Annotated in this window: 55 protein-coding genes and 1 pseudogene (1 of these 56 cut by a window edge); 37 read left to right on the top strand and 19 right to left on the bottom strand. The window is 53.5% G+C overall.

Annotated elements, in window-relative coordinates; genetic code table 11:
* From MXM41_RS07665 to MXM41_RS07655, 3 genes are all read left to right on the top strand, one after another.
* Positions 1–454, top strand: the 3' portion of a protein-coding gene (locus tag MXM41_RS07665) for an NAD(P)H nitroreductase (protein WP_325930945.1). Its footprint begins 98 nt before the window's first position; 454 of the gene's 552 nt are visible here — the last part of the coding sequence; its start codon lies beyond the left edge, outside the window; the stop codon is at positions 452–454.
* Positions 455–570: 116 nt separating this feature from the next.
* On the top strand, positions 571–1,614 hold the full coding sequence (gene selD / locus MXM41_RS07660; protein WP_325930944.1) for a selenide, water dikinase SelD: 1,044 nt from the start codon (positions 571–573) through the stop codon (positions 1,612–1,614).
* 4 nt (positions 1,615–1,618) lie between these two features.
* Positions 1,619–3,520 (top strand): DNA topoisomerase III, encoded by a 1,902-nt coding sequence (locus MXM41_RS07655; protein ID WP_325930943.1) that lies wholly within the window; start codon positions 1,619–1,621, stop codon positions 3,518–3,520.
* Between the two features lie 124 nt (positions 3,521–3,644).
* Here the strand turns inward: MXM41_RS07655 and gdhA are convergent, their stop codons facing one another.
* Positions 3,645–4,988: an NADP-specific glutamate dehydrogenase gene (gdhA, locus tag MXM41_RS07650; RefSeq protein WP_325930942.1), complete on the bottom strand. Its 1,344-nt coding sequence runs from the start codon at positions 4,986–4,988 to the stop codon at positions 3,645–3,647.
* A gap of 236 nt (positions 4,989–5,224) precedes the next feature.
* Here gdhA and MXM41_RS07645 point away from each other — a divergent pair, with 236 nt between their 5' ends.
* On the top strand, positions 5,225–5,500 hold the full coding sequence (locus tag MXM41_RS07645) for a YnjH family protein (RefSeq protein WP_114387331.1): 276 nt from the start codon (positions 5,225–5,227) through the stop codon (positions 5,498–5,500).
* Here the strand turns inward: MXM41_RS07645 and MXM41_RS07640 are convergent.
* Positions 5,466–5,876 carry a pyrimidine (deoxy)nucleoside triphosphate diphosphatase gene (locus MXM41_RS07640; protein WP_325930940.1) on the bottom strand — a complete coding sequence of 137 codons (411 nt, stop codon included), beginning with the start codon at positions 5,874–5,876 and terminating at the stop codon, positions 5,466–5,468. The genes MXM41_RS07645 and MXM41_RS07640 overlap by 35 nt on opposite strands.
* Positions 5,877–5,942: 66 nt before the next feature.
* On the opposite strand from MXM41_RS07640, the gene MXM41_RS07635 reads away from it, so the two are divergent.
* Both MXM41_RS07635 and MXM41_RS07630 read left to right on the top strand, forming a co-directional pair.
* Positions 5,943–6,515, top strand: coding sequence for a carboxymuconolactone decarboxylase family protein (locus tag MXM41_RS07635; RefSeq protein ID WP_418936773.1), 573 nt, complete (start codon positions 5,943–5,945; stop codon positions 6,513–6,515).
* Positions 6,508–7,131, top strand: a complete 624-nt coding sequence (locus MXM41_RS07630; RefSeq protein WP_325930939.1) for a CDP-alcohol phosphatidyltransferase family protein — start codon at positions 6,508–6,510, stop codon at positions 7,129–7,131. Before MXM41_RS07635 ends, MXM41_RS07630 begins: the two co-directional genes overlap by 8 nt.
* Here MXM41_RS07630 and MXM41_RS07625 read toward each other — a convergent pair whose 3' ends face one another.
* From MXM41_RS07625 to xthA, 6 genes are all read right to left on the bottom strand, one after another.
* A complete protein-coding gene (locus MXM41_RS07625; RefSeq protein WP_325930937.1) occupies positions 7,132–8,439 on the bottom strand; it encodes a rhodanese-like domain-containing protein in 1,308 nt (435 codons plus the stop codon).
* An 87-nt stretch (positions 8,440–8,526) separates the two neighbouring features.
* Positions 8,527–9,159: an ATP-binding cassette domain-containing protein gene (locus MXM41_RS07620; RefSeq protein WP_325930936.1), complete on the bottom strand. Its 633-nt coding sequence runs from the start codon at positions 9,157–9,159 to the stop codon at positions 8,527–8,529.
* A complete protein-coding gene (locus MXM41_RS07615; RefSeq protein ID WP_325930935.1) occupies positions 9,159–10,694 on the bottom strand; it encodes a thiamine ABC transporter permease in 1,536 nt (511 codons plus the stop codon). Before MXM41_RS07615 ends, MXM41_RS07620 begins: the two co-directional genes overlap by 1 nt.
* A complete protein-coding gene (locus MXM41_RS07610; protein WP_418936777.1) occupies positions 10,667–11,830 on the bottom strand; it encodes an ABC transporter substrate-binding protein in 1,164 nt (387 codons plus the stop codon). Before MXM41_RS07610 ends, MXM41_RS07615 begins: the two co-directional genes overlap by 28 nt.
* A 21-nt stretch (positions 11,831–11,851) precedes the next feature.
* Positions 11,852–12,538 carry a TVP38/TMEM64 family protein gene (locus MXM41_RS07605; RefSeq protein ID WP_325930933.1) on the bottom strand — a complete coding sequence of 229 codons (687 nt, stop codon included), beginning with the start codon at positions 12,536–12,538 and terminating at the stop codon, positions 11,852–11,854.
* Positions 12,539–13,348, bottom strand: coding sequence for an exodeoxyribonuclease III (gene xthA, locus MXM41_RS07600; protein ID WP_325930932.1), 810 nt, complete (start codon positions 13,346–13,348; stop codon positions 12,539–12,541).
* 156 nt (positions 13,349–13,504) lie between these two features.
* Between xthA and MXM41_RS07595 the strand changes: the two genes are divergently transcribed.
* The 11 genes from MXM41_RS07595 (at position 13,505) to ves (ending at position 27,756) form a co-directional block, all read left to right on the top strand.
* Positions 13,505–16,045 carry a type VI secretion system tip protein VgrG gene (locus tag MXM41_RS07595; protein WP_325930931.1) on the top strand — a complete coding sequence of 847 codons (2,541 nt, stop codon included), beginning with the start codon at positions 13,505–13,507 and terminating at the stop codon, positions 16,043–16,045.
* A 2-nt stretch (positions 16,046–16,047) separates the two neighbouring features.
* Positions 16,048–17,991: a lipase family protein gene (locus MXM41_RS07590; RefSeq protein ID WP_325930929.1), complete on the top strand. Its 1,944-nt coding sequence runs from the start codon at positions 16,048–16,050 to the stop codon at positions 17,989–17,991.
* Positions 17,978–18,748 (top strand): Ig-like domain-containing protein, encoded by a 771-nt coding sequence (locus tag MXM41_RS07585; protein WP_325930927.1) that lies wholly within the window; start codon positions 17,978–17,980, stop codon positions 18,746–18,748. Before MXM41_RS07590 ends, MXM41_RS07585 begins: the two co-directional genes overlap by 14 nt.
* Before the next feature lie 51 nt (positions 18,749–18,799).
* Positions 18,800–19,573 carry a hypothetical protein gene (locus MXM41_RS07580; protein ID WP_325930924.1) on the top strand — a complete coding sequence of 258 codons (774 nt, stop codon included), beginning with the start codon at positions 18,800–18,802 and terminating at the stop codon, positions 19,571–19,573.
* Positions 19,574–20,053: 480 nt separating this feature from the next.
* A complete protein-coding gene (locus tag MXM41_RS07575) occupies positions 20,054–21,274 on the top strand; it encodes an aspartate aminotransferase family protein (RefSeq protein WP_325930922.1) in 1,221 nt (406 codons plus the stop codon).
* Positions 21,271–22,305 carry an arginine N-succinyltransferase gene (gene astA, locus MXM41_RS07570; RefSeq protein ID WP_325930921.1) on the top strand — a complete coding sequence of 345 codons (1,035 nt, stop codon included), beginning with the start codon at positions 21,271–21,273 and terminating at the stop codon, positions 22,303–22,305. Before MXM41_RS07575 ends, astA begins: the two co-directional genes overlap by 4 nt.
* Positions 22,302–23,789, top strand: coding sequence for a succinylglutamate-semialdehyde dehydrogenase (gene astD, locus MXM41_RS07565; protein ID WP_325930920.1), 1,488 nt, complete (start codon positions 22,302–22,304; stop codon positions 23,787–23,789). The genes astA and astD overlap by 4 nt, the downstream gene beginning before the upstream one ends.
* Entirely contained in the window at positions 23,776–25,101 is a 1,326-nt protein-coding gene (gene astB, locus MXM41_RS07560) for an N-succinylarginine dihydrolase (protein ID WP_325930919.1), read from the top strand. The genes astD and astB overlap by 14 nt, the downstream gene beginning before the upstream one ends.
* Positions 25,102–25,111: 10 nt before the next feature.
* Positions 25,112–26,077, top strand: a complete 966-nt coding sequence (gene astE, locus MXM41_RS07555) for a succinylglutamate desuccinylase (protein WP_325930917.1) — start codon at positions 25,112–25,114, stop codon at positions 26,075–26,077.
* Positions 26,078–26,416: 339 nt separating this feature from the next.
* On the top strand, positions 26,417–26,905 hold the full coding sequence (gene spy, locus MXM41_RS07550) for an ATP-independent periplasmic protein-refolding chaperone Spy (RefSeq protein ID WP_325930916.1): 489 nt from the start codon (positions 26,417–26,419) through the stop codon (positions 26,903–26,905).
* A gap of 293 nt (positions 26,906–27,198) precedes the next feature.
* The gene (gene ves, locus MXM41_RS07545; protein ID WP_325930915.1) at positions 27,199–27,756 is read left to right on the top strand and encodes an environmental stress-induced protein Ves; all 558 of its coding nucleotides are present in this window, start codon (positions 27,199–27,201) and stop codon (positions 27,754–27,756) included.
* On the opposite strand, the gene cho is transcribed toward ves, so the two are convergent.
* Positions 27,725–28,612, bottom strand: a complete 888-nt coding sequence (gene cho, locus MXM41_RS07540; protein WP_325930913.1) for an excinuclease Cho — start codon at positions 28,610–28,612, stop codon at positions 27,725–27,727. The genes ves and cho overlap by 32 nt on opposite strands.
* 85 nt (positions 28,613–28,697) lie before the next feature.
* Positions 28,698–29,525 carry an ammonia-dependent NAD(+) synthetase gene (nadE, locus tag MXM41_RS07535; RefSeq protein WP_325930911.1) on the bottom strand — a complete coding sequence of 276 codons (828 nt, stop codon included), beginning with the start codon at positions 29,523–29,525 and terminating at the stop codon, positions 28,698–28,700.
* Positions 29,526–29,755: 230 nt separating this feature from the next.
* Here nadE and osmE point away from each other — a divergent pair, with 230 nt between their 5' ends.
* The 7 genes from osmE (at position 29,756) to chbG (ending at position 35,606) form a co-directional block, all read left to right on the top strand.
* Positions 29,756–30,097 (top strand): osmotically-inducible lipoprotein OsmE, encoded by a 342-nt coding sequence (osmE, locus tag MXM41_RS07530; RefSeq protein ID WP_039029054.1) that lies wholly within the window; start codon positions 29,756–29,758, stop codon positions 30,095–30,097.
* 273 nt (positions 30,098–30,370) lie between these two features.
* Positions 30,371–30,688, top strand: coding sequence for a PTS N,N'-diacetylchitobiose transporter subunit IIB (gene chbB / locus MXM41_RS07525; RefSeq protein ID WP_039029055.1), 318 nt, complete (start codon positions 30,371–30,373; stop codon positions 30,686–30,688).
* An 84-nt stretch (positions 30,689–30,772) separates the two neighbouring features.
* Entirely contained in the window at positions 30,773–32,131 is a 1,359-nt protein-coding gene (gene chbC / locus MXM41_RS07520; protein ID WP_325930909.1) for a PTS N,N'-diacetylchitobiose transporter subunit IIC, read from the top strand.
* A gap of 46 nt (positions 32,132–32,177) precedes the next feature.
* Positions 32,178–32,531, top strand: a complete 354-nt coding sequence (gene chbA, locus MXM41_RS07515) for a PTS N,N'-diacetylchitobiose transporter subunit IIA (protein WP_325930908.1) — start codon at positions 32,178–32,180, stop codon at positions 32,529–32,531.
* Between the two features lie 28 nt (positions 32,532–32,559).
* Complete coding sequence (gene chbR, locus MXM41_RS07510; RefSeq protein ID WP_325930907.1) at positions 32,560–33,378, top strand: transcriptional regulator ChbR; 819 nt, start codon at positions 32,560–32,562, stop codon at positions 33,376–33,378.
* A 102-nt stretch (positions 33,379–33,480) separates the two neighbouring features.
* Complete coding sequence (locus MXM41_RS07505) at positions 33,481–34,836, top strand: 6-phospho-beta-glucosidase (protein ID WP_325930906.1); 1,356 nt, start codon at positions 33,481–33,483, stop codon at positions 34,834–34,836.
* Positions 34,837–34,847: 11 nt separating this feature from the next.
* Positions 34,848–35,606: a chitin disaccharide deacetylase gene (gene chbG / locus MXM41_RS07500; protein WP_325930905.1), complete on the top strand. Its 759-nt coding sequence runs from the start codon at positions 34,848–34,850 to the stop codon at positions 35,604–35,606.
* A gap of 81 nt (positions 35,607–35,687) precedes the next feature.
* Here the strand turns inward: chbG and katE are convergent, their stop codons facing one another.
* Complete coding sequence (gene katE, locus MXM41_RS07495; RefSeq protein WP_325930904.1) at positions 35,688–37,946, bottom strand: catalase HPII; 2,259 nt, start codon at positions 37,944–37,946, stop codon at positions 35,688–35,690.
* A gap of 197 nt (positions 37,947–38,143) precedes the next feature.
* Here katE and cedA point away from each other — a divergent pair, with 197 nt between their 5' ends.
* Positions 38,144–38,398 (top strand): cell division activator CedA, encoded by a 255-nt coding sequence (gene cedA / locus MXM41_RS07490; RefSeq protein WP_325930903.1) that lies wholly within the window; start codon positions 38,144–38,146, stop codon positions 38,396–38,398.
* Between the two features lie 56 nt (positions 38,399–38,454).
* Here the strand turns inward: cedA and MXM41_RS07485 are convergent, their stop codons facing one another.
* The 4 genes from MXM41_RS07485 to hxpB form a co-directional block, all read right to left on the bottom strand.
* Positions 38,455–39,846 carry an L-cystine transporter gene (locus tag MXM41_RS07485; RefSeq protein WP_325930901.1) on the bottom strand — a complete coding sequence of 464 codons (1,392 nt, stop codon included), beginning with the start codon at positions 39,844–39,846 and terminating at the stop codon, positions 38,455–38,457.
* 129 nt (positions 39,847–39,975) lie between these two features.
* On the bottom strand, positions 39,976–40,566 hold the full coding sequence (locus tag MXM41_RS07480; RefSeq protein ID WP_039029065.1) for a metal-dependent hydrolase: 591 nt from the start codon (positions 40,564–40,566) through the stop codon (positions 39,976–39,978).
* Between the two features lie 92 nt (positions 40,567–40,658).
* Positions 40,659–41,420, bottom strand: a complete 762-nt coding sequence (gene kduD, locus MXM41_RS07475) for a 2-dehydro-3-deoxy-D-gluconate 5-dehydrogenase KduD (protein WP_325930899.1) — start codon at positions 41,418–41,420, stop codon at positions 40,659–40,661.
* 146 nt (positions 41,421–41,566) lie between these two features.
* Complete coding sequence (gene hxpB / locus MXM41_RS07470) at positions 41,567–42,235, bottom strand: hexitol phosphatase HxpB (protein ID WP_325930898.1); 669 nt, start codon at positions 42,233–42,235, stop codon at positions 41,567–41,569.
* A 144-nt stretch (positions 42,236–42,379) separates the two neighbouring features.
* On the opposite strand from hxpB, the gene MXM41_RS07465 reads away from it, so the two are divergent.
* Entirely contained in the window at positions 42,380–42,916 is a 537-nt protein-coding gene (locus tag MXM41_RS07465) for a YniB family protein (RefSeq protein WP_325930897.1), read from the top strand.
* 39 nt (positions 42,917–42,955) lie between these two features.
* Here MXM41_RS07465 and MXM41_RS07460 read toward each other — a convergent pair whose 3' ends face one another.
* The 3 genes from MXM41_RS07460 to pfkB all read right to left on the bottom strand — a co-directional run bounded on the left by MXM41_RS07460 (position 42,956) and on the right by pfkB (position 45,234).
* Positions 42,956–43,816 (bottom strand): fructosamine kinase family protein, encoded by an 861-nt coding sequence (locus tag MXM41_RS07460; protein ID WP_325930896.1) that lies wholly within the window; start codon positions 43,814–43,816, stop codon positions 42,956–42,958.
* Between the two features lie 105 nt (positions 43,817–43,921).
* A complete protein-coding gene (gene ghoS / locus MXM41_RS07455; protein WP_325930895.1) occupies positions 43,922–44,212 on the bottom strand; it encodes a type V toxin-antitoxin system endoribonuclease antitoxin GhoS in 291 nt (96 codons plus the stop codon).
* Positions 44,213–44,301: 89 nt separating this feature from the next.
* Positions 44,302–45,234 (bottom strand): 6-phosphofructokinase II, encoded by a 933-nt coding sequence (pfkB, locus tag MXM41_RS07450; protein WP_325930894.1) that lies wholly within the window; start codon positions 45,232–45,234, stop codon positions 44,302–44,304.
* A 367-nt stretch (positions 45,235–45,601) separates the two neighbouring features.
* Between pfkB and MXM41_RS07445 the strand changes: the two genes are divergently transcribed.
* From MXM41_RS07445 to MXM41_RS07400, 10 genes are all read left to right on the top strand, one after another.
* Positions 45,602–47,317 carry a recombinase family protein gene (locus tag MXM41_RS07445; RefSeq protein WP_325930892.1) on the top strand — a complete coding sequence of 572 codons (1,716 nt, stop codon included), beginning with the start codon at positions 45,602–45,604 and terminating at the stop codon, positions 47,315–47,317.
* An 8-nt stretch (positions 47,318–47,325) separates the two neighbouring features.
* Entirely contained in the window at positions 47,326–48,456 is a 1,131-nt protein-coding gene (locus tag MXM41_RS07440; protein ID WP_325930891.1) for a hypothetical protein, read from the top strand.
* A 1,024-nt stretch (positions 48,457–49,480) separates the two neighbouring features.
* The gene (locus MXM41_RS07435) at positions 49,481–49,822 is read left to right on the top strand and encodes a hypothetical protein (RefSeq protein ID WP_325930890.1); all 342 of its coding nucleotides are present in this window, start codon (positions 49,481–49,483) and stop codon (positions 49,820–49,822) included.
* A 6-nt stretch (positions 49,823–49,828) separates the two neighbouring features.
* Positions 49,829–50,086: a hypothetical protein gene (locus MXM41_RS07430; RefSeq protein WP_325930889.1), complete on the top strand. Its 258-nt coding sequence runs from the start codon at positions 49,829–49,831 to the stop codon at positions 50,084–50,086.
* Positions 50,083–50,802 carry a hypothetical protein gene (locus MXM41_RS07425; RefSeq protein WP_325930888.1) on the top strand — a complete coding sequence of 240 codons (720 nt, stop codon included), beginning with the start codon at positions 50,083–50,085 and terminating at the stop codon, positions 50,800–50,802. Before MXM41_RS07430 ends, MXM41_RS07425 begins: the two co-directional genes overlap by 4 nt.
* A gap of 75 nt (positions 50,803–50,877) precedes the next feature.
* Positions 50,878–53,094: a hypothetical protein gene (locus tag MXM41_RS07420; RefSeq protein WP_325930887.1), complete on the top strand. Its 2,217-nt coding sequence runs from the start codon at positions 50,878–50,880 to the stop codon at positions 53,092–53,094.
* Positions 53,095–53,221: 127 nt separating this feature from the next.
* Complete coding sequence (locus tag MXM41_RS07415) at positions 53,222–54,043, top strand: hypothetical protein (protein ID WP_325930886.1); 822 nt, start codon at positions 53,222–53,224, stop codon at positions 54,041–54,043.
* Between the two features lie 585 nt (positions 54,044–54,628).
* Positions 54,629–54,901: a hypothetical protein gene (locus MXM41_RS07410; protein ID WP_325930885.1), complete on the top strand. Its 273-nt coding sequence runs from the start codon at positions 54,629–54,631 to the stop codon at positions 54,899–54,901.
* 44 nt (positions 54,902–54,945) lie between these two features.
* Entirely contained in the window at positions 54,946–55,314 is a 369-nt protein-coding gene (locus MXM41_RS07405; protein WP_325930884.1) for a hypothetical protein, read from the top strand.
* 134 nt (positions 55,315–55,448) lie between these two features.
* The gene (locus MXM41_RS07400) at positions 55,449–56,072 is read left to right on the top strand and encodes a recombinase family protein (protein WP_325930883.1); all 624 of its coding nucleotides are present in this window, start codon (positions 55,449–55,451) and stop codon (positions 56,070–56,072) included.
* A gap of 209 nt (positions 56,073–56,281) precedes the next feature.
* Here the strand turns inward: MXM41_RS07400 and MXM41_RS07395 are convergent, their stop codons facing one another.
* Positions 56,282–56,470 carry a hypothetical protein gene (locus MXM41_RS07395; protein WP_325930882.1) on the bottom strand — a complete coding sequence of 63 codons (189 nt, stop codon included), beginning with the start codon at positions 56,468–56,470 and terminating at the stop codon, positions 56,282–56,284.
* A gap of 364 nt (positions 56,471–56,834) precedes the next feature.
* Between MXM41_RS07395 and MXM41_RS07390 the strand changes: the two are divergent.
* Positions 56,835–57,295: pseudogene (locus MXM41_RS07390) on the top strand (transposase); the annotation flags it as partial.

Raw genomic sequence — 57,295 nt, 5'->3', positions numbered from 1 at the left:
GATGCGCGCGCCGGATCACGGTACCTTACAGCCGTGGCACTTCTTTATCATCGAAGGGGAAGGGCGCGAGCGCTTCAGCACCCTGCTGGAGAAAGGCGCTATTGCCGCCGGGCAGGATGATAAGGCGATTGAAAAGGCTCGTAACGCGCCGTTCCGCGCTCCGATGATCATCGCCGTGGTCGCTAAATGCCAGCCGCAGCACAAAGTGCCGGTGTGGGAGCAGGAGATGTCTGCCGGCTGCGCGGTAATGGCGATGCAGATGGCGGCGGTCGCTCAGGGCTACAACGGTATCTGGCGCAGCGGCGCGTTGACCGACAGCCCGGTTGTGCGGGAAGGCCTCGACTGTGGCGCAGAGGATAAAATCGTCGGTTTCCTCTATCTGGGCACCCCGCAGCTCAAGGCGTCGACTACCGTCTCCGTGCCCGATACCGCGCCTTTTGTCACCCGTTTCTGATCGATTGCATAAAACTGTCTGGATCCTGAGCAAGTGCAGCAGAATTCAGACAGTCATACTTATCACTTAATGGAATGAGCGCTAACATAGTGCAATTGTAATGAAAGGAGATTGTCATGAGCGAGCAAGCCATTCGTTTAACGCAATACAGCCATGGAGCCGGTTGCGGTTGTAAAATTTCCCCTAAGGTGCTGGAGACCATTCTGCACAGCGAGCAGGCGAAGTTTGTCGACCCGAACCTGCTTGTTGGCAACGAAACCCGCGACGATGCCGCGGTATACGATTTAGGCAACGGCACCAGTATTATCAGCACCACCGATTTCTTTATGCCTATTGTCGATAATCCATACGACTTCGGGCGCATTGCGGCCACTAATGCCATCAGCGACATTTTCGCTATGGGCGGCAAGCCGATCATGGCGATTGCGATCCTCGGCTGGCCAATCAATACCCTGGCCCCGGAGATCGCCCGCGAGGTCATTGAGGGTGGACGTTTCGCCTGCCAGCAGGCGGGGATCGCCCTGGCGGGTGGGCACTCGATTGATGCCCCGGAGCCCATTTTCGGCCTGGCGGTGACCGGCGTGGTGCCGACTGAACGCGTCAAACGTAATAGTACCGCGGAAGCGGGCTGCAAGCTGTTCCTCACCAAGCCGCTGGGCATTGGCGTGCTCACCACCGCCGAGAAAAAGTCGCTGCTGTTGCCGGAGCACGAGGGGCTGGCGACGGACGTGATGTGCCAGATGAACCTTGCCGGCGCTGCTTTTGCCAGTATCGACGGCGTGAAGGCGATGACCGACGTGACCGGTTTTGGGCTGCTGGGCCACCTCAGCGAAGTGTGCCAGGGCGCAGGGGTGCAGGCGCAGGTCTGGTACCAGGATGTGCCGAAGCTGCCGGGTGTCGAAGCCTACATCGCCCAGGGCGCCGTACCGGGCGGGACGCAGCGTAACTTTGCCAGCTACGGGCACCTGATGGGCGATATGCCCGCTGAGTGGCGCGATCTGCTGTGCGATCCGCAGACCTCCGGCGGCCTGCTGCTGGCCGTGACGCCAGATGCCGAAGACGAGGTGCGCGCAACCGCTGCTGAATTTGGTATCACCCTGACCGCCATAGGCGAGCTGGTGACCGCCCGCGGTGGCCGCCCGATGGTTGAGATCCGTTAATTCGATGCGGTTATTTATTGCCGAGAAACCCAGCCTCGCCCGGGCGATTGCGGATGTGTTACCCAAACCGCATCGCAAGGGGGACGGCTACATTGAGTGCGGAAACGGGCAGGTGGTGACATGGTGTATCGGCCACCTGCTGGAGCAGGCCCAGCCGGATGCCTATGACAGCCGCTACGCGCGCTGGAATCTCAACGACCTCCCCATCGTGCCGGAAAAGTGGCAGCTTCAGCCGCGCCCGTCGGTCACTAAACAGCTGAACGTGATTAAGCGTCTGCTGAATGAGGCCTCCGAGGTGATCCATGCCGGTGACCCGGATCGCGAAGGGCAACTGCTGGTTGATGAGGTGCTTGATTACCTGAGTCTGGCAGCGGAAAAACGCCAGCAGGTGCAGCGCTGTCTGATTAACGATCTTAATCCGCAGGCGGTAGAGCGCGCTATTTCACGTCTGCGCGCCAACAGCGAATTTGTGCCGCTTTGCGTTTCGGCACTGGCCCGCGCCCGCGCCGACTGGCTGTACGGCATCAACATGACCCGCGCCTACACCATACTTGGCCGCAACGCCGGCTATCAGGGTGTGCTCTCAGTGGGGCGGGTGCAGACGCCGGTACTGGGGCTGGTGGTACGCCGTGATGAAGAGATTGAGAACTTTGTCGCTAAAGACTTCTTTGAGGTAAAAGCCCATATCGTCACTCCGAAGGACGAGCGTTTTACCGCCGTCTGGCAGCCGAGTGAGGCCTGTGAACCCTATCAGGATGAAGAGGGGCGGCTGCTGCATCGTCCGCTGGCCGATCACGTGGTAACCCGCATTCAGGGCCAGCCCGCTGTCGTCACCAGCTATAACGATAAACGGGAATCAGAACCTGCGCCGCTGCCGTTTTCGCTTTCGGCCTTGCAGATCGAGGCGGCAAAACGTTATGGCCTCAGCGCGCAGAACGTGCTGGATATCTGCCAGAAGTTGTATGAAACCCATAAGCTGATTACCTATCCGCGTTCCGACAGTCGCTACCTGCCGGAAGAGCACTTCGCCGGGCGCCATGCGGTGCTGAACGCCATTGCCGCCCATGCCCCCGATTTAGTGCAGCCGGTGGTCAACCCGGACACCCGCAACCGCTGCTGGGATGATAAAAAGGTGGATGCCCACCACGCCATTATCCCGACGGCGCGCAGCAGTTCCGTTAACCTGACGGATAACGAATCGAAGGTATATAACCTGGTGGCCCGTCAGTATCTGATGCAGTTCTGCCCGGATGCGGTGTTCCGCAAATGCGTTATTGAACTTGAGATCGCCAAAGGCAAGTTTATTGCCAAAGCCCGTTTCCTGGCGGAAGCAGGGTGGCGCACGCTGCTGGGCAATAAAGAGCGGGACGAGGAGAATGACGGTACGCCGTTGCCGGTGGTGGCGAAAAACGACGATCTGCTGTGCGAGAAGGGAGAAGTGGTGGAGCGACAGACCCAGCCGCCGCGCCATTTTACCGACGCCACGCTGCTGTCGGCCATGACCGGCATCGCCCGGTTTGTGCAGGACAAGGATCTGAAGAAAATCCTTCGTGCCACCGACGGCCTGGGAACGGAAGCCACCCGCGCCGGCATTATCGAGCTGCTGTTCAAACGCGGTTTTCTGCATAAGAAAGGGCGTTATATCCACTCGACCGATGCCGGAAGGGCGCTGATTCACTCCCTGCCGGAGATGGCCGCCAGACCGGATATGACTGCGCACTGGGAGTCGGTGCTGACCCAGATCAGCGAAAAGCAGTGTCGCTATCAGGACTTTATGCAGCCGCTGGTGGGCACGCTATTCGATCTAATCAACCAGGCGCGGAACACCTCAGTCAGGGATTTTCGCGGCATGGTAGCGCCGGGCGGCGACAAGAAGAAAAAGTTTAAGAAAAAGAGTGCGGCTTGAGAATTTGGCCGATGGCGCTACGAGGTAAAAGCAAAAAGGCAACGTACGTTGCCTTTTTTAATGTTTTCTCCCTCTCCCTGTGGGAGAGGGCCGGGGTGAGGGGACCCGGCCGCAGCCTGTTAAATCAGATAACACCCTGGCCCATCATCGCATCCGCCACTTTTACAAAACCGGCAATGTTCGCGCCGCGAACGTAGTTGGTCTGCTTCTCTTCCCCGCCGTACTCGACGCAGGCGTGGTGAATATCCAGCATGATGTGATGCAGACGCGCATCCACTTTCTCCGCTTTCCAGCCCATACGCGCGGCGTTTTGCGCCATCTCCAGGCCTGAGGTTGCCACTCCGCCAGCGTTAGCCGCTTTACCCGGCGCGAACAACACGTTCGCTTCCAGGAACAGGTCGGTGGCTTCGATGGTGGTTGGCATGTTAGCCCCTTCAGCGACTGCTTTAACGCCATTAGCGATCAGCTGTTGCGCCGCCTCGACACCCAGCTCGTTCTGGGTTGCGCAAGGCAGGGCGATATCCACCGGTACGGACCACGGCTGTTTGCCTTCAAGATAGGTCAGACCAAACTCACGGGCATAGTCGGCCACACGACCGTCGCGGCTGGCTTTGATTTCGCACAGGCGCGCCAGTTTTTCGGCGGTAAAGCCCGCTTCGTCAACCACGGTGCCGCTTGAGTCGGAGGCGGTAATGACGCGCGCGCCGAACTGCATCGCTTTTTCGATAGCGTACTGGGCGACATTGCCGGAGCCGGAAACCGCGACGCGCATGCCTTCGAAGCTCATTCCGTGACGCTTAAGCATCGCTTCAGTGAAATAGACCAGACCGTAACCGGTGGCTTCCGGGCGAATCAGGCTGCCGCCAAAGGAGAGGCCTTTTCCGGTAAAGACGCAGGCACTGTTGTTGGAGAGCTTTTTCATCATCCCGGCCATAAAGCCCACTTCACGGCCGCCGACGCCAATATCCCCGGCCGGTACATCGGTATCCGCACCCAGGTGACGATAGAGTTCCGTCATCAGCGCCTGGCAGAAACGCATCACTTCGCCTTCGCTTTTGCCTTTTGGATCAAAATCGCTGCCGCCTTTGCCGCCGCCCATAGGCAGGGTGGTCAGGGCGTTTTTAAAGGTTTGCTCAAAGCCGAGGAACTTCAGGATCGACAGGTTCACCGATGGATGGAAGCGCATGCCACCCTTGAACGGGCCGATGGCGGAGTTGAACTGCACGCGCCAGGCGCGGTTGACCTGCACCTGATTACGGTCATCCACCCACACCACGCGGAACTGAATCACGCGTTCAGGTTCAACCAGGCGCTCAAGCAGGGACATCTGACGATAGCGGGGATTTTGTTCGAGGAATGGCCAGAGGGTGGTCATTACTTCACGTACTGCCTGAGCAAATTCGCTCTGATGCGGGTCACGCTGTTGAACGCGATTCAGAAAGGATTCAAGAGAGCTAGCCTGGTCCATAACTATAAGTTCCTCTAATATATTGGGATTATCTTATTTGTAACAAATATCTTCATGATGTTGTGTTTTTCGACTATACCACCCGACAGGCTTTGTGACGCAAGCTAAATTTCGCCCTCAAGTTAAATTCATTAAACGTGCCGGGTCATAATAAAAACCGATGGACGGAGGGATTAAAGCTTCACCCTGTTTTTACCGTTATATTCATAATCAGGACACAACAGGAAGAGACGTCGATGAAGCGTATTGTGATGGCTGTTTTGCTTGGGGTTTTCGCGGCTGGCAGTCAGGCCGACCAGCGGTTTGGAACCGGGGTGGATGTGAATATCCCGCCGGAGATCTTTAGCTCCAGCGGTCAGCGGCCACCGCCGTGCAACCAGTGCTGCATCTATCAGGATCAGAACTATTCAGAAGGGGCGGTGGTAAAAGCCGAGGGGGTATTGCTGCAATGCCAGCGCGATCCTAATGCCCTCAGTACTAATCCGCTGGTGTGGCGTCGCGTAAGAGAATAAAGGCCTGCAGCAGGGGAATGTCCGCCGGGGCGAGATCGTACTCCAGCGCCTCGCGCGGTGAACACCACACCAGCTGGCTGTGATAGTGCGGGTGGGGCGTGCCGGTAAACTCAGGGACGTGCCAGGCGTGCAGGTTGATCAGCCGCCGGGACACTTCCCGCTGATGGCTGGCAATATAGCGGGCAGGGTATGCCTCGATACCCAGCTCCTCTCGCAGTTCACGCGTTAACGCCGCGGGCTGGGTTTCTCCCGCCTCCACTTTTCCTCCGGCAAATTCCCACAGACCGGGCTGATCTGCATGCGCTGGGCGTTGCGCCAGTAAGATTTTGCTATCCCGTTCGAGAATAGCGCAGACAACATCGAGTGTTTTTAGCATGGTCGTCAATAATAGTTGAAAGAAAAAAAGTTAGGATCTGCGCACTTACCACGCCAGGAGCATCCTGTGAAAGAGATACCGCCAGTCTGGGTTAAACCCATCGAATCCATTCCCACCATTCTAACGCCGGTCGCCACAATGCAGAAAAAACATTATGGCGCGGTGCTTAATCCTTTGCGCTGGTGGGGACGAATGCCCCGGCTTTTCTGGCTGGTGGCGCTGTTTGTGGGCTTTCTCGAGCGCAAAAAATCCCCCCTTGAGCCGGTGCTGCGTTCCCTGCTGATGACCCGTGTCTCGCAGATCTGCCACTGTGCCTTTTGCATCGATGCCAACGCCCTGCGTCTGGCGGAACGCAGTGGCGGGCTGGACAAAGTGCAGGCGGTAGCAACGTGGCGAAACAGCAGCCTGTTCAGCGACAAAGAGCGTGCCGCACTGGCCTATGCAGAAGCGGTTACCGCCACGCCACCGGCGGTTGACGATGCCACCAAAGCGGCACTGCGCCGTCACTTCGATGATGAGGCGATCACCGAGATGACGGCCCTCATTGGTTTTCAGAATTTATCAGCCCGCTTCAACGCGGCGCTGGATATTCCCTCCCAGGGATTGTGCGTCATGGCAGGAGAACAACGCGATGCTTGACCGTCACCTTCACCCGCGCATTAAGCCGCTGCTCAACCGGCTGGTGGCAACCCTGGATAAACCAGGAGTGACCCCGGACGGCATCACCCTTATCGGCTTTGCCATCGGGGTGCTGGCGCTGCCGTTTCTGGCGCTGGGGTGGTATCTGGCGGCGCTGGTGGCCATTGTGCTGAACCGCCTCCTTGACGGGCTGGATGGGGCGCTGGCCCGGCGGCGGGGGCTGACCGATGCCGGGGGCTTTCTCGATATCTCACTCGACTTCCTGTTCTATGCCCTGGTGCCCTTTGGCTTTGCTCTGGCGGATCCTGTCAGTAACGCGCTGCCCGCCGCCTGGCTGCTGTTTGCCTTCATCGGTACCGGTAGCAGTTTTCTGGCGTTTGCGGCGCTGGCCGCGAAGCATGAGATTGACAATCCGGGCTACGCCCACAAGTCGTTTTACTATCTGGGGGGATTAACAGAAGGGACCGAAACCTTGCTGCTGTTTGTGCTCTTTTGCCTGTTTCCGGCGTACTTCGGGTGGCTGGCGTGGACGTTTGGCGCGTTGTGCTGGCTCACCACCGCAACGCGCGTCTGGAGTGGGTATCTGACGCTGAAAAACGTCCAGCGCCAGCCTTGATCACAGCGAGCTGTCTGGCCCGCGTTCGCCGGTCGCTACCGGGTTCTGCGGGTTGCTGCTCCACTCATACCACCCGCCGTCATAGACGCCGATATTTTTCCAGCCCATCGCCCGGGCATACATAAAGGTTTCCGATGCCCGCCAGCCGGTACCGCAGTAAAACGCCACCTGCTGATCCGGCAGAATGTTCCACTGCTTCCACAGGGCGGCGATATCGTCCGCGCTGCGCATGGTGCCGTCCGGGTTGTGAAAATCTTCCATATGGGTCGAGTCGCTGCCGGCGTGACCCCAGCGGGCTCCTGCGATCTCACCTTTTGGCTTAATGTAGCTATAGCCGCTGGTAACGCCGGTAAACTCCGGCCACGAGCGAATACTCACCAGCGAAGCGTCTTTACGGTGCAACAGGCCGCGGGCCTGTTCCGTAGTCAGCATCAGCTGCGGCTGACCGGGGATCGGCGCGCCAAAATCGGTCGCCGGTTTGACGTTGTCCGGCGTTCCGCGCTCGACCGGCAGCTTCGCGTCGTCCCAGGCTTTCCAGCCCCCATCCAGCAGACGCACATCCTTCACGCCAGCATAGAGCATGATCTGCGCCACGCGCGCGGCGGCATAGACATCGCGGCCATAGAGGATCACCGTAGTGTCATGGCGGATGCCGTGTTTCGCCAGCATCGCTTTTAAATCCGCATCGGAAACTTTGTTCCACAGCGGTTCGCTCTCGACCTCATTGGTGTCGATATAGCCCGCGCCGGGAATGTGGCTCAGCAGATAAAACTTCGGTGCTCCCCAGGCGGCTTCAATCACTTTCCACTCTCCGGCAGGGGCGGCGGTGACCGGTTTTCCCTGCTGGAGCTGATGCAGCCACTGGGGATAAACCAGCTGTTCAAAATGGGCGAGGCGCTGCAGGCGGGCCGGCGTTTGCAGGGCGTCACCGAGCAGCGCGACGTGGTGAAAGCCCGCCTCGTTCAGCCGCGCTTTTACCGTCTGGTTATCGCTATCGCTGCCGTATAACGCGATGGGGGTGGCCGGCGTCAGCTGATGCTGCGTGGCCCAGGCTTTCAGTTGCGGGGCGTTCATCGCGCCCAGCCAGCTTGCTGAGAGGTTCAGAGCCGAAGGCTCATGGCCGGAGGTGCCGTTCAGCGTCTGCGGCCAGCCGTTGTAAAAGGCGCTGACGCGGGTATCAATAATGGCGCCTTGCTGCTGCTGAAGCTGCGTGAGGGTCAGTGAATGTGCCATTTCAGTGGCAAAAGAACAAAAAGAGGCGAGACCTAAAGCGGCGGTCAGCGCGGTCAATTGAGAAACACGTTTCATCGAAATGCCCGTTCCTGAAAAAATGAGCCGCCATTCTGGCAACATGGCAGAGAAAAAACGTTGCGCTTGCGCAGGTTGCCACGGGATTCATTGCCAGTTTGCCAGCGGCAGTACCCGTCCATGCGCAGGGATATCGTCCTCATCGTGCGTCACCTGAACGACGGGGATCCCCTGCGCCTGCACTTCGGCGAACACCCAGCGGCGAAACTGGTCGCGCAGCGTTTTATCCAGTCGGCTGAACGGCTCGTCCAGCAACAGCGCCTGCGGTCGGGCCAGCAGGGCGCGCAGCAGGCTCACCCGGGCTCGCTGTCCTCCGGACAGGGTCGCGGGATCGCGATGAAAGAATCCGGCCAGATCGGCGGCGTGCAGGGCGGCATCTGCCTGCGCTTTACGCTGCTCCCCCCTGACGGCGGCGGGCAGGGCCAACAGCAAATTCTGCCCGACGCTGAAGTGATCGAAAAGCAACGCATCCTGAAACAACAGCCCCAGCCCGCGCTGCTCGGTAGGCAGGGTGTCGCAGCGCCGGGCGTTGATCCACAGCTCTCCGGCAGCGTGAAAATCCGCAGGCAGGGCGCCCACCATCCAGGCAAACAGCGACGATTTACCGCTGCCGGAGGGGCCCATCAGGGTGAGAATTTCACCGGGCGATACCTGGAAATTGACGTTGTGCACTAGCGTCGTCTGGCCCAGTGAGAGCGAAACATCCTTGACCATCAGCATTAACGTAACCCCTGTCGATAACGGCCAGCCAGCCGGGAGAGCCCGATGCAGGCGGCAAAAATCAGCAGCGGCAGCAGTAACTGCCACAGCGCCTGCGCCGCCAGCACGGCACTACTGCCGCCGCTGCTGAGGGCAACGGCGTCGGTGGTGAGCGTGGCGTAGCGCCCGCTGCCCAGCCACAGGGTGGGCAGATACTGCGCGATACTGACGGAAAAGCCAACGGCAAACGCCGTTAACGCCGGGCGGATCATCTGCGGACATTTGATCAGCCAGAAAATTTTAAACGATCCCCAGCCGAGGGTGCGGGCAATCAGGATCTGCCGCGGATCAAGCCGGCGCCAGGCCGGCTGCATCACCAGCAGCATCCACGGCAGGACCCACAGCAGATGCCCCCACAGCATGGCGATAAATTGTCCATCGAGCTGCAGCAGTAACGCCACCTGGTACTGCCCGGCCACCAGCGGCAGCGCCGGGAGTGCCAGCGGCAGCCAGACCCAGAATGCTCCGCGCTGCGGCCCCCACTCGAGCCACAGCAGGATCATGCCAAGCGAACAGCCCGCACTGAGCAGACCCAGCGTCAGGCTTACCATGGCGGCGTCGCGGGAAACTCCGGTGTTATCCGCCGCCACCACCAGCACCGCCACGCTGATAATACCCGCAAGCGGTAACAGCAGGCCGCAGGCGCGGCCCACTATCAGCGGGCGCGGCGTTGGGCGAACCCCGGAAATGTCCGGAAGGGTACTGCGCCAGCGCCGCCAGCAGAGATACACCCCAATGGCGATTAGCTCCAGCAGTACCAGCAGGATCACGCACAGCAGCATCCCTTTGGCCTGCTGTTGCGCTTCTCCCTGTGAGAGCCACTGCCAGGCCAGCACCGCCAGCGTGGGCGGATTCCCCGGCCCGAGGATCAGCGCCACATCCACCACCGACAGCGACCAGGCGATCGCTGCCAGCATCACTGCGCCCAGCGCGGGGGCAATCGTCGGCAGGATCAGCCAGCGCAACGCCTGCCAGCGCCCGTAACCCAGGGCGCGCAGGATCGTTACTTGCTGCGCGAGCGCTTTTTCCGGCAGCGAGGCATAAATAGCCCAGACCACAAACGCGCTCTCCTTCACGGCGAGGGTCAGCCCCAGCCCGACACCGTAGCGATCCATCACCGGGGAGCACAATGTACAGACGCGGTAGAGCACACCGCCTTCGGCAAAAATCAGCAACACGCTGACGGCAAAGGCCACGTGCGGGATCGCCAGCAGCCAGGGCAAATGGTTGCACAACTGCCGCCAGCGGCTGCCGGGCCACAGCGCGGCGACCACCGCCAGCGCTATCATCAGCGCGCCAGCGGCGGCGATCAGGGTAGAGACCAGCGTGGCGATCAGCGCCTGCGGAAGCTGCGTATCGGCGGCCAGCGCCCGCCAGCTCTCCGCCGAGAAGATCGGGGGCAGCAGCAGGGCGAAGGCGGGCAGTAACGGCAGATACACCGCCATTACCAGCAGCCAGGCAAGCCAGCTTAGTGGCTGCCGTAGCGACGCAGCCATTCCTGCTCCAGCGCGTTCACCCAGGCGGCATGGGGTTCGCCCAGCGTCGCCGGGAGCGCGGCCGGGATAAACTGACGCAGTTTTTCAGCTTCAGATGCCGGTAATGTTTGTGGATCCAGCACGCTTGGATCTCCCCAGTTTGCTGGATCCGCTTTACGGATCTGCGCCTGCGGGGAGAGCAAGAAGTTAGCGACAACTTTCGCCCCCGCGCTGGCAGAGGCATTGGCCGGGATTGCCACAAAGTGCACGTTACCGATCATCCCCTGCTGAAAACCAAAGCCGTAGCTGTCTGCGGGCAGCGCTTTGCTGCTCACTTTCTGTTGTGCATGAGCCGGGTTAAAGGTGATTGACAGACGTAAATTGCCGCTCGCCAGCAGGGCATCCATCCGCGCCGGTGAGGGGGGGAAATCTTTGCCTTCGCGCCATAAATACGGGTGCAGTTTATCCAGGTAAGCCCACAGCGGCGCGGTGACGGCGGCAAAGGTGGCGCTATCCGGTGGCTGTTTCAGGGCATCCGGCTGGGTGGTTTGCGTCAGCAGGATCTGTTCCAGAAAGGCCGTGCCGGTAAAGTCGGGCGGACGCGGATAGGTGACGGTGCCGGGATACTGGCGGGCAAACTCGAGCAGCCCCTGCGGGTCGGCCAGCTGCTCAGCCAGCTGTTGACGACGGGCGATAAAGGTGAGCTGGGCGCTGCCCCACGGGGATTCGGCGCCCTCGGTAGGAATGGCAAAATCCTCGGTTACCGGTTTGGCAGTATCCACATAGCGCCAGTTGGGCAGGGCTTGCGCCCAGCCGGTCTGGAGCAGCCCGGCGCTTTTCAGAGTGCGGAAGTTCTCGCCGTTGACCCACAGCAGATCCACCGAGCCGTTGGTTTTACGCCCGGCCCTGGCTTCGGTCTGGATCCGTTTTACCGCGTCGGCGGCATCCGCCAGACGGACAATCTTCAGATTAATCGCGTAGTGGCTTTTCATCTCGCCGCTCACCCAGTCCAGGTAGCGGTTCACTGCCTCATCGCCGCCCCAGGCATTGAACCAGACGGTCTGGCCCCGGGCATCCTCTTTGGTTTTCTGCCAGCTATCGTCAGCCAGCGCATGGCCTGCCATCAGCAGACCCGTCAACAACAGGCAAAAACGCACAGGGCGCATAGTGTCTCCCAGTTATGGCGAAGTTCGGGAAAAGCGGGCAAACAGCCAGCGGGTGATGAGTGGCAGTAAACCCAGTAGCGTAAAGGCAAAAACCACGCCGGGCGAGAGGATATCACGCAGTGAGCTAATCTGCCCCAACTGGTGGCCGGCGTTGAGATAGACAATGGCGCCGGGCAGCATCCCAAGCTGGCTGACCCACCAGTAGCGCCCCAGGCTCAGGGCAGTAACGCCGGCCAGCAGGTTGACCATAAAGAAAGGGAACAGGGGGACCAGGCGCAGGGCAAACAGATAAAAGGCGCCATCCCGCGAGACGCCTTCATTAACTGTGCGCATCGGCCTGGAAAAACGGCGCTGGACCCAGTCGCGCAGCAGATAACGACTGACCAGCATCGCCAGCGTCGCACCAAGCGTTGAGGCAAACGACACCAGTATAATGCCGGGCCACAGGCCGAACAGCGCCCCGCCGAGCAGAGTCAGCACCGCGGCACCCGGCAGCGACAGAGCGGCGATCAGCACATAGAAAATAAAAAAGAGGACAGCGCTCTGGAGCGGCGCCTGCTGGCAGTAGAGCAGCAGCGTCTGATGCTGGGCCTGAAGGTTGTCCAGCGTCAGCGCGCCGGGAGGGAGCAGCCTGGAAACAAAGACAAATGCGCCCAGAAGGGCGCAAAAAAGCAGAATTTTACCGCGACGTGCGCGCATTTACTTCACGTCGAAGGTTGCCCACACCGGGGCATGATCGGAGGGTTTTTCCATGCTGCGGATTTCGTAGTCGATCCCGGTTTCGATGCAGCGTTCCGCCAGCGGGCTGCTTGCCAGCAGCAGATCGATACGCAGGCCACGGTTATCATCAAAGCCTTTAGAGCGATAATCGAACCACGAGAAGCGATCCTGGGTTTCCGGGTTGGCGTGGCGGAAGGTATCCACCAGGCCCCAGCCCAGCAGACGTTCCATCCATTCGCGCTCTTCCGGCAGGAAGGAGCACTTCCCGGCCCGCAGCCAGCGCTTGCGGCTCTCTTCCCCGATGCCGATATCCAGGTCGGTGTGGCTGATGTTCATGTCGCCCATGATCAGCACCGGGCTCTCTTTTTTCAGCTCGCTTTCCAGGAATGACTGCAGATCCTGGTAGAACTTCTCTTTCGCCGGGAACTTCAGGGGATGGTCGCGGCTCTCGCCCTGCGGAAAATAGCCGTTGATAACGGTGATGTTACCCAGCGGGGAGGGGATTTCCGCCATGATGATGCGACGCTGGGAATCTTCACCGTCGCCCGGGAAGCCGCGACGCACCGAGACTGGCGTCTCTTTGGTGAGCAGCGCCACCCCGTAATGGCCTTTCTGGCCGTGATAAAAGACGTTGTAACCCAGTTTCGCCACCTCTTCGAGGGGGAACATATCGTCGTGAACTTTTGTCTCCTGCAGGCCAATCACGTCGGGCTGATGTTGTTCGACGATGGCCTGAAGTTGATGAGGGCGGGCGCGCAGGCCGTTGATATTAAAAGAGACAAATTTCATAGTCGCTGCCAGTGCAAGGTGAATAGTGCAAGGATGGTAGCAGAATTTCTATGTGAAAACCTGTTGTTATTCAGCTATTGATTTCCCTCTAATCTCCTGGATATAAATTTGTTATCATATTGATAAATAAGGATAATTATTCGATGGGAAATATAAATGGAATATATAGATGGCCCTGGCAATGCCTTCAGTGATGGGCTTAACCGCTATGTTCTGAAGCTGGAAGACAGCGATTTGCATCTTGATGTTTTGAAGTTTGTAGGCCGCGAAGGGTTAAGTGAGCTTTACCATTACACCATCAATTTTACGTGTCTGGATCGTGACATTCAGCCCGAAGCGATGCTTCGTAAAAGCTGTAAATTTATTATGCGCTTCCTTCCAGAAACCGGTACTGGTGCAATACAGCTTCCTGTAACAATCAAAACTGTATCTGGAATTATCTCATCTTTTCGTCGTCTTACCGGCTCCCGCGATCAGGTCGCTTATGAGATCATACTCGAACCTTTTTTGTCGCTGCTCAGTCACCAGCATCGTAGCCATCGCTTTTTTGTCAATAAATCGGTACCCGAGGTCGTCGAACAAATTCTGACAGAGCATGGACTGAAAAACTGGGAGTTTGAGTTCAGGCTAAAAAAGAGTTATCCAGTACGTGAGCAAATTAACCAGTATCAGGAAAGCGATCTCGCATTTATCCAGCGTCTGCTTTCCGAAGTGGGGATCTTTTACTTTTTCTCCTTGCAGCAGGATACGCTAACGGAAGTCATTCATTTTGGCGATAAGCAAAGTGCAATGACTTTTGATAAGCAACTGGCGATAAACAGTCCCTCTGGTATGAGCGACAACGGCTCCGATTCGATATGGGAACTTAACGTTGCGCATAACGTGGTGGAAGCAAGTGTCACCACAAAGGACTACAACTACAGGGAAGCCCAGGCGCTGTTGCATTCCGCTCCGGCAGATATGACGCGCGGTGATGGTCATGATGTTAACTATGGCGATGTGTATCATTATCAAATGCGACATCTGGAACGGGGGGATAAATTCGACCCGGCACCAGAAACCGCTAACTTTTATGCCCGTCTCGATCACGAACGATTTTTATCCAGCCAAACACTGATTACCGGAAAAAGTACGGATGCCACCCTCTCTCCGGCGCAGGTCTTAACCATTACTGAAAGTTCACCACCATCCTTACCCGTGTTGCTGCAAAAAGACTTACTGGTCAGGCATCTAAAATTCACCGGTAGCCGCAAAAAAGCGCTTCTGGTGGAATTGACGGCTGTTCCGTATAGCGAGACGGTATGCTGGCGGCCGCCCTTGTTGCCGCGTCCGAAGGTTATAGGGACAATGACCGCTCGCGTGACGAGCGCAAAAGCGGAAGATGCTTATGCCTGGCTCAATGCTTCCGGTTCGTATCGGGTAAAATTTGATGCCGATCTTGAAAGTAAAAACCCAGGGCAGGAGAGTATGCCGGTACGTCTGGCAAAGCCCTATGGCGGAGATCGATACGGTTTTCACTTTCCGCTCATACGAGGAACTGAAGTCGCTATTGCCTTCCACGAAGGCGATCCTGACCGTCCTTACATAGCTCACGCTTTGCATGATTCGCGACATCCTGACCCCGTCACGGAACTGAATTACACCCGCAATGTCATCCGCACGCCGAAAAACAACAAGTTACGGATGGAGGATAAAGCGGGTGCGGAGCACATTAAGCTCAGCACGGAGTATGGTGGCAAAACCCAACTTAATATCGGGCACAACGTGGATGCCCAGCGAGTGCTGCGGGGCGAAGGTGCCGAACTAAGAACGGATGACTGGGTAACCATACGGGGTGGAAAAGGGATATTTTTGAGTGCGGATCGTCAGCCGAATGCGCAGGGGGCAATGCTTGAGATGGAGGCGGCGGTACGTCAACTTGAGCAGGCGCTCTCTCTGGCGCGCAGTTTGAATAAAGTTGTGCAACGTCAGCATGCTACCCCAGGGGACATAGCCAGCCAGGCCGAGCTAAATGAAACGCTGGATGGGCTAAAGCAGGCTGGGTTGTTAGCCCATGCCCCGAATGGCATTGGGATCCTCAGCCCGGCGGCTGTCAGAGTGGCTTCTGGTGGGCAAAGCGTTGGCATCATGTCTGGCCGAAATACGGACATCAGCGCAGCTGAATCAGTAACTATCGCCGCGGCAGAGGCGGTTAGTCTGTTTGCGCAAGGCACCGGAATGCAACTTATTGCGGGAAATGGGAGCCTGGAACTCCAGGCACAAAGCGACACATTCAATGCCCGGGCTAAACGGGATGTTACTGTTACCAGTTCTGAAGGGCGTGTTGAAATTACCTCAGCCTCTGAGTTGATCCTTAAAAATCGCAATGGCTCTTATATCAAAATAGTGGGTGATAATATTGAACTGGGTTGTAAGGGAAATATTTTGCTCAGGTCAACCAATATGCAAAAAATAGGGCCTGCCACTATTACCACTCCTCCATTTGTCTACCAGTATGGCTATGGCGCAGGGTTCACGCTGAAAGACAGTGAAACCGGAAAAATAAAAACCCATACCCGATACCGTATTACCACCGCTGAAGGTGAAGTTTATAACGGAACATCAGATGACACTGGTAAAACGCTGCCAGTCTATACCATGGTGCCAGCCTCATTGAAGGTTGAATTCCCTGACGAGGAAGAGAGCAAGGAGCAATAATTATGACGGAAACCGTAACCTCACTTCGTGTCAGATATCCTGATGCCTTCACGGGAAAACAACAATCTCACTGGCTTGAAATCCAACTTGTCGATGAGCTAAATAAACCTGTCACCGGTATATCTTATAAGGCCAAAAGCGAAGGCCTCAATGACAGGGTTCTGGAAGGGAAAAGTGATGTCGATGGCCTTATTCGATTAACGGATCTCCACTGGCTTGATCTCACCTTAATTCTCGATGCGCAGCAACTAGCGGATGAAATGGAAAATCGGCCCCTGGCACTGTCACGTCATCCGGGAAAATTTAAAGAGGCGCATAAAAATAGTCATTCGGACTGGCGTTCAAATGTACAGATAAGTGCAGAGCAAAAAGGTTATTTATATCACTATGCTGTTATAGGGGAATTGTGTGACCAGGTTCCGGAAATTGAAAAGTGGGATGAGAGTAAACCACCTTCATTTCATTTCCCTGAGGAAACTGCACTTAAAGGGAAAAAGATTAGCTGTGAGCAAATCGATCAACGACATGTTATAGAGATATGCCCGTTCCGGGCATGGATCCTGGTACTGCATGATACAAAAGAGTATGCACTAGCGAATGGGTATAATCTGGGATTGATGGCAGATATGGCTTATTCTGAAAAGCATATCGTGGAGTCATTTTTCCTGAAAAAATGTTTGGATCTTTCTGCAACGCCTCAGCATGACGAGTTTCCAGCGTATCCTTATGCTTTAACGATTGATGTACCTTTTAGCAAACGTTATACCACGGCAGTATTTCTGGATACTAAAGCAAAAAAGCCCAGTGAATCTGCGAGCCCTTTACTTGATAGTACTCAACTATTTTATGTTGAGTGCGATGAACATTTAGCTGTTGCATGGCGCGGTACGCAGGAAATCCCCGACTGGATTACAGATGGGACTTATGTTCCTGAGCCATGTCCAACTGAGTTGGCGAATGCTGGATGTATTCATGGCGGTTTCCTGAAAGCTTATCAACTGGCAAAAGAGCGGTTTGATGAACAATTCGATGTTATTAAATCAGCTACAGACTATGGTAAAAAACTTTTCGTTTGCGGCCACAGTTTGGGAGGAGCATTAGGCTTGACTTACTGTGCTGGGATGAAAAGTTATCAACCTATACTCTATACTTACGGTATGCCTCGCACCTTTACCGCAAGCGCGGTTGGAGGCCTTCATCAAATAATCCACTACCGACACGTAAACGATACCGATACCATTACCAGTGTTCCTTATGATGCCAACATGGATAACTGGCTTTATGGCAAATTTGGCCCGATCGGCTCAGTGCTGGGATTCTTCTGGACGTTGCTTGCAGAGCTTCCCGCACAAATGGCTGGGGCATATGTTGGTGAACACTATTGGCATCATGGAAAACCGGTGGTTTTTTTCCGTACTACGCAAACCAATAGCTGGGAAGAGTGTAGGGTAATGATGAACCCCAATACCTGTCGTCGACTCAGTTACACTCTGCCTGCTAAAGCTCGCTTGTTCCTCGTCCCTTCATTATCAGAGGCTGAAAACGACAAGGCAAAACAGGCCCAGGAGACATTTATACGTAAATATCCTAAGGAAGATATCGAGCGTATTTTTCCGCGCAATACTAATCCCTCTTTTGACCATATGACTAACCCTGTAAGACATTCCATGGCAAAAGAGTATTTGCCATTCCTTAACAATCAACTCCTGGAATCCGCATGGCCGGAACTGAAAATGTTGCGAAAGTCTCGACGGGAGATATTTATCCGACAAATGGAACAGTATGCTGAGAATACTCCGGAAGAGGAGCTAACCCGCAACCGAATATTTATTGGGTTACAGGAGGAGATTCAGCGAACGATTGAGATAACAAAAGCATTGCCCTGCGGAGAAAATGCATTGGCGCGTTTTAAATCGGTTGCGGAGGAAGAAATTGAAATTAATTAACTGTTTTATGTTGGCTTTAATGTTCCCGCTGGCAGGTTGCGTAAGCCGGCCGGATTACACCCTAAATCCTCCTGCGAGCACGGAATGGGTAAATATTTTCTTAAAATTACCCGCGCAGGTAGAAATAATGCCAATGGATGTGCTGTATCGTTCGGCTAAATGCCAGAGAGAGGATTATGACAGTACGACGGAATCTCATGTTCGTAAAGAGCGGGGATATAACCCTCAAATTATTAGAATGAAGCAGCTGAATGTTACAAACCTTTGGCAACGTGATATTGCACTTGATGGAGGAGGTAAATGTGAGTGGAAACTCAGCACCGTCAGGATTGATATGAAATTAAACAGAAACATCCCCCAGACAAAAGGGAAAGATCCAACATCCGTAAGTTATGTCTTTGCCTTCGATGATGAGTTTTATAGTGGCGGCGGTATGCCTGGTCAAAGAAAAGAGGTACAGGGTAATCTTGAAATTAAGACGGATTTTTTCCCTATGGTCTTTATCAATCATGCCTTCAACGAAACGGATATCGATATGTTTGGCGGAAATGTCAGAAAGCTGCAATGGAGCAGGCATTACAGAGTTCATGAGACACAAGAGATAGTTATTACGCCCGTACTGCATATTAACAAAGTCGTGACGCTGGAAAGTCCGCTTACGCCGCCAAGCAAAGTTACCGTAACCTATCCCGACGGGAGTCAAGAGAGCGTTTCGGGGATTATCCCGGATTATAAAAAGTTGCTGTCAATGATGTAACCGGAAAATGCACAGGAATATTTTTAAGAATGTTCGTCAAGGAGGATCACCATGATGTACACTCACGCCGTATTACTACTTTTAGCGCTTCCACTGAGTGGATGCGCCAGTCGCCCGGACTATACGCTCAATCCGCCAGTCAGTACCGAGTGGGTAAACGTGACGGTAGAGCTACCCGCTTATACTGAAGTGATGCCAATGGATGTGTTATATCGTTCGGATAAATGCCAGCGAGAAGATTATGACAGCACGACGGAGTCACATGTTCGTAAAGAACGAGGCTATAATCCTCAGATTTTCAGAATGACTCAACACGTAATAAATAACATCTGGAAAGGTCGTATCGCCCTGGATGGTGGCGGTAAATGCGAATGGAAACTCAGCGGAATACGTGTTGATATTCAACTGGAGAAAACGCTGCCACTGGCCGCGGCTAAAAAAATCATACCTACGAGCTATGAATTCGCTTTTGACGATGATGCCTACTCCGCTGGAGAAGGTTCGGGTATGCGAAAAGAAGCCTATAATGATTTGTATATTAAGACGGAATTATTTCCTGTGATTATCCATCATCGGGATAATGAAATCGTTCTGAAGCTTTTTGGCGGGAACACCCGTAAACAACAATGGAGTCGGTTTTACAGAGTTCATGGTGTTAAAAATATCACTATTAAACCACTCTTATACATTAAAAAAGTTGTTCTACTTGAAGCACCTAAAAGCAGCAGTGCCCCGGCTGGTATGACCATAACCTACCCTGATGGCACAGTTGAACTTAAACGGGCGATTATTCCGGATTATGACAGGCTATTGTCACTGAAATAATCGGCATGTCTTTCATCCCCTCTGCTTAAGTCGTTTTACCCTGTTTAGGTGTATTCAGGGATTACTCCAGGCAGACATATACCGATGCTCACGCCTTCGTTGTTTTTTCCTTCCAGTAGCACATAAGCGGTATAACTAAAATAACGGTGCAATTTTTGCACCGTTCTGGCGCATTCCGCCCTCTGATGGCGCACAAAAGCTATACAAATTTCGCGAGCGATCACAATTCCAGAATTATATTTGGCCTATGCATAATATTTCTGTTTTTCCTTCGGCAAAGCCGCGCTTGTTGTAAAAATATTCACTTTTTATGCAGTAACAGTGAATAACTCCATATTGTAACTCGTTGATATTTCGTTCCCTCATCCCGTTTATGCAATTTTATCGCTGGCTGGCATGAAGGCTGCAATCTACATTCACAGGGCAAACACATAAATATTTAACATTTTATAAACCTTTTATTTACCGGATGAGGTCGCTATGTCTCTGTCAATTACGCGTGAAAACTTTGATGAATGGATGATGCCGGTTTACGCTCCGGCGGCTTTTATTCCGGTACGGGGAGAGGGCTCGCGCCTGTGGGATCAGCAGGGTAAAGAGTATATCGACTTCGCCGGAGGTATAGCGGTGAATGCCCTGGGTCACGCGCATCCGGCGCTGCGTCAGGCGCTGAACGACCAGGCGGCGAAGTTCTGGCACACCGGCAACGGCTATACCAACGAGCCCGCGCTGCGCCTGGCAAAAAAGCTGATCGACGCCACCTTTGCCGAAAAAGTGTTCTTCTGTAACTCCGGGGCCGAAGCCAACGAAGCGGCGCTGAAGCTGGCGCGTAAATATGCCCACGACAATTTTGGCAGCCACAAAAGCGGTATCGTCGCCTTCAAAAATGCCTTCCACGGCCGCACCCTCTTTACCGTCAGTGCGGGCGGGCAGCCTTCTTACTCCCAGGACTTTGCCCCGCTGCCGCCGGATATCCGCCACGCGGTCTATAACGATCTGCAGTCCGCCAGCGAGCTGATTGACGAGTCCACCTGCGCGGTGATCGTCGAGCCGATGCAGGGCGAGGGCGGCGTACTCCCTGCGGATAAAGCTTTCCTGCAGGGGCTGCGCGAGCTCTGCGATCGCCATAACGCGGTGCTGATCTTCGATGAGGTTCAGACCGGCGTGGGGCGCACCGGTGAGCTCTATGCCTATATGCACTATGGCGTCACCCCGGATGTGCTCACCACCGCCAAAGCGCTGGGCGGCGGCTTCCCGGTCGGTGCGATGCTGACCACCGATAAATTTGCCCGCGTAATGACCGTCGGCACCCACGGCACCACCTACGGCGGTAACCCGCTGGCCTCTGCGGTGGCGGGTCAGGTGCTGGATATTATCAACACTCCGGAAGTGCTGAACGGCGTGAAGCAGCGTCACGACTGGTTTGTTGAGCGCCTGCAGGCCATTAACAGCAAAACCGGCCTGTTCAAAGAAATTCGCGGTCTGGGGCTGCTGATTGGTTGCGTGCTCACGGAGGAATTTGCCGGAAAAGCTAAACTTATTTCACAGGAAGCAGCAAAAGCGGGCGTGATGGTACTGATCGCCGGGGCTAACGTGGTGCGGTTTGCGCCTGCGCTGATTGTCAGCGAAGAAGAGGTGCGGACCGGGTTAGATCGCTTTGCGCTGGCCTGTGAACAGGTGAAGTCCGGGGTGTCATCATGATGGTCATCCGTCCCATCGAGCGCGGTGATTTATCCGCCCTCATGCAGCTTGCCGGTAAAACGGGAGGCGGGCTGACCTCGCTTCCCGTTGATGAAAATACGCTCTCGGCGCGCATTGAGCGCTCCATCGAGACCTGGCAAGGGACGCTGCCGAAAGGCGAACAGGGTTACGTCTTTGTACTGGAAGATACCGACACTGGCACCGTGGCGGGGATCTGCGCCATTGAGGTGGCGGTGGGTCTGAACGACCCCTGGTACAACTACCGCGTGGGCACCCTGGTGCACGCCTCGAAAGAGTTGAACGTCTACAATGCGTTGCCGACGCTGTTCCTCAGTAACGATCATACCGGCAGCAGCGAGCTTTGCTCTCTGTTCCTCGATCCAGACTGGCGTCGGGAGGGGAACGGCTATCTGCTCTCCAAATCGCGTTTTCTCTTTATGGCCGCCTTCCGCGATCGCTTTAACGAAAAAGTGGTCGCCGAGATGCGCGGCGTGATCGACGAAACCGGCTTTTCCCCGTTCTGGAAAAGCCTCGGCGAACGCTTTTTCTCTATGGAATTCAGCCAGGCCGACTATTTGTGCGGCACCGGACAGAAAGCCTTTATTGCCGAGCTGATGCCAAAGCACCCCATCTATACCCACTTCCTCAGTCCCGAAGCGCAGGCCGTGATCGGCGAAGTACATCCCCAGACCGCCCCGGCGCGCGCGGTGCTGGAAAAAGAGGGCTTCCGCTACCGTAACTATGTCGACATCTTCGACGGCGGGCCGACGCTGGAGTGCGATATCGACCGGGTGCGGGCGATCCGCAAAAGCCGGCTGGTGGCGGTGGCTGAAGGCCAGCCTGCGCCGGGGGAATGGCCCGCCTGCCTGGTGGCTAACGAGCAATATGATAATTTTCGCGCCACGCTGATCCGCGTGGATCCTGATTGTGAACGTCTGGTGCTGACCCCTGCGCAGCTGGATGCCCTGAAATGCCGCGCTGGCGATCGTATTCGCATGGTGCGCCTGTGCCCCGAGGAGAAAACGGTATGAACTTATGGATTAACGGCGACTGGGTAACCGGCGAAGGTGAACTGCGCAGCAAACACAATCCGGTAGGCCAGGAGAGGCTGTGGCAGGGGGCGGACGCCAGCCCGGCCCAGGTTGAGCAGGCCTGCCGCGCGGCGCGTGGCGCTTTCCCCGGCTGGGCGAAGCAGCCGTTCAGCGCCCGCCAGGCTATTGCCGAGAAATTTGCTGCCCTGCTGGAGGCCAATAAACAGGAGCTGACCAGCATTATTGCCCGTGAAACCGGCAAGCCACGCTGGGAGGCGGCAACCGAAATCACCGCCATGATCAACAAAGTCGCCATTTCGATAAAGGCGTACCATACCCGCACCGGCGAGCAGCACACAGAGATGGCTGACGGCGCTGCCACGCTGCGCCATCGCCCGCACGGCGTGCTGGCCGTGTTTGGCCCCTATAACTTCCCCGGCCATCTGCCGAATGGTCACATCGTGCCCGCGCTGCTGGCGGGCAATGCCCTGATCTTCAAGCCGAGCGAGCTAACCCCGTGGAGCGGCGAGGCAGTTGTCAAACTGTGGCAGCAGGCCGGGCTGCCGCCGGGCGTGCTTAATCTGGTGCAGGGCGGGCGTGAAACCGGTCAGGCGCTGAGTGCGCTCGGCGACATCGACGGGCTGCTGTTTACCGGCAGCGCGGGTACGGGCTATCAGCTGCACCGTCAGCTGGCCGGGCAGCCGGAGAAAATCCTGGCCCTGGAGATGGGCGGCAACAATGCCCTGATCGTTGATGACCCGGCGGATATCGACGCCGCCGTCCACCTGACGATCCAGTCGGCCTTTATCACCGCCGGGCAACGCTGTACCTGCGCCCGTCGTCTGCTGGTAAAACGCGGTGCAGAGGGCGACGCGTTCCTGGCCCGTCTGGTGGAGGTGAGCGGGCGCCTGCTGCCGGGCGAGTGGGACGCCAGCGACCAGCCGTTTATCGGCGGGCTGATTTCCGAGCAGGCGGCGAAAAATGTTTATCACGCCTGGCGGGAGCATGTCGCCCGCGGCGGCCAGTCGCTGCTGGAACCGCGTCTGGTGAAGGCGGGAACCTCGTTACTGACCCCGGCCATTGTTGATATGACCGGCGTGCGCGATGTCCCGGATGAAGAGGTCTTTGGCCCGCTGCTCTGCGTCTGGCGCTATGACGATTTTGACCAGGCCATTGCCATGGCTAACGCCACACGCTACGGCCTGTCGTGCGGGCTGATTTCCCCGGAGCGCGAACGTTTTGACCAGCTGCTGCTGGAAGCCCGCGCCGGGATCGTCAACTGGAATAAACCGCTCACCGGCGCGGCCAGTACCGCACCCTTTGGCGGGGTGGGGGCATCCGGCAACCATCGCGCCAGCGCCTGGTATGCGGCGGATTATTGCGCCTGGCCGATGGCCAGCCTGGAGACGCCAGCCATCGTCCTGCCGGAGCAACTGAATCCGGGCCTCGATTTTACACGGGAGAAGCGTCATGAAAGCGCGTGAAGTTAACTTCGACGGGCTGGTGGGGCTGACCCACCACTACGCCGGGCTGTCGTTTGGCAATGAGGCCTCCACGAAACATCGCTTTCAGATCTCCAACCCACGGCTGGCGGCAAAGCAGGGGCTGTTAAAGATGAAGGCGCTGGCGGATGCGGGCTTCCCGCAGGCGGTGATCCCGCCGCAGGAGCGGCCTAACGTTGGCGTCCTGCGTCAGCTCGGCTTTAGCGGGACGGACGAGCAGGTGGTGGAAAAAGCGGGTACCCAGATGCCGCAGCTGCTCTCTGCCGCCAGCTCTGCTTCCTCTATGTGGGTGGCCAACGCCGCCACGGTGGCCCCGTCTGCGGATACGCTCGACGGGAAAGTGCATCTGACGGTGGCGAACCTGAATAACAAGTTCCACCGCGCCAGTGAGGCCAGCACCACGGAGCAGGTGCTGCGCGCCATTTTCCGCGATGAATCCCGCTTCAGCGTGCATACGGCGCTGCCGCAGGTGGCGATGTTCGGCGACGAAGGGGCGGCCAACCATAACCGCCTCGGCGGCGATTATGGCGAGCCGGGCCTGCAACTGTTTGTCTATGGCCGTGAAGAGGGGGGCAATGAGGCGCCGGCCCGTTATCCGGCGCGTCAGACGCTGGCGGCGAGCCAGGCCGTTGCCCGCCTGAACCAGGTCAATCCGGGGCAGGTGATGTATGCCCAGCAAAACCCGCTGGTGATCGACCAGGGTGTATTCCATAACGACGTGATTGCGGTATCGAACCGCCAGGTCCTGTTCTGCCACGAGCAGGCGTTTGTGCACCAGTCAGCGTTGTTAGATTCGCTTCGCGAGCGCGTGCCCGGATTTATGCTGATTGAGGTACCCACCGAGGCGGTATCGGTGCAGGACGCGGTGGCAACCTATCTGTTTAACAGTCAACTGCTGAGCCGCGATGATGGCAGCATGATGCTGGTCCTGCCCCAGGAATCACAGGCTCACCCGGGCGTCTGGCGCTATCTCAACGAACTGGTGGCCGGGGATAATCCGATCGATGAACTGCGGGTGTTTGATCTGCGTGAAAGCATGGCTAACGGTGGCGGACCGGCCTGCCTGCGCCTGCGCGTGGTGCTCACTCCTGAGGAGCAGCGGGCGGTTAACCCGGCGGTGATGATGAACGATACCCTGTTCAACACACTAAACGACTGGGTGGATCGCTACTATCGCGACCGTCTGACCCAGGCCGACCTGATCGATCCGCAGCTGCTGCGCGAAGGCCGCGAGGCACTGGACGCGCTGAGCCGCATTCTGCAACTCGGCTCCGTCTACCCGTTCCAGCAATAGAGGAGGCGTTATGGAAAACTTTCTGGCGCTGACGATGGCCGATGAAACGCCTGCCCGGCGAGAGGGCAACGGCGCGTCGTTTCACTGGCGCTGGCTGGCGCGCGGGGTGCTCGAGCTGACCCCGGAGACAGCCAGCGAGCGCGCCCTGGTGCTCTCTGCCGGGATCCACGGCAACGAAACGGCGCCTGTGGAGATCGTCGACCTGCTGGTCAGGGCGCTGTTTCGCGGTGAACTGCCCCTGCGCTGCCGTCTGCTTGTCATCTACGGCAATCCTTCGGCGCTGCGGGCCGATAAGCGCTATCAGGCCTGCGATCTTAATCGCCTGTTTAGCGGGCGCGGCGCGCAGTTCCCGGCCTGCGATGAGACAGAGCGGGCGGCGTTGCTGGAGAAACTGGTAGACGCGTTTTATCAGCAGGCGGGGGCCGATCGCTGGCACCTCGATCTGCATACCGCCATCCGCGCCTCTTATCACGAACGCTTTGGCGTGCTGCCTCAGCGCAGCCAGCCGTGGGATGAGACGTTCATTCAGTGGCTGGGAGATGCCGGGCTGGAAGCGCTGGTCTTTCATCAGGCGCCGGGCGGCACCTTTACGCATTTCACCTGCGAGCGTTTTGGTGCGCTGGCCTGCACGCTGGAGCTGGGAAAAGCGCTGCCGTTCGGGCATAACGATCTGACGCGCTTTGCCACCACCCATCAGGCGCTGCGGGCGTTGCTGAGCGGTGAGGCATCGGCGCCCCATGCGGAGCCGGTAGAGCAGTATCGCGTGGTGCAGCAGATCACCCGGCGCAGCGAGGCCTTTGTGCTGCACATGGCCGGGCATACCCTCAACTTTACCCCTTTCCGCCAGGGCGTTTTACTGGCGGAGGACGGGGACGAGCGCTACGAGGTGCAAAAGCCGACCGAGTATGTTCTGTTCCCCAATCCGGCGGTGGCATTTGGTTTACGCGCCGGGCTGATGCTGGAAAAAATCGTCTGATAAGCACGTGGCCCCGATAAGCGTAACGCTACGGGGTCATTTATTTTCTCAATCATTTCCTCAATCTGTCTTTTTATTACAGATTATTCCTGGTTGTTTGCTTTATTATTAATCTCTTTGCCGGTATACTTCTCCATAATCTCTTTAAAATCATCTTCATGCATATTTTTGTTTCAACTCTCCACGCTTTATCCTTATTTCCTCCATATTTGACGATAATTTGTTTTTTACACTTTCATTGTTTTACTGTTGCTCTGACTAATTGACGATAAACCCCGTAAAGTTAATCTCGTCAACACGGCATAGCGCCGAAGAATAACTGAAAGGAAGGACAAAATTATGCGTAAATTAACTGCACTGTTTATTGCCTCTACCCTGGCTCTGGGCGCTACCAGCGCGGCATTCGCCGCAGATACCGCCACCACTACGGCAGCGCCGACCGAAGGCAAAATGATGCACCACAAAGGCAAGCCGGGTATGCATCACGACATGATGTTTAAAGACCTTAACCTGACCGATGCGCAGAAACAGCAGGTCCGCGACATCATGAAAAGCCAGCGCGAGCAGATGAAGCGTCCGCCGGTAGAAGAGCGCCGCGCAATGCATGACATCATCGCCAGCGACAGCTTCGATAAAGCGAAAGCAGAAGCGCAGGTTGATAAGATGGCCGAGCAGCATAAGGCCCGTATGCTGGCGCACATGGAAACCCAGAACAAGATTTACAACATCCTTACTCTGGAACAGAAAAAGCAGTTTAATGCCAATTTTGAGAAGCGTCTGACGGAACGTTCAGCGGCGAAAGGTAAAATGACCCCTCCAGCCGAATAATCGGTTCAGCATTCAAGACCGCCGGAGTCTTGTCCACTCAAGCAGATTTGCTGTGGACAGGTCCGGCGGTTTTTTCTTTTCCAGCCTCTTGCCAGCCGCCGTCATCACGGTATTCTCCTCTTATCGATTTGCAGAATGTGTCTGAAATCTCTGACGTTACTCTTTTTCATCGTCAGAATAAGGCCCGCCCGCACATCTGCCGATACTAATCCACAGCGACCTAACGATAACAAACAATAAGCGACCGCCTCATGCGGGATGCTCTGGCGCGTATTGCGCCATTTGGAGTGGTGATGGAATTTTTTGATATCCGCAAAATGCCGGTCAACCTCTGGCGCAACGGCGCGGGAGAGACGCGCGAAATATGTTGTTTTCCCCCTGCAACCCGGGACTTTACCTGGCGTGCCAGTATCGCGTCTCTTGCCAGCAACGGCGACTTTTCTGTCTCTCCCGGCGTCGACCGGGTAATTACCCTGCTGGAAGGGGGGGAAGTGAAACTGGATGGCGGGAAGGCGTTCAATCACACCCTGCGACGTCATCAGCCCTTCAGCTTTGCCGGAGAATTGCCGGTAAAGGCACAGTTGCTGGAAGGGCAGATGTCGATGGACTTTAACATCATGACTCGCCGGGACATCTGTCGGGCGAAGGTGCGGGTGGCAGATCGCACCTTCACCACCTTTGCGTCACGTGGCGGGGTAATATTTGTGCTGAGCGGGGCCTGGCAGCTGGGCGATAAACTGCTCACCGCCGATCAGGGCGCTTACTGGCATGACGGCGACCATACCCTGCGGCTGCTGAAAGAGGAGGGTACTCTGCTGTTCAGCGAGATTTTCTGGCTTCCGGGTCATTGAGCGGAATGATCTCATAGTTGCCGGCCAGCAGGGGTTTGCAGAGAATTTTATACCCATCCTGATCAAAACCGGCGGGGGTGCGCAGCAGTTCCGCCGCCTCGTCGAGGTTGTCGACCGCGCCCAGCCACAGCCAGTTATGGATGATATGGTAGTGGGTCATCTCCGGGCGCGACTCTTTCAGCGCCACGGCGCAGTCCCACGGCCAGCATGTGACGCCAATCGCCTGCAACCCTTCAAGCAGTCGCTGCTGGTGATCCTCAACGCTCTCTTTTCCGCAGCACGCCCCCGCACAGCGCTTCAGCGCCGAGCGGAAACAGGCCCGCCCGCGGGTTAAGGACTCCAGCCCGAGCAGGCCATAACAGAGCTGACGCTCATCGGCCAGCGCCTGCAGGGTTTGCAGCGCCGCCCGGCGGTTCGCAAACAGGCCAAACAGGTTCGGCGTATGCGAAAAATCCACCTCACGGGCATACACAATCTGCGGTTTACCCGCGGTGATCTGCAGCGAGCAGAGCTGGCGATTGCGGCGTAACCGCTTATTGAACAGCGGCTGCTGCTCCTTGATTAAACGCGCTTCAAGCAGGAGAGCGCCCAGCTCACCGGCGGTTTGCGTCCAGGTGATGCGCCGGGACTGGCGCAGCATGGCGGCCTCATCCGGGGTGCGCAGATGCGAGAGCACCCGGCTGCGGATATTGACGCTCTTGCCGATATATAGCGGCATGGCGTCGCTTTCGCCATGAAAGAAATAGACGCCTGGCTGCTTCGGCAGTGCCTCAAGCCACGGGCGCAGATGTTCGGGATATTCATAGATGGCGGCCGCTTCGAATTCAAGCCGCGGTGCCGATTGACGCCTGCTCACAACATACTCCTGATACTGTTCAGGCATACAGTGTAGCAGCAGTTATGTGGTTAAAAAAGAGGCGGCAGACGCCGCCCCTGCAGAATTACTGTTTCCAGAAGTCATCGAAGACCGTGATCGGCGGGCGACGTTTGTGCTCGGTCTTCAGGTACCAGCCTTCAATGATGCGGGCGGTGCCTTCGTCCAGCGTCTTGCCTTCCAGATAATCATCAATGTTTTCATAGGTGACGCCAAGCGCAGCTTCGTCAGGCAGGGAAGGACGATCGTCTTCCAGATCCGCGGTCGGCGCTTTCTTATAAAGGTGCTCCGGGCAGCCCAGCGCGGCCAGCAACTGTTTGCCCTGGCGTTTGTTGAGACGGAACAGCGGGTTAATGTCGGTGCCGCCGTCGCCATATTTGGTGAAGAAGCCGGTCAGCGCTTCCGCTGCATGGTCGGTGCCTACTACCACGCCGCCGGTCATTCCGGCGATGCTGTACTGGGCTTTCATTCGCTCACGGGCTTTTTCGTTGCCGCGGACAAAATCGCTCAGCTCAATACCGGCGTCACGCAGCGCTTTTTCGCTCGCCAGCACCGCTTCTTTAATGTTTACGGTCAGCACGCGATCGGGCTGAATAAAGGCGATGGCATCCTGACAATCCTGCTCGTCGAACTGCACGCCATAGGGCAGACGGACCGCGATAAATTGCAGGGCCTCGTTGCCCGTTTCGGCACGCAGTTCGCTGATCGCCATCTGGCTCAGCTTTCCGGCAAGGGTGGAGTCCTGACCGCCGCTAATACCCAGTACCAGCGTTTTCAGGAACGGAAACGTCGTCAAATAGGACTTCAAAAAATCGACGCTACGGCGGATCTCTTCTTCCGCATTAATGGCGGGTTTTGCACCCAGCGCCTGGATAATTTCTTGTTGCAGAGCCATCAGCCCCTCCGTTACACAAATTTGCCTGATGAATGTTCTGTTAAAGCTAACCCGTCATGGGGAAAACGACAAGGATCACAATTTTGAATGGAGCGAAATAGAACGATTTAGCAGGTTATCTCTGTCTTGCAGGAATTTTCCGAAAAAACTCTGCCGTCACGCTTGAGGTTGAAAAATGTGATTTTCTATTCCAGGCTTACTTAACACGCTGATAAACAAGAGGACGGAATATGAACAAGAACGTAGCAGGAATGTTAGGCGCAGCGGCAGTACTGACTTTGCTGGCGGGCTGTACCGCCTATGACCGCACAACCGATCAGTTTAAAGAGCCGGTAGTAAAAGACGTTAAAAAAGGGATGACCCGTGCTCAGGTAGAGCAGCTGGCCGGTAAGCCATCATCTGAGGTGACGATGATCCACGCGCGTGGTACCTGCCAGACTTACATCCTCGGTCAACGGGATGGTAAAACCGAAACCTATTTTGTTGCATTAGATGACACAGGTCACGTTATGAACTCGGGCTACCAGACCTGTGCTGAATACGACACCGATCCGCAGGCACCTAAAGCCTGATTAAGTCCCTTCCTGAGCAGATACAAACCGGCCAACTGGCCGGTTTTTCTTTTTAGCGCTTCTAATCTTATTTCTTAACGCGAATTATTTGCCTGAAATGTGAAGGCAGTCATAGCTGCAGGTCAATGAGAGACAATTCCAAAACATCCTGGATTACCACAGGCATTTCGGTTGCCGTATACTCATCCCATCAGACCGGCTTGCGAGAAGAGACGTCCGGTAACGGCGCTGATGTCGCGGCTAACGCAGTGGCCATATAAGAGGGAAGTCGTTATGGAAAAGAAACATATCTATCTGTTTTGCTCAGCGGGCATGTCAACATCACTGCTGGTGTCAAAAATGCGCGCGCAGGCAGAGAAGTACGAAGTACCGGTAGTGATTGAAGCGTTCCCGGAAACACTGGCAGGCGAAAAAGGCACCAGCGCGGACGTTGTGCTGTTAGGACCGCAAATTGCTTATATGTTGCCAGAAATTCAACGCCTGTTACCGAATAAACCGGTGGAAGTGATCGACTCAGTGCTGTACGGCAAGGTAGATGGTTTGGGTGTTCTTAAAGCTGCTGTAGCGGCGATTAAAAAAGCTGCTAATTAATTTATTTTTTTATTTTTCCCGTCAAAGAGCAATTTCACACACATTTACGCCGCAATATTATTGCGGCATTTAAGGGCATTTTCTATGAGTAGATTTATTGCTGCGCTTGAAAAGGTACTCCTTCCTTTTGCAGTTAAAATAGGAAAACAACCGCATGTCAACGCCATTAAAAACGGCTTTATTAAATTAATGCCGTTAACCCTGGCCGGGGCCATGTTCGTTTTAATTAACAACGTTTTTCTTAGCTTCGGTGATGGTTCATTTTTCTATTCATTAGGTGTTCGTTTAGATCCCTCAACTATTGAAACGTTAAATGGTTTCAAGGCCATCGGCGGCAATGTGTACAACGGTACGCTGGGTATTATGTCGCTGATGGCGCCTTTCTTTATCGGGATGGCGCTGGCAGAAGAGCGTAAAGTCGACTCGCTGGCCGCTGGTTTATTATCTGTTGCTGCCTTTATGACCGTGACGCCTTATAGCGTGGGTGAAGCCTACGCAGTAGGCGCGAACTGGCTGGGTGGTGCGAATATCATTTCCGGTATTGTGATCGGTCTGGTTGTGGCGGAAATGTTTACCTTTATTATTCGTCGCAACTGGGTGATCCGCTTACCGGACAGCGTACCGGCATCGGTATCGCGCTCCTTTTCGGCGCTGATCCCAGGCTTCATTATTCTCTCCATCATGGGGACTATCGCCTGGGCGCTCTCTCATTGGGGCACCAACTTCCACCAGATCATCATGGACACCATTTCCACACCGCTGGCATCCATGGGTGGCGTGGTAGGCTGGGCTTACGTGATTTTCACCTCCCTGCTGTGGTTCTTCGGTGTTCACGGTTCTCTGGCGCTGGCCGCGCTGGACAGCGGCATCATGACCCCATGGGCCCTGGAAAACGTGGCGCTCTACCAGCAGTATGGCTCCGTTGACGCGGCGCTGGCGGCAGGTAAAACCTTCCACGTGTGGGCGAAACCGATGCTGGACTCCTACATCTTCCTGGGCGGTACCGGGGCAACGCTGGGTCTGATCATCGCGGTATTCATCACCTCCCGTCGTGCAGATCACCGTCAGGTGGCGAAGCTGGCCCTGCCGTCAGGCATCTTCCAGATTAACGAGCCAATCCTGTTCGGTCTGCCAATTATCATGAACCCGGTGATGTTCATTCCGTTCATTCTGGTACAGCCGCTGCTGGCAGCCATTACCCTGACGGCTTACTACCTGGGAATCATCCCACCGGTGACCAACATTGCGCCGTGGACGATGCCAGCCGGACTGGGCGCCTTCTTCAACACGAATGGCAGCGTCGCGGCCTTCCTGTTGGCGATATTCAACCTTGGTGTGGCAACCCTGCTCTATATGCCGTTCGTCGCCATCGCCAACAAGGCCCAGACCACCATTGATGAAGAAGAGAGCGAAGAAGATATCGCCCTCGCACTGAAATTCTGATGTCGTATGACGCGGGGCAACCCGCGTCAGTACAGGAGAACAAGAGATGTTTGATTTAGAAAATATTGTTGCAGAAACGGAAGACGTAGCAGAGAACGACCTTGAAGAAGTGGTGATGGGGCTTATTATCAACTCCGGTCAGGCCCGCAGCCTGGCGTACGCGGCACTGAAAAAAGCCAAACAGGGCGATTTCGACACCGCTAAAGAGATGATGGCCCAGTCGCGCACCGCGCTGAATGAAGCGCACCTGGTGCAAACAAAACTGATCGAAAGCGATCAGGGTGAAGGTAAAATGAAGGTGAGCCTGGTGCTGGTACACGCCCAGGACCATCTGATGACCTCCATGCTGGCGCGTGAGCTGGTAGCGGAACTCATCGAACTTCACGAGAAAATGCAGTAAGTCAGTCTGATAGCAGGAGGTCAGCGCCATGGAAATCACTACCGCCCGGGAACAACAGCTGTTTAATGGTAAAAATTTTCATGTGTTTATTTATAACAAGGTGGAGAGCATCAGCGGTCTGCATCAGCATGACTACTATGAGTTCACCATCGTGCTGACCGGCCGCTATTTCCAGGAGATCAACGGCAAGCGGGTGCTGCTGGAGCGGGGGGACTTTGTCTTTATCCCGATGGGTTCGCACCATCAGAGCTTTTATGATTTTGGTGCCACGCGTATTCTCAACGTCGGCATCAGTAAACGCTTCTTCGAAACCCACTATTCGCCGCTGCTGCCGTTTTGCTTTGTTGCCTCGCAGGTCTATCACGTTAAAAGTGAATTCCTGAACTGGATCGACACCGTTATTGCCTCTCTCAACTTCCGCGACAATGAGTTCGATGAATTTATTGAAACGGTGACTTTCTACGTCGTCAACCGCTTACGCCATTATCGCGAAGAGCAGCAGGCCAGTGACGATATTCCGCAATGGCTACGCACCACCGTTGAAATGATGCACGACAAGCTGCGTTTTGGTGAAAACGCGCTGGAGAATATGGTGGCGCTGTCGGGAAAATCGCAGGAATACCTGACCCGCGCGACCCAGCGTTATTATCAGAAGACGCCGGTGCAGATTATTAATGATATACGGATCAATTTCGCCAGAAAACAGCTGGAAATTACCAATTATTCGGTAACGGATATTGCTTACGAATCCGGTTATAGCAGTCCGAGTCTGTTTATTAAGACCTTTAAGAAATTGACCTCCTTTACACCTAACAGCTACCGGAAAAACCTCACGGTTATTAATTAACGTCCGGCGGGTTCACCGCCGGGAATATTTATTACAGGCTTGCCCAATATAAATGGGACGGGATCGCTATACTCAAAAGGCGGAGCACCCAGGGAGAATATTATGCAAAAGAAACTTAAAGTAGTCACCATCGGCGGCGGAAGCAGCTACACCCCGGAATTACTGGAAGGCTTCCTCAAACGCTATCATGAATTACCGGTCAGCGAATTGTGGCTGGTTGACGTGGCCGAGGGCCAGGAGAAGCTCGATATTATTCACGACCTGTGCCAGCGCATGGTGAAAAAAGCGGGTGTGCCGATGACTGTGCATAAAACCCTCGACCGTCGTGAGGCGCTGAAAGGTGCCGATTTCGTTACCACCCAGCTGCGCGTTGGCCAGCTGAAAGCGCGCGAGCTGGATGAGCGTATCCCGCTGAGCTACGGCTACCTGGGCCAGGAGACCAACGGCGCTGGAGGCTTATTTAAAGGGCTGCGTACCATTCCAGTAGTGTTCGACATCATTAAAGATGTGCAGGAGATCTGCCCGCAGGCGTGGGTCATCAACTTCACCAACCCGGCCGGTATGGTCACCGAAGCCGTCTACCGTCACACCGGATTCAAACGCTTTATTGGGGTATGCAATATCCCTATCGGCATGAAGATGTTCATCCGCGATGTGCTGGCCCTGACCGACAGCGACGATCTCTCCATTGACCTGTTTGGCCTGAACCATATGGTCTTTATCAGGGATGTGCTGGTCAACGGTGAATCACGTTTCGCGGAGCTGCTGGATGGCGTTGCCAGCGGCACCCTGAAGGCGAGCTCGGTGAAGAACATTTTCGACCTGCCGTTTAGCGAAGGGCTGATTCGCTCCCTGAATCTGCTGCCATGCTCCTATCTGCTCTACTACTTCAAGCTGAAAGAGATGCTGGCGATCGAGATGGGCGAATACTACAAAGGCGGCGCGCGTGCGCAGGTAGTGCAGAAGGTGGAAAAACAGCTGTTCGAGCTGTATAAAAACCCGGACCTGAACGTCAAGCCGAAAGAGCTGGAGCAGCGCGGCGGGGCTTACTACTCCGATGCAGCCTGCGAAGTGATTAACGCTATCTACAACGACAAACAGGCGGAACATTACGTCAACGTGCCGCATCACGGCCACATTGATAATATCCCGGCAGACTGGGCGGTAGAGATGACCTGCATTCTGGGTCGCGACGGGGCGAAGCCGCATCCGCGCCTGACCCATTTTGATGACAAAGTGATGGGGCTTATCCACACCATCAAGGGCTTTGAGGTGGCGGCCAGCCAGGCGGCCATCAGCGGCGAACTGAACGACGTGCTGCTGGCTCTGAACCTGAGCCCGCTGGTGCAGTCCGATCGTGATGCCGAGAAGCTGGCGCGCGACCTGATCCTGGCCCATGAAAAATGGCTGCCTAATTTTGCCGCCACTATCGATAAACTGAAAAGCGAGCAGCACTAAGAGGGATCGCTATGGAATATCTGCTGATCGTTAATGCCGATGATTTTGGCCTCTCAAAAGGGCAAAACTATGGCATTGTGGAAGCCTGTCGGCACGGCGTGGTGACCTCCACCACCGCTATGGTCAACGGCGACGCGATTGAGCACGCCGCCGCGCTCAGCCGGGATCTGCCTGACCTGGGGGTAGGGATGCACTTTGTCCTGACCCTCGGTATGCCGCTGACACCCATGCCAGGGCTGACGCGGGACGGGTTGTTGGGCAAGTGGATCTGGGAGATGGCAGAGCAGGGGACCTTGCCGCTGGAGGAGATTGCCCGCGAGCTGGACTGCCAGTTCAATCGCTTCGTCGATCTCTTCGGCCGCGAACCAACGCACATCGACAGTCATCACCATGTGCATATGATCCCGGCCATCTTCCCGCTGGTGGCCGAGTTTGCTCGCCGCAAAGGGGTGGCGCTGCGTGTGGATCCTCAGGTCGACGGGATCGACGAACGGGGTGGCGATCTGCCCCCCACCACGGACGGTTTCAGCAGTGCATTTTATGGCGATGAAATCAGTGAAGCGCTGTTCTTAAGCGTGCTGGACAGCTCTGTACAGCGGGGGGAGCAGTCGCTGGAGGTGATGGCACACCCGGCCTTTATCGATAATACGATCCGTAAAAGCGCCTACTGCTGGCCGCGCCTGACGGAGCTGGACGTGCTCACCTCGACGTCGCTGAAATACGCGATTGCCGAGCGTGGGTATCGGCTGGGGACATTCAGGGATCTGTGAGAAATCGCCCGGTGGCGCTACGCTTACCGGGCTCAGGTTACAGAGTTAGCCGGGTAAGGCGAAGCCGCCACCCGGCTTTTTTTACGCAGGTATCTGGTCAATCTTACTGGTGCGCGACCACACCCGGTGCGCCGCCATCAGCAACGTCAGCTCATCCATAAACGCGCCTGCTGCCGTGTCGCCTTCGACGATCCCCTCTTCACCCTGATCCGCCACTTTCAGTAGCGGCTTAAACTGGCGGGCATCACCGGCCAGCGCAATCGGCTTGAGATGCTTGTACGCCTCCAGCAGATAATAGGCAGCGTCGCCGTTATTGAGCAGGCTCTGGATATCGCCGCACGGCACGACTACCGCATCGACGGTCAGGGACGGTGAACCGGCAAAAGTCGCCGCAACCGGCAGTACCGAGCCGTCATCGGCGGTGACTTCACCCATGCGCGAATAGAGTAACTTCGCATGCACGCCTTTTGCCTTCAGCGCCTGAAGTACCGCCAGCACATCGCTGGCCCGTGGGGTGTCGTTCAGTAACACCGCCACCACGCGGCCTTTGATATCGCCGCCAGGAACGGCATACAGGCTCAGAGCCGGATCCTTTTTCACGCCGTTGACATCCTGCGGCGGGGCCAGGTTACGCTGCTCGTCGGTGAGGGCGATCCCCAGATTGTCCGCCACGCCCTGTGCCAGAGTGATATCAATATGCGCCAGCTGATCGACTACCCGCTCGCGAATATAGGCGCGCACAACTTTGCTCAACTCAAAGCTGAAGGCGCCAATAATGTGCTCCTGCTCCACCGGCGTCTGGCTCTGCCAGAACAGGCGTGGATGGGCGTAATATTCGGCAAATGAGGGGCTACGCTCGCGGATTTTTGTTCCTTCCACGCGCTCCTGATACGACTCGAATCCGCCCCGTTTTGGTCCGGGCGGGGTTTCGCGCGGCCAGTTGTCGTTGATCGAGTTTGGCTCGTAGTTAGCCGGGTTGGTGTCGATCTCCATGCGATGCATCCCGTCCCGCTGGAAATTATGGTACGGACAGGTTGGCCGGTTGATGGGGATCTCGTGGAAGTTAGGCCCGCCCAGACGGCTGATTTGCGTATCGGTATAGGAGAAGAGACGCCCCTGCAGTAATGGGTCGTTGGTAAAGTCCAGCCCGGGGACGATGTGGCCCGGGTGGAAGGCGGCCTGTTCGTTCTCGGCAAAGAAGTTGTCCGGGTTACGGTTGAGCACCATCTTGCCCACCAGTTGAACCGGTACCAGCTCCTCAGGGATCAGCTTGGTTGGGTCGAGAAGATCAAAATCAAACTTGAATTCGTCCTCTTCCGGGATCAACTGGAAACCGAGCTCATATTCCGGGAAGTCGCCAGCTTCAATGGATTCCCACAGATCGCGGCGATGGAAGTCCGGGTCGCGTCCGGTGAGCTTCTGTGCCTCGTCCCACACCAGCGAGGCTTTACCGGCTACCGGCTTCCAGTGGAAGCGCACAAAGGTGGCCTTGCCTTCGGCGTTAATCAGGCGGAAGGTATGAATGCCAAAGCCCTCCATGGTGCGATAGCTGCGCGGGATACCGCGGTCGGACATCGCCCACATCACATTGTGCAGGGTTTCCGGCTGCAGCGACACGTAATCCCAGAATGTGTCGTGTGCGCTCTGACCCTGAGGGATGGCCCAGTGAGGCTCCGGTTTTACCGCATGAACAAAATCGGGGAACTTGTGTGCGTCCTGAATAAAGAAGATCGGCGTATTGTTGCCCACCAGATCAAAAATGCCCTCATCGGTATAAAACTTGGTGGCGAAGCCGCGAATATCCCGCACCGTATCGGCTGAACCCGCGCCGCCCTGCACCGTAGAGAAACGGACAAAGACCGGGGTGATTTTATCCGGATCCGACAAGAAATCAGCTTTAGTAATATCTTTCAGACTCTTATAAGGCTGGAAATAGCCGTGAGCCGCGGAGCCGCGCGCGTGCACGATACGCTCAGGAATACGCTCATGGTCAAAGTGGGTGATTTTTTCCCGCAGGATAAAGTCTTCCAGCAGGGTTGGGCCGCGCGTCCCGGCGCGAAGGGAGTTCTGATCGTCAGCGATGCGCACTCCCTGGTTGGTGGTCAGCGGGAAATTCTCTCCCCCTTTGCGAACCTCATCCAGCGCATTCAGTTTTTGATTGCCGGTATCCGGCGCTTTCATGCTGCCGGGTGCCGTCGGCTCCTGGCCCGGTGGGGTAGGGACCGGACTGGCACGATGAGAGCCGTCCGCAGGAGCCAGGGAGTCCATCCCGGGCTTCGCTTCACTGGCGTCGTGAAGCGGGGACTGTTCAGGTTTATGTGTCTTATCATTTTGCGACATTGCACTCGTCTCCTGTTTTCATTGCTGAAACGCGGCCTTATTTGCCTTAAATCCCAATAACTATAGAACATTAAGGGTTATAAGCAGGGTAAACACCCATTTTCAGACAACCGCTTACGCTTGAGGAGGCAGATGGGGCGCGACGCAGGAGGGGCAATCGGCTATGATAGGAATTTGCTGATTTTTGAGTTTGATTAGTGAACCTGCTGCTTATGAAACCTCTTCGCCAACAAAATCGTCCTGTTATCAGTTACCAGCCTCGTGTTGAACCCGCGCCACCAGAACATGCCACTAAAATGGATGGCTTTCGTGACGTGTGGCTGTTACGCGGTAAATATGTCGCCTATGTGCTGATTGGAGAGCGTTTTCGCCGTTCACCAGTGTTTACCGTGCCGGAGTCAGCCCAGCGCTGGGCATTGCAGGTGCGTCAGGATGAGGACATTGAGGATTAACAGACATAAAAAAACCGCCTTCACTACTGAAGGCGGTTTTTTTACTCAAAAGGCGATTAACGGTGCGCCAGCTCCACGTCATCTTCGCTTGCCAGAATGGTTTTGTCGGTCTGCTTCAGCCATTGGCTGGTCAGCGTACCGGCAGTCATGGAGCCGCTGACGTTCAGCGCAGTACGCCCCATGTCGATCAGCGGTTCAACTGAGATCAGCAGCGCCACCAGCGTCACCGGCAGACCCAGGGCAGGCAGTACAATCAGTGCCGCGAAGGTTGCGCCGCCACCCACACCGGCCACACCGGCAGAGCTTATGGTGACGATCCCGACCAGAGTTGCAATCCATACCGGATCCAGCGGGTTAATCCCTACCGTAGGCGCAACCATCACCGCCAGCATTGCCGGGTAGAGTCCCGCACAACCGTTCTGACCAATCGTGGCGCCAAAGGAGGCGGAGAAGCTGGCGATAGACTCCGGTACGCCCAGACGACGTGTCTGCGCTTCCACATTCAGCGGAATAGAGGCAGCGCTGGAGCGGCTGGTGAAGGCGAAGGTCAGGACAGGCCATACTTTGCGGAAGTATTTCAGCGGGCTTACGCCGTTGACACTGAGCAGAATGGCGTGGACCACAAACATGATGCCCAGGCCGAGGTAAGATGCGACCACGAAGCTGCCCAGCTTGATGATGTCCTGCAGATTCGAGCCTGCAACCACTTTGGTCATCAGCGCCAGAACGCCGTACGGAGTCAGCTGCATCACCAGACGTACCAGCTTCATCACCCAGCTTTGCAGGGTGTCGATAGCGGTCAGCACGCGCTGGCCTTTCGGGGCATCATCTTTCAGTAACTTCAGCGCAGCCACGCCGAGGAAGGCGGCAAAAATCACCACGCTGATGATTGACGTTGGGTTGGCACCGGTCAGATCGGCAAACGGATTTTTCGGGATAAAGGAGAGCACCATCTGCGGAACGGTAAGATCCGCCACTTTACCCGCGTAGTTGGTCTCGATGGCCGTCAGACGCGCGCTTTCAGCTGTGCCCTGCACCAGACCTTCTGCCGTCAGGCCAAACAGATTGGTGACCAGCACGCCGACCAGCGCCGCAATTAGCGTGGTAAACAGCAGCGTACCAATGGTCAGAAAGCTGATTTTGCCCAGCTGGGAGGCGTTATGCAGACGGGCAACCGCACTCAGAATAGAGGCGAATACCAGCGGCATCACAATCATCTGCAGCAGCTGTACGTAGCCGTTGCCGACAATGTTAAACCACTGGATAGACTCTTTCAGCACCGGGTTGCTGGCACCGTAGATGGCCTGCAGCGCCAGGCCAAAGGCCACACCCATCACCAGACCGACCAGCACCTTTTTGGCCAGGCTCCACTGTTTGTGACGCGACTGCGCCAGCAACAGCAGTAAGCCGACGAACACCACAATGTTCGCGATTAATGGAAAATTCATCCCCGTTCTCCTGATTTAATATCAGATCGGTATCAGTCCGACCTTGTTGGCGCAAGGTTAGCAGAAGTGTGATCTGGTCGCTTATATCCAAATGGAATGGGTTATTCCAAATGCGCTAATTTTGTCGAATTAGCGCTCAATCTGGTGGTGGATAAAGCGGTTAAACTGAAATTGCAGTGAATTGATCATGTGCGATGACCATCGGACGGCGCCATTTTCAGGGAGTGTCTGCGGCATCCATACGGCCCAGGCAAACAGCGCCATACACAGGGCGCGCTCCAGCTGGTTACCTTTTTGCGGCCGGAGGATCGGCAGACGAAAACGCCAGCGGCAGGGCCAGAGCAGGGGGACGCCCGCCGGGGTGAGCATGTCTGCCAGAATATGGCTAAGATAGCCCAGCACCATCCCCTGGATGGCGTCAGCGGGGATTAGCCAGCTGTCCGGCACTTTTAAATAGAAGAGGGTAAGGGCAGCGAACACCGCCAGCAGGCTGTGCGTAAAGCCGCGATGGCCGCACGCCCGGGCGATGGGTTTTGAGATCCACTTCAGCCGCTGCCCGAGCAGTGACTTGGGATGATCGATATCCGGTAACAGGCAGGTCAAAACTGCCGATGGCACGATATGCCACCAGTCACCCTGCGCCAGCACCGGTGTAAGCTCAGCGTTTTTGGCAAACACTGCGCAGGCGAGAGAAAAGAGCAGATGACCTTCCGCCGTCATGATAAAACCCACTAAACTGTCGATGCATCCAGTATAGGGATTTTATACAGTAGACGGAAGTAGTGACGGTGTAACTCTTTGTCACAAAGCTGTTAACGTGCCAGCCAGCCACCATCGACGGCCAGGGTATAACCGTTCACATAGTCTGAGGCGGAAGAGGCGAGAAACACTGCCGGACCCTGCAGATCGTCCGGTTTGCCCCAGCGACCCGCCGGAATGCGGTCGAGGATCGCTTTGCTGCGCTGTTCGTCATCGCGCAGCTGCTGGGTGTTGTTGGTGGCCATGTAGCCCGGCGCGATGGCGTTAACGTTAATGCCGTGCTGCGCCCACTCGTTGGCGAGTAAACGGGTTAGCCCGAGTACGCCACTTTTTGAGGCGGTATAAGAGGGCACGCGGATCCCCCCCTGGAAGGACAGCATAGAGGCGATATTAATGATTTTGCCGCCTTTTCCCTGGGCAATAAACTGGCGGGCCACGGCCTGAGAAAGGAAAAAGACCGATTTCAGGTTGAGGTTCATCACCTCATCCCAGTCCTTTTCGCTGAAGGTCAGCGCATCTTCCCGGCGAATAGTCCCGGCGTTATTGACAAGGATATCAACGCGTCCCATGTCGGCTACCGTCTGTTCAACAATACGGGGAATGGCGTCCTGCTTGCTGAGGTCGGCCTGAATCGCCAAAAAACGGCGCCCCAGTGCCTTAACACCTGCGGCAGTCTCTTCGGGAATGCGCCGGTTGACGCTGACGATGTCGCAGCCCGCCTGGGCCAGACCCAGCGCCATACCTTGGCCGAGTCCGGTATCACAGCCGGTAACGATGGCAACTTTTCCTGCAAGATTAAAGGCGTCCAGTATCATACAGACCTCAGAATGTAGGGGATATTATTGTTCTGAGGTAAGCATAGAAGCAGTTGCAGAGAAGATCAAACTAAAATGAAATGGTGTTTTAATAATTTTTAAAACGATCATGATTGCGGGCAACAGCGCGTTGCCCGCCAGTGATATCACCCGCGCAAATGCGCCACGGTGAGATCTTGCAGAGAGGTCAGTCTGGCATCCGCCAGTGCGTAACGGGCATCATGCTGGTTCTCTTCAGCTGGCACAACGATAGAGCGCATCCGGGCCGCTTTGCTGGCGATCATGCCATTCACGGAGTCTTCCAGCGCCACGCAGGCTGTCGGGTCGACGCCCAGCTTCGCTGCGCAATCCATATACACCTGCGGGTGCGGTTTGCTATAAGGCAGTTTTTCTGCCGAGGCCAGCGCGTCAAAGCTATCGCGCAAATCGAACATGATGAGCACCTTTTCCAGCATATGCAGCGGTGAAGCGGAGGCGAGACCCACCTTCAACCCTTCCGCTTTACATAAGGCAACGGCCTCACGGGCACCTTTCAGCAGCGGGCGATTCTCTTCTACCAGCGTGATGGCCCGGTTGATGATGCGATCGGTTACCTCATCCCGGCCCGGACCTACCCACGGCTGGTGGGCGTACCAGAGCTCTACCACCATATCGATACGCAGCCCCAGGGTATCAGGCAGTTCGTGGCGGCGGCTGATATCCACGCCCAGGCTTGCCATCACATCCAGTTCAGCCCGATCCCACAGCGGCTCGGAATCAATCAGTAATCCATCCATATCAAAAATGGCAGCAACAATTTGACGCGGCGTCGACATGCAACCTCTCCTTTCATTGGTTTTAGCGGGGGTAAGAGCTATCTCACCCCGGCAATTTAGCATATCGCCAGTAAAGAGCGGGCGAAAATGACATCCAGCAGGTAGACTTAGCCTCAAAGGATGTAATTTGATAATGAGGAACCAATGACATATCAACAAGCTGGACGCGTCGCGATACTGAAAATCATCGCCGGATGGGTAATTTTTATTCCGTCAGTTATCTCGACCATTATTTCTGTCCTGAAATTTATCTATGACCACAGCGAGAAACAGGCCGGGATCAACGCCGTGATGCTTGATTTTGCCCATGTCATGATTGAGGTGATGCGATTCAATACGCCGTTTTTGAATTTCTTCTGGTACAACTCACCGACGCCCGACTTCCGGCAGGGGATGAACATCGCGTTCTGGATTATTTTTGCACTGATCTTCATTGCTCTGGCGCTACAGGCCTCGGGTGCGCGGATGCGCCGACAGACCCGCCTGATCCGTGAAGGATTAGAGGCTCAGCTGATTCTGGAGAAAGCAAAAGGGGACGAGGGATTAAGCCGCGAGCAGATTGAAGCGCGCATCGTGGTGCCGAATCACACCATTTTCCTGCAAATTTTCACCCTGTACGTTCTGCCCGTGCTGATGATTGTGGCCGGCTACTTTCTGTTTTCACTGCTCGGCCTGCTGTAAGCCTTCGCTGCCGGGCGCAGATGCCCGGCAGCCTGCGCGTTATGCTGCCAGTACCCTTTCCAGCGCTCTTTGCGCATTCACCAGATGTTCACCACCAAACAGAATGGCGCGGTTCATCAGCGTATAAAGCTGATACACCGGCTGCCTTTGCAGGAAATCTGCCGGCAGTGGCGATACCGACTGGTAGCCATCGTAAATTTGCGGTGGTTGTTCAGGATGAAGCGGCAGCATGGCGAGGTCGCACTCTCTGTCTCCCCAGTAGCAGGCCGGATCGAAAATATAGGGACCGTCCGGACCCAGCGCGCAGTTGTTTGACCATAAATCGCCATGCAGCAGCGAAGGCTGCGGCTGATGCGAAGCCAGGCGCTGCTGAATATGATCGACTATGGCGTCAATGTTGCCGAACTCCAGTCCTTTTTCCGCCGCCAGTTCCAGCTGCCAGCCGATGCGCTGTTCGGCAAAGAAGGTGGACCAGCGTCGTTGCCAGGCGTTGGGCTGGGGAGTGGTGGAGAGGTCGTTGTCAAAATCGAGGCCGAACTGCGGCTGGTCGCTCCACTGGTGCAGACGCGCAATCTGTTGCCCCAGAATAAAGGCGTTGTGGGCGTCGAGCGGGCGGGGCGGGAGATAGTCCATCACCAGAAAGCTGTAGTCGCGATCGCTGCCGACGGCCCAGACCTTAGGTACACAGACGGTTTTGCTGCGGGAGAGCAGTTCCAGCTGGTCTGCTTCTGCCGTGAAGATGGGCAACAGTTCACGTTCGTCGCATTTTACGAAGAGTTCCCGACCTGCATAACGCAGATGCCATGCGGCGTGGATTTCGCCCCCTGGCAGCTCATTGCGCAGTTCAATTTCACCTTCGCCCAGTTGTTCACTTAAAAGATGACTGATAGCCTGCCACATGATCGCTCTCCCATGTTGTCTGCCAGATCATAAAGTTAGCGTGAAACTCAGGTAAAAATATACGAGCTAGCGCACAGAAGGGCCGTTTGGTTGGCCCTGGGGCATTTATTGTTGCTCTTTGTGCCAGGCTTCCCAGCGGATTACCTCAACCTGCGGCTCTTTCCCGGTTGCGCTCTCCACGAGCCCTGTCGCCAGCGCCTTTACGTCGTCTTCGCTTAACGGGCTGACCAGACCGTAGGTATGGGTTCCCAGCTCATGTAGCGTGCCGTCATCGTCGGTCATGGTCATTAAAAAACCGCCGCGGGTAAGATGGTTGTTGATTTCATTGAGCTCAGTCAGCGAATCTTCATGAACCTTAACGGTTACCACGTAGCGCGCGATCTCTCCACTGCCCATAATTCACCTCGTTGTTATCACGAAAGTTTTTTTAGCATAGTCGATCCATGCCATTTGTCGCCCTCGCCGGATAACCGGGAGGGCAGCCATTACGCATTTGCCAGATAAGTGAATATCTTCTGCGTGTCCTCCAGCGAGCAGAGTCGGGTGCCATGGTTGATGGTCGCGGCGCTGCCTGCCGCCACGCCGTACTGGGTCATCTCTTTTAAGGATGCGCCCTGCGCCAGCTTCAGGGTCATGGCACCGACCATGCTGTCACCTGCGCCGACGGTGCTCTGGCTTTTCATCGGCGGCGGAACCACCTGCACCGAGCCGCTTTCATCAACGGCCAGCGCCCCCTGCGGACCCAGGGAGACGACAACGCGTCGCGCTTTACCGCTCTTTACCAGCTCTTCAGCAGCAGTGCGCACGTCATCAGGCTGGCTGAGATCGCGATTAACCAACGCGCTTAGCTCTTTCTGGTTGGGTTTTACCAGCTCGATGTTGCCGAGAGTGAGTGCGGCATTGAGCGCCTCACCGGAGCTATCAACAATGCAGCGGATGCCGTTCTGCTGTGCGGCGCGGATCAGCTGTGTCAGTTTTTCGGTTTTGACGCCAGGCGGCAGACTTCCGCTGATAACCAGCAGGGCACCGCTCTCAATGGCCAGTACTTTCTCCTCAAGCTGGCGAAACTCATCGTCGCTCAGCGTTGCGCCCGGCATCACAAAGCGATATTGCTCCTGGGTGGATTCAACGTGAACATGCAAATTTTGCCGGGTCCAGTCCTGAGCATCGACCGTATCGACGGCGACCTGCTCGTCAGCAAGAAGAGAGACGAGATGTTCTCCTGTAGCACCCCCCGCAGGAAAAATGGCCGTGGCTTTTCCGCCAAGATGGGTAATGGCTCGGGCCACGTTAATTCCACCGCCGCCGGGCTCGAAAACCGGCACGCTACAGCGGAGCTTACCTTCAGGATAGAGTTGTGCCGTCAGGGTTGCGCTGTCCAGGGAAGGGGAGAGCGTCAACGTATAGATACGATCCATGCTTATCTCCTGTAAGTGAGGTTAGCATTAAGCCTGGCACCGAACCCACGGAAGCGAAAGTAATAACAATATGATTTTCAAAATAAATATCTTTACGTACCGTGACTTTTATTTATAAATATCAGGCGGGTTTGAGATCGTTCTTATTCCAAAAATGAAACAAGAAATCATTGCTATGTTATTTGAGCCTTTTTATAATTTGTTACCTTTCTAAGGATCCCATGGCATTGATCCGCAAGAAAGTTTCCGGGACCGTAATGGTCTCTTTTTTTGTTGTACGGACTCTTTATAAATGAAAACTATAAAGTCTATCGTACAACTCTGATAGACTGATTCCTCATCCCTACACTGTTCAGGCCATGCAGCAATGATTCACCTTGCCATACCTTACCGACGCTTCAGCAGCGACAAGCAAACAGGCAATACATCCCTAACCAGACAGCAAGACCTCGTCACCAAATGGCTGTCTAAGAATCCTGAATACAAGACTCTTCCACAGTATGACTATGTGGATGAAGCTGTGTCGGGTTATCACGGTGACAATATCAAATTTGGTCAGTTAGGGGAATTTATCTCGGAAGTGGAGAAGGGCACCTTCAACCATTACAAGGCTCCGACGCTCCTTATAGAAAACTTTGACCGTTTCGGTAGGCTTAAGCCCCGTAAAGCTCTGGGATACATCACCGATATTTTGGAGGCTGGCGTATCCATCTGCCTGCTAGACCGTGGTGAAGTCATTACCCCTGATAAGGTGGATGATGATTTCTTTCTCATGCAGTTGGTGATGACAGCTTCCCGCGCCCATGGTGAGAGCAAGCGTAAGTCTGACAATGTGACTAAAGCATGGCAGATTAAAGCCGAAGGCATTGCAGACGGTGCAACCCTGACTCGTAACGTACCATTCTGGATTAACCCGGATAACCGCCAACTTGTGATTCCTGAACGAGCGAAGCTGGTGGAACGTATCTTCAAAATGCGTCTTGAGTCGATGTCCTGTTACGCTATCGGTAAAATTCTCAACCAGGAGGGTATTCCGGTATACACACACCGTACAGTGACCCCCGGTAAGGAATATAAAAAACGCAGAGTCGCCCCTTGCTGGCATTCAGCTAACGTATCCGGGCTACTGTCTAATAAAGCTGTTCTGGGTATCCTGCCCGCTCAACAGGTCAATAAGCATAACAAGCACCGTCAGGATACCTTACGTACTGATACGCCCGGCTACTATCCTGCTGTTATTTCAGCGACACTCTTTGCAGCGGTTCAATCCCTTAAGGATGAAAAGCACGGTAAGAAGCGTGTGCTCTCCAACATCAACAGCATCCAAATCTTCAAGAAAATGCTTCGTTGTGTCTGCGGTGCTTATATGGATGTGACTGGCTGTCGTTCAACGTATGCAGGTGTGTTTAAATGCGCCTCAGCGCGTGCAGGTTCAACGCTATGCACTAAGCCATCTATCAACCGCCAGAAGGTAGAGGAAGCCCTCCTGACCCGTCTGTTGCCTTCTCTGACCCGTCTGGATGTTAACCACGAACTATCGAACCAGATTGAAACACTCAAATCTGAGATAAAAGGTTTAGACATACTGATACGCAAAGGTTGGGAAGACTACGAGAACAGTGACCATCCGTTCTACCTCTCTGACGGGCAAGCTTTACGGATTTCTCAGAATGAAAAGAAACGTGAAGAAAAAAGGTCACAGCTTGCTGCACTAAGCGTCACCGAACAGTCATCCGTGTACGAGAATATCAGCCATCTCGACCTTTCCGACTACACACAACGCTGTGAGGCAAGGGTAATCATCAAGCGCATGATTTCATCCATCACCATAGATACGGACAAAGGTTTACTGGATGTGTACCTTGTAAACGGCAACTCCATCACAGGTTTCTGTATTGACTCCACCAGCAATAAAAAGGCTGTATTTACAGAGGCTACAGACGAAGAAAAGCAAGCAGAACTGACAGCAATCATAGGTGAACGTCTACCGCTGGTTATCCCTGCTGGTGACCCTGTTGGAGTGGCTTATGAGCCTATGCTTGATTGGCCTGATGTGGATGCAGACGATTATCCGAATGAATAGAGATTGATATGAAAGAAATCATAAAAGAATTTAGCGTCACCCTGAATGATTCGCTTATCAACGATTTTAGAGATGTTGTAAATGATGAGGGGTTCGCATATCACTACTTCGCGAACAAGGACGGTAGAAATCAATTTAATCCAATTTGTTCTTGTATGGATTGGATTACCGTTGCAGTACGTTCAATAAGCAATTTCCCTGAGCTATCAGAAGACATTGATGTTAAAGCAATGCAGGTCTACTCGCTTATTTCCTCCATCGACATTGTGACTGAAGCTGTGGGGCAGTTACACCGAATCATAATGAATGACCCAAAGAGAAAGGATAAATGGCCTTTCAAAGATTCAACTCATATCTTCGTGGAGAAATCGAGTTATTTATCTGACCGCAATGATGATGATTACTTCAAAGAGATTCGGGCTATCTTTGGCGCACATCCTACCAAACTAGAAAAGGGTAGCGAGAGGATGTTTGCAAGTTGGCCTCACTATCATGCTTTCAATGAAAATGATTTTACCGTCAGCATCTACAGTAACAAACCTGAAAGTGATAACATCATCTTTGGTATAAAAATCAAAGAGCTATTGGAGTATTTAAAAGAGCGGTATGAGTATCTTTCTGTGTTAGGGAAGGTCTTGCAGGATTTAAAAAAGAAACATTACAAGATGCTGTCAAAGAGACCAATACCACCCACAGATAACATCAAGGATGAGTTGCGGGTATTGCTCTCAGAGGTTGAAGTCAGAGGTAACAATGACTATTACCGAATGGAGTTAGGTGACCTGAAGCATATGTTTGAGGGTGACGTTAAAGAGCCTCATCTCATGGATGAAACCAGAGCGTTCAAGGATATGCTATACCCTGCTGTTGCTGAGATTCGAACCAATCTACAGAAAATGAAGTTGGTTGACCTTACAGCCAAGGGTAAAGTCATGTTTTCAGGTTTGCCTGGATATAATTTAGGGTATGAGTTACAAAAAATATTTACATGGTTACACTCTGACCGATATGACCCGTTGAGCAATTACTATCTAGAGCGTCTTAATAAGTTTTCGGATGGGAGGTATTGCTTCAATGCAGTTGACAGCGATAGTACCACCCTATTGAAGATTCATATGATGTTGTACCGCTACCAATAAGAAAACCCCGTACAGTTATTCACTGGTACGGGGTCTTCACAGAATTCTTAAAATACAACTTAACAGTGTTATCTGATGCGTGAGCATCGAGCTACGTGGAGAGCGAGAAGAAAGTGTTAACCGAACTTTTAAAAGATACTGTTAAGTATCTGGTCACACTAAACCATGTTGTCTACGACATAACATGATTTTCTTCATACTGTGACCAACTCGGTTAACCAACACTGTACAGAAGAACAACTTCGAGAAACTCTTAACAGAATATCTCTTTTTATAGCATATTTTTAGTAAAATAGCAATCGCTGCAAAACCAAATAGCACTTTTTGCTAAACAATGCCTGTTGTTGTCTGCTACGTGTTCGGATTGCCCTGCATGATATCTCTTCCGAATCGCTCCTGTAGCGCGCTCTAACGCCTTCTGTGTCCGTGGTGGTGCATATGCATTGCCGGGTGCGTTATCACTGCTCAAGGTGGCTCTGGCAATGGCTCTGGCTCTCTTTCGGGCTGTGGCTGAGGTTTTGGGTGTGTCTGTCGCCTCTTCGTTATCGTGCTGGGTCACTAAGAGGTTACATGGCTTTTCTGAGCCTGCAATGTGAGAAGTGTAAGGTGAATTCTGTTAATGACAATGTTAATAATATGTTGACATTATGTAATAATAATGTTACTATTTCCCTGTCATCGAGATTTTTAGTTGCCATTACCCCCCCCTGAAAGAGCATCCCGTGAAGGGTTTAATTCTCCCTTCGTTCAGTCTTCACTTCCTGGTGAAAAGAAAATCCACGTTAGATGGCGTGGTGTGAATGGTTATACCGTCTTTCTCCAACGGCATAGCCCTCTTCACGAGATGTTCTTCTTGCTTTATCTCAAATACCTCACTTCAGGCTGCCAACTGTGCAGCCATTTTTTTAAATAACATTCATCAGGAAATGAAAAATGAATCTGAATGATTTAACCATCATCGCTTTAGCTCTTATCGCTGCGGATGTAGTAAAAACCGTTTTAAGAACAGTTTTCGGAGGTGCTAATGAGTGACGTAGCAAAGATTTTAGAAGTCCTTGCAGCACAGGAAGAAAGTAGGGTGCAGCAGGAAGCACTTCAGTCACAAAGAGAATCTGACCTCGCTAAACGAAAAGCAGACATTGCCCGGTTGCGTGATGAGCTTTCAGTAGCCGTGCAGAATCGTGAATATACCAAGAGTGTGATGTTAGAACAGTTGCAGCGTGACCCAGCTTTTCACGGTGAGGCCATCGCAAAACTACTTACTGACACTTTTGAAGCTATTTTTGTCCATCTTCACCCAAATGTCGATAAACACATCCAGACGCTTCAGTCAAAAATTGAACGTTTAGAAAATCACCAGGGATAATTATGAATGAAACACGAATTTAATTTAACAAATGCAAGTTTGGATACGCTGAGCTTTAATGAAGTTGCAAACCTATTATATATAGAGCCTCAAGAACTTCTTCAGAGCATTTATAATGAGCTTACCGATTCCGGCATCCCTGATTATATTGCCATCCCATCAGCAAAGAAGGCTTTTATTCTTACGCGTGACGCTGTGAGCGAAACACTTAAAAAGCTTATTGCTAATCAGGTTGATGTATCTGAGTGGGGAGGTCTGGAATGATTAATTTCACTATTCAGAAGGAAATCTTAAATGCAGACCCTGGAAAGCCTGGAGTAACAAAACAGATTATTCCCGCTATGGGAATCTTTAGCGGTGTCGATGAAGAAGCCTTTGCTGCTGCGAAAGCGCAAGCAGATGCTGTTAATGCTATTAATGCGGCGGTCACAGTTGGGCGGGATGAATTTGCCGGGCTAACTGGTACGGAAGCACGTATCGAGATTGAGAAAAAGTACAAGCCACTTCTGACGCAACTCATTCACCAGCATAAAGAGGCATGTAACGCGGTTACGAGATTCGAAGATGAAGAAGATGCTTATTGTGCCAGAGCGTGTGGAAAGTATGCTTCTGAATTAAAACACCCCGAAATCAAAAAGCTTGATGTGGCAGGTGTCGAACACCTTAATCACCTCGTAAAAAGTGGCGCTCTGGAAATTGAAGGATATCACCTCGTCGAGAACAGACCTTCAGTTATGCCCGGTCGCTCTACATTGATTTTTATTCCTTCATCAAAAAGTTCTCTTTTTGCTTACGCTGACACAGAAGAGGCAAAGAGTTATGCGAAAGGTGATTATCAGCGTGAACTAAAGCGCCTAATCAGTAAGCGCAATGCAGCAGCACGAGAACTGACTGAACTTCAGGCGGTTGTTTCTGAACTCTGGAATTCTGTTGAAGATTTTTCGCAGATGTTCGGCAATATTCGTAAAGGTCGCAAGTGACCATCACACAATCAAGAGGCCGCTTACCGTTTTATTTCGGTGGCGGTCTTTTTCGTTTCTAAGGAATATTTATGAATGAGTCAATTTACAGTTAGCTCTTTTGTCATTGAGGTTGGGTTTAAAGAATCTGTTACTCAGAAACTTACCCGCCTTGAATCACAGGTAAACAAAGCAGCTTCACGAATTGAAAAACAGTTAAACGGTGCCTTCTCTCGTCTGAATGGTGCTCAGAAAACAGGTGAGATGTTTAAGCAGATTCAGCGTCAGGCCGACCAGACAAGCAATCACATCCAGAAGGCTCTGCAACGTGGTTTCGCTGTTGGTGGTATCGGTGGCGGTATGTTTGCTCGTTACCAGCAAGAGGGTATGGCTGCTGCTAATGCTGTTCGTGATGCTATGCAAGCCGCTGCACGTGCTGGTGTACCCGCTGGTAATCCACGCCCATATACTCCACGTATTAATAATCGTCTGTCAGGGGCAGAGTCCATCCGTAATTTATCGCATCGACAGACTACGAGTTCCTTCTACGGCAACATGCAATTACGAAACCCTCAATTAGCTCAGCAGTACCAGCAGAGATTAAACGAGCTACGTAACAGTAGCCTGATGGGTAACCGTGACGTAACAGCCTTTCGCGAAAACTTAAGGTCTATGAACTTTGAGTTTTCGCAAATTATGCGTCAGGCATCTATCACACGCTCACAGCAGAGACTTAACGCGATGGAGGGTTCAGGTGCACTGTCTCGTCTGTCTGGTGCAGCTACAACTTTAGCGGTTGGCTTCCTATCCTTACAAAAATCTGTGGAGTTCTTCGGAGAAGCACTTCAGGAAGGGGCTAAGCGTCAGCAGGCATCTACCATGCTCAGAACAGCCTATGGTGACCAGGCTAAAGCGATTACTGCTGCTGTCGATGAGTATGCTAACAAATACGGTGCAGACCGTCTTGAGGCTCGTCAGCAAGCTGCACAGCTTCGTATGACCATGCCCAAAGACATTTTCTCTGACACTGACATCCCTAAATTACTGGAAACGGAAAGCGTCTTTGCGCATCAGACAGGTATGACACAGGATGCTGTAGGACGCCTGAACTACGCCATGCAACAGATAGCCACCAGTACCCATTTGATGGGTGGCGATTGGCTACAGGTAGTAAACGCGTCTCCTGCACTCATTCAGCAGTTGCTACAGCTAACCGGGAAGAAATCTGTCAAAGACCTGAAAGAGCTTGCTCAGACAATGTCTGGTGCTGACTTCGTTCAGAAAATGGTTCAGGCCATGGAACAACTTAACAACAAGACTAACGCTGCTGTGGCTGCTCAGAATTCAATGATGGCGGTGCAGGGTCGCATGAGTAATGCTATTAAAGATTCTCAAGATAAGTTCTTCCAAGGGCTTGAGGGGGGTTTGAAAAATCTGCTAACGGCGGCGGCAGGCTTGCTTGGTGATAATCAGGACATCTTCATGTCACTCGGTAAATCGTTGGGGTCATTCTTCAACACACTTGCAGGATATGTTTATGCTCTCGATAATTTCACAATGATTTCAAAAGCATACTTAGCTGACCTATCCGACTGGTGGAAAAAGTTCTTTAAATCACTTCCCGAACCTGTCCAGAAGGGACTGAGCGGTGTCGGTGATATCATCACGAGCTTCATCAAGGGTGTCTCTGAGGCTGCATTGCTTTACATGGGGGTTGGTATCGCAGGGAAGGGTGCAGGGCTTATGGCTCGTCTTGCTGGCCTTGGTGGTGCAGGTACTGCTGTAACTGGTGCAGGTGCGGTATCTGGTGGTTTCCTGACAGCAATTATCCCAACCGTGGTTGCGGCTGTTGCGTCATATTTTATCGCTAGAGGGACTGGTGATGCAGTCTTTGGTGCTGCTAAGAGTTTCAGTGATAAGCAATATGGTGAAGATAAAATCGCAGGTGGGAATCTGTATAAGAATTCACCTCTCGGAAAAGTGTACACGTGGCTAAATGAGCAATTTGCAGATGTACCTGACAACTGGTCACAGGCTGTGAATGCTCCGTTACTGCCAGGCTTAAACGCTTCTCCTGGTAATAATGCCGCAGCTCCGCAAAGATTGCAGGTGCAGTTATCCCCGGTTCAGTTCAATCCGCTTACGCTGAATATCCCGCTACCTGACAACTCTACCTACACAACTACCGTTGATGTAAATCAGCTTATCCAGAACCAGGCTGAAGTAACTATGATGTCTGCTCAGGGTCTTGGTGGTGGATGGCAGATTCCCGGTCAGAATGCAGGGTTTTCTCCATCTCTGCTGAAGCGTTAATCCCTCCCGTGTGGAGGGGTTTTACGTAACCTTTTATTAACATAAATGCAACATTTCATTGACAAAATGATAATACTTATGATACTATTAATTCATTGGGTTATTATTCTTTTTCCTTGAGGTGTTAATGTATGAGCAACAATTAAACCGCTTACCTTCTGATTTCAAAGTACCTACCGAGCAAGACGTAAAGAACGCTGTCGAACAAGTCCTTGAAGAAATCCTCCCCTCTGTACCAGCACCGTTATTTAAACCTGTAGCGACTATCACCAAGACGGGCAAACCTCGTAAACCGAGAAAGGGTAAAGAGACTCCGAACCTTTACCTGTCAGAGTTCAAACGAATCCACAACTATCACAATATGCCATCTTTGGTGGAGGACATCTTTATGGGTGCAGTACGTCAGACTCCAACTGGTAGCAATATCAATCCATATGTTATTTTCGGACTGCTGAAATCCCTGAGCACTATTTCTACAGAATCCGTTTACATGGCTGTTAATAGTCGCAGACCTAAGCATGAGCATATTTCAGTAGGTTACGCTCAGCAGTTAGCTTGCGCTTGCCGTAACGTTATCAATGCTTTTCAGCATCATGAAGAAGTCAAAAATATAAATGGTTACTATAGAGATGAAACTCTCTACGATGATTTTGACATTGAATCTGATGCAGAGGGTTACAGGAGTCATGTTCAGCCTTTACAGACATCTGAACAGAAAAGGACACTGCTGGTTCAGGCTGGTTTGACTCCATCTCAGGTGGAATCTCACATGAATGGCGACAGAGTGATGTGGGGCTTCAGCATTCACTCTAAGGCCGGTTGCTCTGTTCAGGTTGGTTCTGATTATGTTCAGTGTCGTAGTGAGCCTGAAGATGTTGATAGCCTGATGTGGTTACCCAATCTTCTTTGCTATGTGGATGTGACTACAGGTGAGATGTTCGACTGGTAAGCTACACCGTTAAAAATATAAATGGTTACTATAAGAGACTGACCAAGTCTCTGTGCAGCACACTTCAGAAATTCTCTTTACAGTGTCGGGAGCCATCGGGCATGGCGACCACAGGCTACATAGCGAAGCGAGAGCCGTCTTTTACTGTGACCAAATACCTTACCCATCTGAGCAGAATACTTATCAAATCTTAAGGGCTTTCTTCGTCACTATACGATGACTCATCTTATCCCATGATAAGTGTCTGCTCGCACTCCCTTACGCGTAAGCATCGAGCTACGTGGAGAGCGAGAAGGGTGTTTACAGTATCTGTTTACCCGTCACATCATCATTGTTCGGATTTTCCAAATCCTCAAATGGACTACAGAAACAAGGTTAAAACTATGAAACATACCCCTGAAGAAATCCGTCAGATAGAAATTAACATGAATCGTAAAGTGTCACGTATAGCAAGACACTTCATCTTCTACCAGCTTACAAACCCACAATTTGAAGACCCAATCTTTGAATGTAACCACTCCCTTTATAACCGTGTACTCATCAAAATTCATGAGTATATCGGGTGACCAACAGAGACAATATTAAATGCACATCAACGCCGAACACATCCAACTTCTACGCCTTGCAGAACAAAATCGCCGTAGCAACCCATCAGAGTTGTACAAGGCAGTCCTCATCCTGAAAGGTGAGCGTAAGACTCATGCACAGATTGCTGATGCTCTACAGATTTCCCCTGCCTACGTGAACAAAATTATCACTGTGACACGCAAAGCGGCTGATGCAGTAGATGCAGAATCAGATAAATTATTGATTTGTAATGATATTTGTGGATTTAATTCTAATTCTGATACTGCTTAGACATACGCTAATGCTACCCACCTATCCAATCTGGAATAAACAAAATGCAAAACCCTACTATTCAAACAGCGGCTAATGACGCTGCTGAGACATCTGTGACCATTGCAGAAATCTCTTCTTCTCAGACCTTCCTCGAAGCTGTTCTGTACAAAGATGCTAAAACGCTTCGTACATTCGGTGTTGATGACAAGGCGGTTCAGTCAATCACTCTGGACAAGCAAATTGAGGTAGCCATGAAGTTACTCGCTGCTGATAACAACCTTCGTAGAAGTCAGTCAAAACGTGTTCAGTCTGCGACAATGTTGGGCGATAAGAAACCATCTGCTCCTGTGACAAGTAAGCCTTCACTGGCTGGTAAGCAAGCTGCTACCTTTATCCCGACCCCATCAAAGACCACTCTTAAAGCTGTCTGACCCTCTTCACGTAGGGTATGCCTTAACTGAAAAGGTTCTTTCATGAAAATGGTGTTCACATAGGGTTGTTTAAATTGACCCTGTGTAATGTTTTCACGTAGAATCATTTCATTGGAACCCATTGTGAACACATCATGAAAAACGTCAGAATCTATTGCAGGGCAAGTACGAAAGAGCAAGATGCAAAACGTGCATTGTCACAGCTTGAACAATTCGCCAGTGATAATAATCTGCGCATCGTTGCTCGCTACGTAGAAAACGAATCTGGGGCAAAACTCAACCGTACCGAACTGAGCAACATGCTCAATGAAGCACAGTCAGGTGACGTACTGCTGGTAGAGTCTACTGACCGTTTGTCTCGTCTCGAATCTCAGGATTGGGATAAATTGAAGTCACGTATCAATGATGCTGGAATCTCACTTGTGATTGCAGACTTACCAACTACGCACCAGGCGCTAACATCCACCAGCAATGACCCCGTAACGGCGGGTATCCTCAAAGCGGTAAACTCAATGCTAATTGACATCATGGCTACAATGGCGCGTGAGGACTATACAAAGCGTCGTAAGCGTCAGGCTGAAGGGATTGCTAAAGCGAAGGGGGAAGGGAAGTATCAGGGCAGGCCAGCAAACACAGCGTTACGTGACAAGATTTCATCCTATCTGGTGAGAGGTGGTTATACCTATGCAGAGATAGCAAAGCTGTGTGACTGCTCTCTGGGGATGGTGGCAAAGGTGAAGGCTCTGCAAGCTCAGTAACACAATTTAGAAGTAACCCATTACAGACTGTCTTCGGACGGTCTTTTTTCGTTTCTGTACGTAGATATTTTAAAATTTTGCCAGCAAAGGTACTTAGCCCACCTGAGCCTACTAAGCACGTATACATCGTCGCAGATACTTTAGAGCAGATACGAAAAAGGCTACTATGACAGCAGCCTTGAAATTTATAAGAAAAAAAACAATAAAAATCAGAGGTCTTTTTCTGCTACGTTGAACTTACAATGACCATTAAAACCCACGTTGAGAGTGACCCGTTTGAAGTGTGACTCGTACACACATATCAAATCATTGTTTTCATCCCGGTACTGTTCCTTAAGCGTTGCAGCCTGAGCAGACCAACCCACCAGCAACAGAACAAGTAAGATAATCGTTTTCATGATGCCTACTTAGTCTTACGACTTTTGCAGCCTGCACCCATCAAAGACCAAATGGCGTTACCATTCTCATCTTCCATAGATACAACTAGTGCGGCTGTATGCGGTGCAAAACCATCTGAGCCTGTCACAGTCAGAGTCATGTTATTTTTATCAATAGTTCTGATTATGTAGCCACCAAAATGCTCTGTTACTGGTGGTAGGTCGGTTTGGTGACCATCAACTACCAAAGCTGATTTTACACCGTCACTCGTTAAGCTTGCTTGCTTAATGACTTGTGTGCTGCCGTCCTCTTTCGTTGCAATGAATTGCCACGGGTTTAACAGACACCTCAGAGTCATTTAAGATGGCTTAAAGAGAGGTGCCCATGAGCGGTAAGCGTTATCCCGAAGAGTTTAAAATTGAAGCAGTCAAACAGGTTGCTGATCGTGGTCATTCTGTTTCCAGCGTTGCAACACGTCTCGATATCACCACCCACAGCCTTTACACCTGGATAAAGAAGTACGGTCCGGATTCTTCCACGAATAAAGAACAGTCAGATGCTCAGGCCGAGATCCGCCGTCTCCAGAAAGAGCTGAAGCGGGTTACCGACGAACGGGACATATTAAAAAAAGCCGCGGCGTACTTCGCAAAGCTGTCCGACTGAGGTACGCCTTTATCCGTGACAACACCTTTTGCTGGCCTGTTCGCCTGCTCTGTCAGGTGCTGGATGTTCATCCCAGTGGATTTTACGCCTGGCTTCAGCAGCCGCATTCACAACGCCATCAGGCAGACCTGAGACTGACAGGACAGATTAAACAGTTCTGGCTGGAATCGGGATGCGTCTAT

Origin of the sequence: Leclercia adecarboxylata (genome assembly GCF_035787115.1) — a bacterium.
GTDB lineage: Bacteria > Pseudomonadota > Gammaproteobacteria > Enterobacterales > Enterobacteriaceae > Enterobacter > Enterobacter adecarboxylatus_E.
Note: the sequence above shows the minus strand (reverse complement) of the source record. Positions and strands in the feature narration are given on the sequence as shown.

Bases quoted from the DNA above. Each gene is read 5' to 3' on its own strand.
- MXM41_RS07575 (WP_325930922.1), top strand. From the start codon at position 20,054: ATGTCTCTGTCAATTACGCGTGAAAACTTTGATGAATGGATGATGCCG.
- MXM41_RS07400 (WP_325930883.1), top strand. From the start codon at position 55,449: ATGAAAAACGTCAGAATCTATTGCAGGGCAAGTACGAAAGAGCAAGAT.
- MXM41_RS07580 (WP_325930924.1), top strand. From the start codon at position 18,800: ATGATGTACACTCACGCCGTATTACTACTTTTAGCGCTTCCACTGAGT.
- MXM41_RS07615 (WP_325930935.1), bottom strand. From the start codon at position 10,694: ATGGCTGCGTCGCTACGGCAGCCACTAAGCTGGCTTGCCTGGCTGCTG.
- MXM41_RS07620 (WP_325930936.1), bottom strand. From the start codon at position 9,159: ATGCTGATGGTCAAGGATGTTTCGCTCTCACTGGGCCAGACGACGCTA.
- nadE (WP_325930911.1), bottom strand. From the start codon at position 29,525: ATGGCTCTGCAACAAGAAATTATCCAGGCGCTGGGTGCAAAACCCGCC.
- MXM41_RS07440 (WP_325930891.1), top strand. From the start codon at position 47,326: ATGAAAGAAATCATAAAAGAATTTAGCGTCACCCTGAATGATTCGCTT.
- xthA (WP_325930932.1), bottom strand. From the start codon at position 13,348: ATGAAATTTGTCTCTTTTAATATCAACGGCCTGCGCGCCCGCCCTCAT.
- MXM41_RS07425 (WP_325930888.1), top strand. From the start codon at position 50,083: ATGATTAATTTCACTATTCAGAAGGAAATCTTAAATGCAGACCCTGGA.
- MXM41_RS07595 (WP_325930931.1), top strand. From the start codon at position 13,505: ATGGAATATATAGATGGCCCTGGCAATGCCTTCAGTGATGGGCTTAAC.
- gdhA (WP_325930942.1), bottom strand. From the start codon at position 4,988: ATGGACCAGGCTAGCTCTCTTGAATCCTTTCTGAATCGCGTTCAACAG.
- MXM41_RS07405 (WP_325930884.1), top strand. From the start codon at position 54,946: ATGCAAAACCCTACTATTCAAACAGCGGCTAATGACGCTGCTGAGACA.
- selD (WP_325930944.1), top strand. From the start codon at position 571: ATGAGCGAGCAAGCCATTCGTTTAACGCAATACAGCCATGGAGCCGGT.
- ves (WP_325930915.1), top strand. From the start codon at position 27,199: ATGGAATTTTTTGATATCCGCAAAATGCCGGTCAACCTCTGGCGCAAC.
- MXM41_RS07480 (WP_039029065.1), bottom strand. From the start codon at position 40,566: ATGACGGCGGAAGGTCATCTGCTCTTTTCTCTCGCCTGCGCAGTGTTT.
- chbA (WP_325930908.1), top strand. From the start codon at position 32,178: ATGTTTGATTTAGAAAATATTGTTGCAGAAACGGAAGACGTAGCAGAG.
- MXM41_RS07605 (WP_325930933.1), bottom strand. From the start codon at position 12,538: ATGCGCGCACGTCGCGGTAAAATTCTGCTTTTTTGCGCCCTTCTGGGC.
- pfkB (WP_325930894.1), bottom strand. From the start codon at position 45,234: ATGGATCGTATCTATACGTTGACGCTCTCCCCTTCCCTGGACAGCGCA.
- MXM41_RS07395 (WP_325930882.1), bottom strand. From the start codon at position 56,470: ATGAAAACGATTATCTTACTTGTTCTGTTGCTGGTGGGTTGGTCTGCT.
- chbR (WP_325930907.1), top strand. From the start codon at position 32,560: ATGGAAATCACTACCGCCCGGGAACAACAGCTGTTTAATGGTAAAAAT.
- chbG (WP_325930905.1), top strand. From the start codon at position 34,848: ATGGAATATCTGCTGATCGTTAATGCCGATGATTTTGGCCTCTCAAAA.
- astA (WP_325930921.1), top strand. From the start codon at position 21,271: ATGATGGTCATCCGTCCCATCGAGCGCGGTGATTTATCCGCCCTCATG.
- MXM41_RS07430 (WP_325930889.1), top strand. From the start codon at position 49,829: ATGAAACACGAATTTAATTTAACAAATGCAAGTTTGGATACGCTGAGC.
- spy (WP_325930916.1), top strand. From the start codon at position 26,417: ATGCGTAAATTAACTGCACTGTTTATTGCCTCTACCCTGGCTCTGGGC.
- MXM41_RS07485 (WP_325930901.1), bottom strand. From the start codon at position 39,846: ATGAATTTTCCATTAATCGCGAACATTGTGGTGTTCGTCGGCTTACTG.
- MXM41_RS07505 (WP_325930906.1), top strand. From the start codon at position 33,481: ATGCAAAAGAAACTTAAAGTAGTCACCATCGGCGGCGGAAGCAGCTAC.
- ghoS (WP_325930895.1), bottom strand. From the start codon at position 44,212: ATGGGCAGTGGAGAGATCGCGCGCTACGTGGTAACCGTTAAGGTTCAT.
- MXM41_RS07465 (WP_325930897.1), top strand. From the start codon at position 42,380: ATGACATATCAACAAGCTGGACGCGTCGCGATACTGAAAATCATCGCC.
- MXM41_RS07415 (WP_325930886.1), top strand. From the start codon at position 53,222: ATGTATGAGCAACAATTAAACCGCTTACCTTCTGATTTCAAAGTACCT.
- hxpB (WP_325930898.1), bottom strand. From the start codon at position 42,235: ATGTCGACGCCGCGTCAAATTGTTGCTGCCATTTTTGATATGGATGGA.
- katE (WP_325930904.1), bottom strand. From the start codon at position 37,946: ATGTCGCAAAATGATAAGACACATAAACCTGAACAGTCCCCGCTTCAC.
- MXM41_RS07630 (WP_325930939.1), top strand. From the start codon at position 6,508: ATGCTTGACCGTCACCTTCACCCGCGCATTAAGCCGCTGCTCAACCGG.
- chbB (WP_039029055.1), top strand. From the start codon at position 30,371: ATGGAAAAGAAACATATCTATCTGTTTTGCTCAGCGGGCATGTCAACA.
- MXM41_RS07410 (WP_325930885.1), top strand. From the start codon at position 54,629: ATGCACATCAACGCCGAACACATCCAACTTCTACGCCTTGCAGAACAA.
- MXM41_RS07460 (WP_325930896.1), bottom strand. From the start codon at position 43,816: ATGTGGCAGGCTATCAGTCATCTTTTAAGTGAACAACTGGGCGAAGGT.
- kduD (WP_325930899.1), bottom strand. From the start codon at position 41,420: ATGATACTGGACGCCTTTAATCTTGCAGGAAAAGTTGCCATCGTTACC.
- chbC (WP_325930909.1), top strand. From the start codon at position 30,773: ATGAGTAGATTTATTGCTGCGCTTGAAAAGGTACTCCTTCCTTTTGCA.
- MXM41_RS07655 (WP_325930943.1), top strand. From the start codon at position 1,619: ATGCGGTTATTTATTGCCGAGAAACCCAGCCTCGCCCGGGCGATTGCG.
- MXM41_RS07645 (WP_114387331.1), top strand. From the start codon at position 5,225: ATGAAGCGTATTGTGATGGCTGTTTTGCTTGGGGTTTTCGCGGCTGGC.
- MXM41_RS07625 (WP_325930937.1), bottom strand. From the start codon at position 8,439: ATGAAACGTGTTTCTCAATTGACCGCGCTGACCGCCGCTTTAGGTCTC.
- astB (WP_325930919.1), top strand. From the start codon at position 23,776: ATGAAAGCGCGTGAAGTTAACTTCGACGGGCTGGTGGGGCTGACCCAC.
- MXM41_RS07420 (WP_325930887.1), top strand. From the start codon at position 50,878: ATGAGTCAATTTACAGTTAGCTCTTTTGTCATTGAGGTTGGGTTTAAA.
- astE (WP_325930917.1), top strand. From the start codon at position 25,112: ATGGAAAACTTTCTGGCGCTGACGATGGCCGATGAAACGCCTGCCCGG.
- MXM41_RS07590 (WP_325930929.1), top strand. From the start codon at position 16,048: ATGACGGAAACCGTAACCTCACTTCGTGTCAGATATCCTGATGCCTTC.
- MXM41_RS07435 (WP_325930890.1), top strand. From the start codon at position 49,481: ATGAGTGACGTAGCAAAGATTTTAGAAGTCCTTGCAGCACAGGAAGAA.
- MXM41_RS07640 (WP_325930940.1), bottom strand. From the start codon at position 5,876: ATGCTAAAAACACTCGATGTTGTCTGCGCTATTCTCGAACGGGATAGC.
- osmE (WP_039029054.1), top strand. From the start codon at position 29,756: ATGAACAAGAACGTAGCAGGAATGTTAGGCGCAGCGGCAGTACTGACT.
- astD (WP_325930920.1), top strand. From the start codon at position 22,302: ATGAACTTATGGATTAACGGCGACTGGGTAACCGGCGAAGGTGAACTG.
- MXM41_RS07445 (WP_325930892.1), top strand. From the start codon at position 45,602: ATGATTCACCTTGCCATACCTTACCGACGCTTCAGCAGCGACAAGCAA.